This window comes from Variovorax sp. FW305-3-2-15-B-LB1 (assembly GCF_058787635.1).
On record NZ_JBYSZY010000024.1, the window covers coordinates 1 to 55,712 of the forward strand.

The 55,712-nt window shown below is 69.0% G+C and carries 53 protein-coding genes (1 of these 53 running past the window's edge); 20 read left to right on the plus strand and 33 right to left on the minus strand.

Going from position 1 to position 55,712, the window contains the following annotated elements:
• On the plus strand, positions 1-230 hold a 230-nt coding region (locus AC3WQR_RS16455; protein WP_492742801.1), incomplete at its 5' end, for a 5'-nucleotidase.
• 443 nt (positions 231-673) lie between these two features.
• On the opposite strand, the gene AC3WQR_RS16460 is transcribed toward AC3WQR_RS16455, so the two are convergent.
• The 6 genes from AC3WQR_RS16460 to mltG form a co-directional block, all read right to left on the minus strand.
• Positions 674-1,354 carry an ankyrin repeat domain-containing protein gene (locus tag AC3WQR_RS16460; RefSeq protein WP_492742803.1) on the minus strand — a complete coding sequence of 227 codons (681 nt, stop codon included), beginning with the start codon at positions 1,352-1,354 and terminating at the stop codon, positions 674-676.
• Entirely contained in the window at positions 1,351-2,157 is an 807-nt protein-coding gene (locus AC3WQR_RS16465) for a TatD family hydrolase (RefSeq protein ID WP_139705956.1), read from the minus strand. Before AC3WQR_RS16465 ends, AC3WQR_RS16460 begins: the two co-directional genes overlap by 4 nt.
• 85 nt (positions 2,158-2,242) lie before the next feature.
• Positions 2,243-2,629 carry a PilZ domain-containing protein gene (locus AC3WQR_RS16470; RefSeq protein WP_307638204.1) on the minus strand — a complete coding sequence of 129 codons (387 nt, stop codon included), beginning with the start codon at positions 2,627-2,629 and terminating at the stop codon, positions 2,243-2,245.
• Entirely contained in the window at positions 2,626-3,648 is a 1,023-nt protein-coding gene (locus AC3WQR_RS16475) for a DNA polymerase III delta subunit-related protein (protein WP_492742805.1), read from the minus strand. Before AC3WQR_RS16475 ends, AC3WQR_RS16470 begins: the two co-directional genes overlap by 4 nt.
• Positions 3,645-4,316 carry a dTMP kinase gene (tmk, locus tag AC3WQR_RS16480; RefSeq protein ID WP_492742894.1) on the minus strand — a complete coding sequence of 224 codons (672 nt, stop codon included), beginning with the start codon at positions 4,314-4,316 and terminating at the stop codon, positions 3,645-3,647. Before tmk ends, AC3WQR_RS16475 begins: the two co-directional genes overlap by 4 nt.
• A 5-nt stretch (positions 4,317-4,321) precedes the next feature.
• Entirely contained in the window at positions 4,322-5,347 is a 1,026-nt protein-coding gene (mltG, locus tag AC3WQR_RS16485; RefSeq protein WP_492726687.1) for an endolytic transglycosylase MltG, read from the minus strand.
• Positions 5,348-5,485: 138 nt separating this feature from the next.
• Here mltG and ygfZ point away from each other — a divergent pair, with 138 nt between their 5' ends.
• A complete protein-coding gene (ygfZ, locus tag AC3WQR_RS16490; RefSeq protein WP_070060618.1) occupies positions 5,486-6,412 on the plus strand; it encodes a CAF17-like 4Fe-4S cluster assembly/insertion protein YgfZ in 927 nt (308 codons plus the stop codon).
• A 147-nt stretch (positions 6,413-6,559) separates the two neighbouring features.
• Positions 6,560-7,489 (plus strand): hypothetical protein, encoded by a 930-nt coding sequence (locus AC3WQR_RS16495; RefSeq protein WP_139705823.1) that lies wholly within the window; start codon positions 6,560-6,562, stop codon positions 7,487-7,489.
• Between the two features lie 10 nt (positions 7,490-7,499).
• Here the strand turns inward: AC3WQR_RS16495 and AC3WQR_RS16500 are convergent, their stop codons facing one another.
• The 3 genes from AC3WQR_RS16500 to AC3WQR_RS16510 are packed head-to-tail and all read right to left on the minus strand — an operon-like array spanning position 7,500 to position 10,218.
• Positions 7,500-8,384, minus strand: a complete 885-nt coding sequence (locus AC3WQR_RS16500) for a YbgC/FadM family acyl-CoA thioesterase (protein WP_095947637.1) — start codon at positions 8,382-8,384, stop codon at positions 7,500-7,502.
• Positions 8,381-9,295 (minus strand): alpha/beta hydrolase, encoded by a 915-nt coding sequence (locus AC3WQR_RS16505; protein WP_492742895.1) that lies wholly within the window; start codon positions 9,293-9,295, stop codon positions 8,381-8,383. The genes AC3WQR_RS16500 and AC3WQR_RS16505 overlap by 4 nt, the downstream gene beginning before the upstream one ends.
• Before the next feature lie 50 nt (positions 9,296-9,345).
• A complete protein-coding gene (locus tag AC3WQR_RS16510; RefSeq protein WP_492742806.1) occupies positions 9,346-10,218 on the minus strand; it encodes a 2-keto-4-pentenoate hydratase in 873 nt (290 codons plus the stop codon).
• A 63-nt stretch (positions 10,219-10,281) separates the two neighbouring features.
• Between AC3WQR_RS16510 and gbd the strand changes: the two genes are divergently transcribed.
• The 7 genes from gbd to AC3WQR_RS16545 all read left to right on the plus strand — a co-directional run bounded on the left by gbd (position 10,282) and on the right by AC3WQR_RS16545 (position 19,266).
• Positions 10,282-11,418 (plus strand): 4-hydroxybutyrate dehydrogenase, encoded by a 1,137-nt coding sequence (gene gbd / locus AC3WQR_RS16515; RefSeq protein ID WP_095947634.1) that lies wholly within the window; start codon positions 10,282-10,284, stop codon positions 11,416-11,418.
• A 175-nt stretch (positions 11,419-11,593) separates the two neighbouring features.
• On the plus strand, positions 11,594-13,936 hold the full coding sequence (locus AC3WQR_RS16520; protein WP_492742808.1) for a type VI secretion system Vgr family protein: 2,343 nt from the start codon (positions 11,594-11,596) through the stop codon (positions 13,934-13,936).
• Positions 13,937-13,952: 16 nt separating this feature from the next.
• The gene (locus tag AC3WQR_RS16525; RefSeq protein ID WP_492742810.1) at positions 13,953-14,390 is read left to right on the plus strand and encodes a hypothetical protein; all 438 of its coding nucleotides are present in this window, start codon (positions 13,953-13,955) and stop codon (positions 14,388-14,390) included.
• Between the two features lie 6 nt (positions 14,391-14,396).
• Entirely contained in the window at positions 14,397-17,054 is a 2,658-nt protein-coding gene (locus AC3WQR_RS16530; protein ID WP_492742812.1) for a DUF2169 domain-containing protein, read from the plus strand.
• Positions 17,051-18,175, plus strand: coding sequence for a pentapeptide repeat-containing protein (locus tag AC3WQR_RS16535; protein WP_492742813.1), 1,125 nt, complete (start codon positions 17,051-17,053; stop codon positions 18,173-18,175). The genes AC3WQR_RS16530 and AC3WQR_RS16535 overlap by 4 nt, the downstream gene beginning before the upstream one ends.
• Before the next feature lie 56 nt (positions 18,176-18,231).
• The gene (locus AC3WQR_RS16540) at positions 18,232-18,858 is read left to right on the plus strand and encodes a DUF3540 domain-containing protein (protein ID WP_492742815.1); all 627 of its coding nucleotides are present in this window, start codon (positions 18,232-18,234) and stop codon (positions 18,856-18,858) included.
• Between the two features lie 21 nt (positions 18,859-18,879).
• Complete coding sequence (locus AC3WQR_RS16545) at positions 18,880-19,266, plus strand: DUF4150 domain-containing protein (protein ID WP_056580973.1); 387 nt, start codon at positions 18,880-18,882, stop codon at positions 19,264-19,266.
• A 16-nt stretch (positions 19,267-19,282) separates the two neighbouring features.
• Here the strand turns inward: AC3WQR_RS16545 and AC3WQR_RS16550 are convergent, their stop codons facing one another.
• The 9 genes from AC3WQR_RS16550 to AC3WQR_RS16590 form a co-directional block, all read right to left on the minus strand.
• Positions 19,283-20,641, minus strand: coding sequence for a lysozyme inhibitor LprI family protein (locus AC3WQR_RS16550; RefSeq protein WP_492742817.1), 1,359 nt, complete (start codon positions 20,639-20,641; stop codon positions 19,283-19,285).
• 62 nt (positions 20,642-20,703) lie between these two features.
• The gene (locus tag AC3WQR_RS16555; protein ID WP_492742819.1) at positions 20,704-22,176 is read right to left on the minus strand and encodes a tannase/feruloyl esterase family alpha/beta hydrolase; all 1,473 of its coding nucleotides are present in this window, start codon (positions 22,174-22,176) and stop codon (positions 20,704-20,706) included.
• A gap of 157 nt (positions 22,177-22,333) precedes the next feature.
• Entirely contained in the window at positions 22,334-23,320 is a 987-nt protein-coding gene (locus AC3WQR_RS16560) for a tripartite tricarboxylate transporter substrate binding protein (RefSeq protein ID WP_095947626.1), read from the minus strand.
• 95 nt (positions 23,321-23,415) lie between these two features.
• Positions 23,416-24,492, minus strand: coding sequence for a patatin-like phospholipase family protein (locus AC3WQR_RS16565; RefSeq protein ID WP_492742821.1), 1,077 nt, complete (start codon positions 24,490-24,492; stop codon positions 23,416-23,418).
• Positions 24,489-24,902, minus strand: coding sequence for a type II toxin-antitoxin system VapC family toxin (locus AC3WQR_RS16570; RefSeq protein ID WP_070060628.1), 414 nt, complete (start codon positions 24,900-24,902; stop codon positions 24,489-24,491). The genes AC3WQR_RS16565 and AC3WQR_RS16570 overlap by 4 nt, the downstream gene beginning before the upstream one ends.
• A 13-nt stretch (positions 24,903-24,915) precedes the next feature.
• The gene (locus AC3WQR_RS16575) at positions 24,916-25,173 is read right to left on the minus strand and encodes a type II toxin-antitoxin system Phd/YefM family antitoxin (RefSeq protein WP_056580961.1); all 258 of its coding nucleotides are present in this window, start codon (positions 25,171-25,173) and stop codon (positions 24,916-24,918) included.
• Positions 25,174-25,238: 65 nt separating this feature from the next.
• The gene (locus AC3WQR_RS16580) at positions 25,239-27,614 is read right to left on the minus strand and encodes a Tex family protein (RefSeq protein ID WP_492742822.1); all 2,376 of its coding nucleotides are present in this window, start codon (positions 27,612-27,614) and stop codon (positions 25,239-25,241) included.
• Between the two features lie 79 nt (positions 27,615-27,693).
• Positions 27,694-28,608 (minus strand): sensor histidine kinase, encoded by a 915-nt coding sequence (locus tag AC3WQR_RS16585; RefSeq protein ID WP_492742824.1) that lies wholly within the window; start codon positions 28,606-28,608, stop codon positions 27,694-27,696.
• A gap of 91 nt (positions 28,609-28,699) precedes the next feature.
• Entirely contained in the window at positions 28,700-29,494 is a 795-nt protein-coding gene (locus tag AC3WQR_RS16590; protein ID WP_062472928.1) for a LuxR C-terminal-related transcriptional regulator, read from the minus strand.
• Between the two features lie 379 nt (positions 29,495-29,873).
• Between AC3WQR_RS16590 and AC3WQR_RS16595 the strand changes: the two genes are divergently transcribed.
• From AC3WQR_RS16595 to AC3WQR_RS16630, 8 genes are all read left to right on the plus strand, one after another.
• Positions 29,874-30,566 (plus strand): hypothetical protein, encoded by a 693-nt coding sequence (locus AC3WQR_RS16595; protein ID WP_062472930.1) that lies wholly within the window; start codon positions 29,874-29,876, stop codon positions 30,564-30,566.
• A gap of 78 nt (positions 30,567-30,644) precedes the next feature.
• Positions 30,645-31,679, plus strand: a complete 1,035-nt coding sequence (locus tag AC3WQR_RS16600) for a hypothetical protein (RefSeq protein WP_492742826.1) — start codon at positions 30,645-30,647, stop codon at positions 31,677-31,679.
• Positions 31,680-31,702: 23 nt separating this feature from the next.
• Positions 31,703-32,041: a hypothetical protein gene (locus AC3WQR_RS16605; RefSeq protein WP_062480212.1), complete on the plus strand. Its 339-nt coding sequence runs from the start codon at positions 31,703-31,705 to the stop codon at positions 32,039-32,041.
• Between the two features lie 90 nt (positions 32,042-32,131).
• The gene (locus AC3WQR_RS16610) at positions 32,132-32,641 is read left to right on the plus strand and encodes a hypothetical protein (RefSeq protein ID WP_492742827.1); all 510 of its coding nucleotides are present in this window, start codon (positions 32,132-32,134) and stop codon (positions 32,639-32,641) included.
• Positions 32,642-32,697: 56 nt separating this feature from the next.
• Positions 32,698-33,060: a GIY-YIG nuclease family protein gene (locus AC3WQR_RS16615; RefSeq protein WP_492742828.1), complete on the plus strand. Its 363-nt coding sequence runs from the start codon at positions 32,698-32,700 to the stop codon at positions 33,058-33,060.
• Positions 33,057-33,497, plus strand: coding sequence for an AsnC family transcriptional regulator (locus tag AC3WQR_RS16620; RefSeq protein WP_492742829.1), 441 nt, complete (start codon positions 33,057-33,059; stop codon positions 33,495-33,497). Before AC3WQR_RS16615 ends, AC3WQR_RS16620 begins: the two co-directional genes overlap by 4 nt.
• A 68-nt stretch (positions 33,498-33,565) precedes the next feature.
• A complete protein-coding gene (locus AC3WQR_RS16625; protein ID WP_062480218.1) occupies positions 33,566-34,138 on the plus strand; it encodes a DUF2239 family protein in 573 nt (190 codons plus the stop codon).
• Positions 34,135-35,574, plus strand: a complete 1,440-nt coding sequence (locus tag AC3WQR_RS16630) for an MATE family efflux transporter (RefSeq protein WP_070060636.1) — start codon at positions 34,135-34,137, stop codon at positions 35,572-35,574. Before AC3WQR_RS16625 ends, AC3WQR_RS16630 begins: the two co-directional genes overlap by 4 nt.
• Before the next feature lie 18 nt (positions 35,575-35,592).
• Here AC3WQR_RS16630 and AC3WQR_RS16635 read toward each other — a convergent pair whose 3' ends face one another.
• Positions 35,593-36,069: a VOC family protein gene (locus tag AC3WQR_RS16635; protein WP_062480220.1), complete on the minus strand. Its 477-nt coding sequence runs from the start codon at positions 36,067-36,069 to the stop codon at positions 35,593-35,595.
• A 147-nt stretch (positions 36,070-36,216) separates the two neighbouring features.
• Here AC3WQR_RS16635 and AC3WQR_RS16640 point away from each other — a divergent pair, with 147 nt between their 5' ends.
• Complete coding sequence (locus tag AC3WQR_RS16640; RefSeq protein ID WP_492742832.1) at positions 36,217-37,551, plus strand: serine hydrolase domain-containing protein; 1,335 nt, start codon at positions 36,217-36,219, stop codon at positions 37,549-37,551.
• Position 37,552: 1 nt separating this feature from the next.
• Here AC3WQR_RS16640 and AC3WQR_RS16645 read toward each other — a convergent pair whose 3' ends face one another.
• From AC3WQR_RS16645 to AC3WQR_RS16710, 14 genes are all read right to left on the minus strand, one after another.
• Complete coding sequence (locus AC3WQR_RS16645) at positions 37,553-39,967, minus strand: TonB-dependent siderophore receptor (RefSeq protein WP_492742834.1); 2,415 nt, start codon at positions 39,965-39,967, stop codon at positions 37,553-37,555.
• Between the two features lie 103 nt (positions 39,968-40,070).
• Entirely contained in the window at positions 40,071-41,087 is a 1,017-nt protein-coding gene (locus AC3WQR_RS16650) for a FecR family protein (protein WP_492742835.1), read from the minus strand.
• 69 nt (positions 41,088-41,156) lie between these two features.
• On the minus strand, positions 41,157-41,666 hold the full coding sequence (locus tag AC3WQR_RS16655) for an RNA polymerase sigma factor (RefSeq protein ID WP_062480225.1): 510 nt from the start codon (positions 41,664-41,666) through the stop codon (positions 41,157-41,159).
• Positions 41,667-41,877: 211 nt separating this feature from the next.
• Positions 41,878-43,314 carry a PAN domain-containing protein gene (locus tag AC3WQR_RS16660; protein ID WP_492742836.1) on the minus strand — a complete coding sequence of 479 codons (1,437 nt, stop codon included), beginning with the start codon at positions 43,312-43,314 and terminating at the stop codon, positions 41,878-41,880.
• 184 nt (positions 43,315-43,498) lie between these two features.
• The gene (locus AC3WQR_RS16665) at positions 43,499-44,983 is read right to left on the minus strand and encodes a flavin-containing monooxygenase (RefSeq protein ID WP_492742838.1); all 1,485 of its coding nucleotides are present in this window, start codon (positions 44,981-44,983) and stop codon (positions 43,499-43,501) included.
• 19 nt (positions 44,984-45,002) lie between these two features.
• A complete protein-coding gene (locus AC3WQR_RS16670) occupies positions 45,003-46,613 on the minus strand; it encodes an MFS transporter (RefSeq protein ID WP_492742839.1) in 1,611 nt (536 codons plus the stop codon).
• A 59-nt stretch (positions 46,614-46,672) separates the two neighbouring features.
• Positions 46,673-47,302: a PqiC family protein gene (locus AC3WQR_RS16675; protein ID WP_492742841.1), complete on the minus strand. Its 630-nt coding sequence runs from the start codon at positions 47,300-47,302 to the stop codon at positions 46,673-46,675.
• Complete coding sequence (locus tag AC3WQR_RS16680; protein ID WP_070060642.1) at positions 47,299-48,960, minus strand: PqiB family protein; 1,662 nt, start codon at positions 48,958-48,960, stop codon at positions 47,299-47,301. The genes AC3WQR_RS16675 and AC3WQR_RS16680 overlap by 4 nt, the downstream gene beginning before the upstream one ends.
• Positions 48,957-49,694 (minus strand): paraquat-inducible protein A, encoded by a 738-nt coding sequence (locus AC3WQR_RS16685; protein WP_095747606.1) that lies wholly within the window; start codon positions 49,692-49,694, stop codon positions 48,957-48,959. The genes AC3WQR_RS16680 and AC3WQR_RS16685 overlap by 4 nt, the downstream gene beginning before the upstream one ends.
• A gap of 2 nt (positions 49,695-49,696) precedes the next feature.
• The gene (locus tag AC3WQR_RS16690) at positions 49,697-50,347 is read right to left on the minus strand and encodes a paraquat-inducible protein A (RefSeq protein ID WP_492742843.1); all 651 of its coding nucleotides are present in this window, start codon (positions 50,345-50,347) and stop codon (positions 49,697-49,699) included.
• A 20-nt stretch (positions 50,348-50,367) separates the two neighbouring features.
• Positions 50,368-51,798, minus strand: a complete 1,431-nt coding sequence (locus AC3WQR_RS16695; protein ID WP_492742846.1) for an MFS transporter — start codon at positions 51,796-51,798, stop codon at positions 50,368-50,370.
• 1 nt (position 51,799) lies between these two features.
• Positions 51,800-53,017 (minus strand): multidrug effflux MFS transporter, encoded by a 1,218-nt coding sequence (locus tag AC3WQR_RS16700; RefSeq protein WP_492742848.1) that lies wholly within the window; start codon positions 53,015-53,017, stop codon positions 51,800-51,802.
• A gap of 99 nt (positions 53,018-53,116) precedes the next feature.
• Complete coding sequence (locus AC3WQR_RS16705; protein ID WP_492742851.1) at positions 53,117-53,728, minus strand: pyridoxamine 5'-phosphate oxidase family protein; 612 nt, start codon at positions 53,726-53,728, stop codon at positions 53,117-53,119.
• A complete protein-coding gene (locus AC3WQR_RS16710; protein WP_492742853.1) occupies positions 53,725-54,900 on the minus strand; it encodes an MFS transporter in 1,176 nt (391 codons plus the stop codon). The genes AC3WQR_RS16705 and AC3WQR_RS16710 overlap by 4 nt, the downstream gene beginning before the upstream one ends.
• A gap of 78 nt (positions 54,901-54,978) precedes the next feature.
• On the opposite strand from AC3WQR_RS16710, the gene AC3WQR_RS16715 reads away from it, so the two are divergent.
• Positions 54,979-55,712, plus strand: the 5' portion of a protein-coding gene (locus AC3WQR_RS16715; protein ID WP_492742855.1) for a LysR substrate-binding domain-containing protein. 148 nt of this gene lie beyond the right edge of the window; only the first 734 of its 882 coding nucleotides appear in the window; it begins with the start codon at positions 54,979-54,981; the stop codon falls past the right edge of the window.

Below are 55,712 nucleotides of genomic sequence, written 5' to 3' on the forward strand. Positions count from 1 at the left end.
AGGGTAGGGTTTTACGTGGGTCAGTCTTAGACGGAAATTACTGCGTTAGCTGGGTCAGTTTTCGGCGGCAATCAACAGGGCGCGTCCTCGCCGTGTTGAAGCCGCATATTTTCTTTGACGATCAATCGGGCCACCTCCAATCGGCGAGCACGGTGGTGCCCTCTGTGCACATCCCGTTCGGAGTCACCAATCAGGAAAAGGCACCGAGCCCGTTGTCGGGTGCGGATTGAAGCTGCGGTGATCCCGCTCGCAGCGCGGGCGGCGGGGCCGTGTGGAGATCGACACGTGTGGGCTGCACCTGTCCTGCGTTTGTTGTCACGAAACTGCGGCAGTCCAGTGCTTGTTGTCCGGCTGTCCTCAGTTTTTCGTCAAGCCGTCAGCGACTTTTTCGTCGCGCCACTGGGGCTGAGCGTGCTTCCGGCGTCAGGACGCGTCCGCGCGTGTCTCGCATTTTTTGTCTGAATTTTCGCGCCAGTCTTGTGTTTTTGGTCCACTTGGAAGCACTTTATCGCTCAAAGTGTTAGCGGAATATTGTCCGCGCAGGGTCGAGGACTGCCCAGGTTCTCAGATTCGCCGCGGCAAGCGTTCCGTCCGCACACAAGTCATTTTACATAATGCACATTGTGTTTTCTTCAGATGGACCATCCCAACTGTATTCAGCCCATCCGACCGCTCACCACTTCCCATCCTTCGGCACCGCCTTCACCCCATTCGCCTTCGCATCCCCAGCCGCCTTGATCAGCTCCGCAGACTCAGCCCGATTAGCCTTCACTGCAAAGTCGACCGCAGTCATGCCAAGCTGGTTCTTCATCGCCGTGTCCGCGCCTTCGGCCAGCAGCAGCTTCACGGCGTCGTTCGATCCGTACATTGCGGCCATCATCAGCGGCGTGGTGCCGTTGGGCGACTGGGCGTCGATGAAGGCGTGGTTCTCGAGCAGCAGCTTCATGATCGACAGTTGCCCGCTGCTCGCCGCGTAATGCAGCGGTGCCCAGCCGGTCTTGTTGACGGCAGCGTCGCGCTTGAGCAGTTGCACCACCAGGTCCTGCTGGCCCTTGATCGATGCCAGCATGAGCGGCGTTTCGTCCTTGGCGTTGGCCAGGTCGACGTTGAGCTGCGGCGACTCCATCAGCACCTGGATGACCTTCGGCGACGGCTCGCGCAGCGCGAGCATCAAGCCGGTCTGGCCGTGTTCGTCACGCGTGTTCGGGTCGAAACCGCGGTTCAGCAGGGTGCGCACACCGCTGGCGTTGTCGCCGCGCACGGCGCGGAAAAAGTCTTCGAACGAACCGGCATGCGCTGCAAAAGATGCAGCCATGACAACAAGATATACCGACTTCTTAAAGAAGTTTTTCATGATTTGACTTCCCTGAACAATGTTTCGAAGTTGTCGCTTGTCGCCTTGGCGATGTCCTCTACGGGCATTTGTCGCAGTTCGGCGATCTGTTGCGCCACGAAGGGCACATACGACGGATTGTTGGTCTTGCCGCGGTACGGCACGGGCGCGAGGTACGGGCTGTCCGTCTCGATCAGCATGCGGTCCAGCGGCACGAAGGCCGCCACGTCGCGCAGGTCCTGGGCTTTCTTGAAGGTCAGGATGCCCGAAAAGGAGATGTAGAAACCCAGGTCGAGCGCGGCGCGCGCCACCTCGGCGGTTTCGGTGAAGCAATGGAACACGCCGCCGGCCGCCCTGCCCGCGCCGTCCTCGCCTTCCTCCTTGAGGATGGCCAGCGTGTCGGCCGAGGCGTCACGCGTGTGGATGATGAGCGGCTTGCGGGTCTGCTGCGCGGCGCGGATGTGCACGCGGAAGCGGTCGCGCTGCCACTCCATATCGGCGATGCTGCGGCCGCCCTTGCGTTCTTCCATCTGGTAGTAGTCGAGGCCGGTTTCGCCGATGGCTACGACACGCGGGCGCGCCGACAGGCGCACCAGGTCTTCCACGGTGGGCTCGGCGATGTCCTCGTTGTCGGGGTGCACGCCCACGCTGGCCCAGAAGTTGTCGTAGCTGGCGGCCAGGGCCTGCACGTCATCGAATTCCTCGAGCTTGGTGCAGATGCACAGCGCCCGGTCGACCTTGGCGGCGGCCATGGCGGCGCGGATCTGGGGCATCTGGTCCGCGAATTCGGGAAAGGTCAGGTGGCAGTGGGAGTCGGTGAACATCGGAAAGGATGAAGTGCGGCGCGCCTGTGGGAGATCGCGCCGTGTCCGGAGTTCCGCGTCACGGGGACGGCGGCGGAGAAAGAACTCAGATGGTCTGGGTCGGGCGGTCGGAGGCCATGGAGCCACCGAGCGCGGCTTCGATGCGCGCCTTCAGCTGGCGCGACTTCTCGTCCGAGGGAAAGCGCACACCGACGCCCGGCGCCCGGTTGCCGGCGGCGCGGGCCGGCGTGATCCAGGCGACCTTGCCAGCCACCGGATAGCGCTGCGGGTCTTCGGGCAGCGTGAGCAGCACGTAGACGTCGTCGCCCAGCCGGTATTCGCGCGTGGTTGGAATGAAGATGCCGCCCTCGGCAAACAGCGGGATGTAGGCCGCGTAGAGCGCGCCCTTTTCCTTGATGGCGAGCTGGATGACGCTCGGCCGGGCGGGCGTGGCAGACAAAGCGGCAGCGGCGGGAGCGACAGGTTGGTTCATGGGCGGCGAGCGGCAGAGTTTAGGGTGCTTCGCGCCTCGCTCACAAGCGCTTCGAGCATGAGGCCGGCGTTGAACGGGTGCTCGGCGGTCCGCGCGGCGGCGGCGAGCGACTTCGACCAGCGCGCCAGCGCCAGCTTGTGCGGGGCCGGTGGCAGGTCGGCCGCATCAAAGAATCGGGGTTCGGCGCCGTGGCCCACGGCCATCAGGTCGTGGCAGAGCTTTTGCAGCGAGACAACGGCCTGGGCCGGCGCCTGGTCGGCCAGCGCGCCCACGTCGCCGCGCAACACGGCCTTGGGCAGCAGCGACCACGCCTTGGGCGACTGGCCCGAGCGCGCCAGCCGCAGCGCATCGCTGGGCCGTCCGCCCGCGGCACGCAGCAGTTGCGCGGCATCGGCGGCGGGCACGTCCTGCGCCGCCAGCCAGGCCTCGGCCTCGGCGGTTTCGGGCCAGGGCAGCGTGAAGCCCAGGCAGCGGCTGCGGATGGTCGGCAGCAGCTGCCACGCGGCTTCGCTGGCGAGCACGAAGCGCACGTCGCCGACGGGTTCCTCGAGCGTCTTGAGCAGCGCGTTGGCGGTGATGGTGTTCATGCGCTCGGCCGGATACACGAGCACGACCTTGCCGCGACCGCGCGCGCTGGTGCGCTGCGCAAAGCCGACCGCATCGCGCATGGCTTCGACGCGGATCTCGCGGCTGGCCTTGCGCTTCTTGTCGTCGATGTCGGACTGCGCCTTTTCGTCAAGCGGCCAGCCCAGTTCCTGCATCGCGACCTCGGGCATCAGCACGCACAGATCGGCGTGGGTGCGGACCTCGATGGCGTGGCAGCTCGCGCAGTGGCCGCAGGCGGCACCGCCCTCCTCCACCGGCTGTTCGCACAACCAGGCGGCGGCGAGCGCCAGGGCGAGTTCGTACTGGCCGATGCCCGACGGGCCTTGCAGCAGCCAGGCATGGCCGCGCTGGCGCAGCAGCTCGGCCAAGGGCTGGCGCAGCCACGGGGTCAGCGTGTTCACCGGCTCGCTCATTGGGCCGCTCCCTGCACCGGCGACAGCACGCCACGCGCCACCAGCGCCGTGTCGATCTGTTGCCAGACCTGGTCGCGGGCCTGGCTCGCATCGATGCGTACGAAGCGCGACGCATCGGCGGCGGCGCGGTCTGCATAGCCCTGCGCCACGCGGCGGAAGAACTCGACGGGCTGGGCCTCGAACTTGTCGGGCACGCGCGCACCGGCCAGGCGCTGGGCGGCGATCTCGGGGGCGAGGTCGAACCACACGGTCACTTGGGGCTGCAGCAGTTGCGAAGCCGGCACACCGGCCCGGCCCGCCTGCACCCACTGTTCGAGGGTCGCCAGCACGGCGGTGTCGAAGCCGCGTCCCGCGCCCTGGTAGGCAAAGGTGGCGTCGGTGAAACGGTCGCACAGCACGACCTCGCCGCGCGCCAGCGCCGGTTCGATGACCTGCGCGATGTGGTCGCAGCGCGCCGCGAACACCAGCAGCGATTCGGTCAGCGGGTTCATCGGCTGCTCGAGCACCAGCCCGCGCAGCGTCTCGGCCAGCGGCGTACCGCCGGGTTCGCGCGTGCGCACCACGGTGCGGCCCTGCGCCTTGAAGCGGGCTTCCAGCGCGTCGAGGTGGCTGGACTTGCCCGCGCCGTCGATGCCTTCCAGCGTCAGAAACAGACCGCCATTGCTGATCGAACTCATTGGGTCGCCTTGGGTTGGGAGCTGCTGCCACCGCCTCGCTGGTAGCGGTTGACCGCGCGGTTGTGGTCGTCGAGCGAGCTGCTGAACTGGCTCGTGCCATCGCCGCGCGAGACGAAGTACAGCGACTTGCTCTGCGCCGGCTGCACGGCCGCCAGCAGCGCGGCCTTGCCGGGCATGGCGATCGGCGTGGGCGGCAGGCCGCCGCGGGTGTAGGTGTTCCAGGGCGTGTCGGTCTGCAGGTCGCGCTTGCGCAGGTTGCCGTCGAAGGCGGTGCCCATGCCGTAGATCACGGTCGGGTCGGTCTGCAGCGGCATGCCGATGCGCAGCCGGTTGGTGAAGACGGCGGCAATCTCCGCGCGGTCGTTGGCCTTGCCTGTCTCCTTTTCGACAATGCTGGCCAGAATAAGCGCCTCGTCGGCCGATTTGAGCGGCAGATCGGCCGCGCGCGCTGCCCAGGCGGCCTCGAGCTTCTTGTCCATGGCCCGCATGGCGCGCTGCAGCAGCGCGATGTCGGTCGAGCCCTTCGAGTAGGTGTACGTGTCCGGGAAGAAGCGGCCTTCGGGGTGCAGGCCCGGCTTGCCCAGCGCGGCCATCAACGCGTCTTCGCTCATGCCCACGCTTTCGGGCTTGAGCTGCTCGGACTTGGCGAGCGCGGCGCGCACCTGGCGGATGTTCCAGCCTTCGACCAGCACCACGCTGCGCGTGGCTTCCTCGCCGCGCACCAGGACGTTGAGCAGCAGTTTGGGCGTGACACCGCGTTCCAGTTCGTAACTGCCGGCGCGCATCTGGCGGTCTTGCCCCGAGACGCGGAACCACAGGTACAGCAGCTGAGGCTGCACGTCGACACCGGTGTCGGCCACGGCCTGCGCGATGCCGCGCGGCGTGGTGCCGGGCTCCACCGACAGGTCGACGCTGGGCGTCGGCAACTTGAGCGGCTGGTGCACCCACCAGAGACCGGCGCCGCCGAGCGCCAGGACGGCCAGGGCCACGAGCAGGAAGAGCGTGAGGAAGAAGCTGCGCACGAATCCGAGGAAAAGACGGAGGAAGAAAAAGGGCTGGCAAGCAGATGGACACCGACCCGCGGGAACGGCCGGCCCCGTCGCTGCGACGGGGAATCCCTGCCGCCCCGAAGGAACAGGCACGGCCATGATAATTCAGCGATGACCACAGTCGTTCTCAACGGGGTGAGCACCCTTCCCCACCTCGGCGTGATCCGCGCCGAAGGCCCCGATGCCGCCAGCTTCCTGCACGGCCAGCTCACGCAGGATTTCTCGCTGCTCGGCGCCACCGAAGCCCGCCTGGCGGCGCTTTGCACGGCCAAGGGCCGCGTGATCGCCAGCTTCATCGGCATCCGCCCGCAGCCCGAACTCATCCTGCTGGTGTGCAGCCGCGACATCCTGGCGGCCACGCTCAAGCGCCTGTCGATGTACGTGCTGCGCGCCAAGGTCAAGCTGACCGACGCCACCGAGCAGTTCGCGCTGCACGGCGTGGCCGGCACCGCCCTGACCGCCAACGGCCTGGACGCGGCCTTGCCGCCCGGTCGCCGCACGGCCATCGGTGAAGACATCAGCGTGGTGTCGCTGTACCCGGCCGACGGCGTGCCGCGCGCGCTGTGGATCGCGCCGGCCGACCAGAAGGCGCCCGTGGGCCCCACGCTCGACGCCGCCCTGTGGCCCTGGAGCGAGGTGCGCAGCGGCATCGTCACGCTCACCACGCCGGTGATCGAGGCCTTCGTGCCGCAGATGATCAATTACGAGTCGGTGGGCGGCGTGAACTTCAAGAAGGGCTGCTACCCCGGCCAGGAAATCGTGGCGCGCAGCCAGTTCCGCGGCACGCTCAAGCGCCGCACCTACCTCGCGCAGACCGACGCGCCGCTGGCCGCGGGCCAGGAGGTGTTCGCAGCCAACGACGCCGAACAGCCCGTGGGCACGGTGGCGCAGGCCGCGCCCGCGCCCGACGGCGGCTGGTCGGCGCTCATCTCCATCCAGATCGCCGCGCTCGAGGCCGGCGGCCTGCACGCGGGGGCGCCCGGCGGGCCGGCGCTGTCGGTCGAGCCGCTGCCCTATCCGCTGCTCGAAGACATCTGATTTCCCCTGCGTCCCTGCCTTCTTTCCGGGGGCGCTTGGCGCTGTCTCACCGACAGCGCCATTTTTTTTGCGCGACGCTTAACCCCGTTCGCGAGGCCCCGCCGTAGAAGCCTGCATCGATCCACTCCTGGCAAGGAAGCCACCATGATGCAGCGCAGACTTCTCCTCACCACCGTCCTGGCCCTGACCGCGCTGTCGGCGGGGGCGGAAAGCCCGATGCGGCCGTACCCCTCCGGTGCCAGCCGCATCGGCGGCCTGATGAACATCAGCATCGTCGACCGCACGAGCGGCGCCGAACTGCCGATCTACCGCCACCGCGGCGAGTACTGGGTGGCCGGCCGCCCCGGCGCGCGCTATGCGATCCGGGCGCGCAACGCGATGGGCGAACGCATCATGGCCGTGATGTCGGTGGACGGCGTCAACGTCGTCACCGGCGAAACCGCCGGCGTCGGCCAGAACGGCTACGTGTTCGGCCCGCGCGAGCGCAGCGACATCGCGGGCTGGCGCAAGAGCGATTCGCAGATCGCGGCCTTCGAATTCGCCGCCGCCGGCAACTCCTACGCGAGCCGCACCGGCCGCCCCGACGACGTGGGCGTGATCGGCGTCGCGATGTTCCGCGAACGCCGGCCGGAACCGCCGCCGCCGGTCGTGACGCCGTATCCGTCGCGTGACGAGTACAGCGGCGGCAACAGCAGCCGCGAACGGCGCAGCGAGGCGCCGCCGGCACCGTCGTCGATGGGCGATGCGCGCGCCAAGGCGGCCCCACCCGCAGGCAGCGCCGGCAATGCCGACATGGCCGCCGAGTCGTCGGCCGGCGCCATGGCCCGCCAGTCCGCGCCCAGCCCGAGCCTGGGCACGGCCCACGGACGGCGCGAGACCTCCTACGTCGGCAAGACGACCTTCGAGCGCGCCAGCTCGCAGCCCGACGAGGTGATCCGCATCCGCTACGACAGCCGCGAGAACCTGGTCGCCGCGGGCGTCATTCCGGTGCCGCAGCGCTGGCCGCGTCCGTCGGGCCCCTCGCCGTTCCCGGGCTCGGACCCCGGCTACGTGCCGGACCCGCCGGCCCGCTACTGATCGGGAGTGCTCAGCGCAGCGCGCGCCGCATCTCGATGTGCGCAATGCCGGCTTCCTCGAAAGGCTGGCCGTGCACCGCGTAGCCCAGCCGCGCATAGAAGCGCTCGGCGCTGCGCTGCGCGTTGAGCGCCACCTCGCGGTCGCCGCGCGCGCGGGCCGCCTCTTCGAGCGCCTGCACCACGGCCGCGCCGTGGCCGCCGCTGCGCAAGGTGCGGTGCACCGCCATGCGGCCGATGTGCGAGACGCCGTCCTCGGCGGGCAGCAGCCGGCCGGTGCCGATGACCTGGCCGAGCCGGTTGCGCGCCACCGCGTGCAGCACGACGGCGTCGTGCGCGTCCCACTCCAGCTCCTTGGGAATGTTCTGTTCCTCGATGAACACGGCGCGGCGCAGCGCGCTCGCGCCTTCGCCGAGCGTGGCCCAGTCGCCGGTCTCGACGGTGCGCATCGGCTCGCCGGCCTCGAAGGCCGTCAGCGTCTCGCGCAGGGCCGCGGGCACCGGCTTCGAGGTCTGCGTGGCCGGGTCGGCGAACACGTAGACGAGCTCGCAGCCCACCAGGAACTCGTCCTGGCGGAACAGGCCGCCCTGGAAAATGATCGACGAGTTGCCGATGCGCGCGCACTTCATGCCCACGTCGATCACGTCGTCCATGCGGGCCGAGGCGCGGAAGTCGATGGTCGCCTTGCGCACGTACAGGTCGCCGCCCAGCGAATGCATCGCCTCTTCGTACGGCAGCGCCATCGCGCGCCAGTAGTCGGCAATGGCGGTGTCGAAGTACATCAGGTAGTGCGCGTTGAAGACGATCTTCTGCATGTCCACCTCGGCCCAGCGCACGCGCAGGCGGTGGAAGTAATGGAAGTCCTCGCGGCGGACCGGGGTGTTGTTGTTCTCGCTCATGGGTTCAATGCCTCTTTCAGTGCGCGGGCCGCGTCGTTCTGCGCCTGCAGCGCTTCGGGAATCGCGCGGCCCATCTTGATGAATTCGTGGATCACGCCACGGTAGATTTCCAGGTCGACCGCCACGCCCGCGGCGCGCAGCTTGTCGGCGTAGGCGATGCCTTCGTCCACCACCGGGTCGGCCTCGGCCAGCCCGATCCAGGCCGGCGCCACGTCGTCGACGTCGTCGGCCAGCAGGGGCGCGAAACGCCAGTCGTCGCGGTCGGCGGGCGTGTTCACGTACTGGGCGAAGAAGAAGTCGATCATGGCCTTGGTCAGCAGCGGGCCGTCCACATGGCGTCGGTGCGACTCGGTGTCCTGGTGCGCGGCCATGCCGGGGTAGATGAGCAGCTGCAGCGCCAGCGGCAGGCCGGCATCGCGCGCCAGGATGGCGCACACGGCCGCCAGCGTGCCGCCTGCGCTGTCGCCGCCCACCGCCAGGCGCGTGCCGTCGAGGCCGAGGCTCGCGCCCTGCGTGGCGATGAACTGGAACGCGTCCCAGGCATCGTTCGATGCGGTCGGAAACTTGTGCGCGGGCGCGAGCCGGTAGTCGACCGACACCACCGCGCAGCCGCTCTTGAGGCTGAGCACGCGGCACAGCGTGTCGTGCGTGCGGATGTTGCCGACCGTGAAGCCGCCGCCGTGGAAGTACACCAGCACCGGCAGCGCCTCGGTCGACGGCGCATACAGCCGCGCGGGCATGGCGTGGCCGTCGCGCGCGGCGATGTGGAAGTCTTCGATGCGCGCCAGTTCGGGCTTGGGCACCTCGAGCACGCCCGCGCCTTTTTCGTACGAGGCCTTGGCTTCGTCGGGCGTGAGCTGGTCGAGCGGCGGATGGCCCGCGCGCGCCATGCGCTCGACCACGCCGGCCATCTTCGGGGTGAGTGCGGGTTGCGCGAGGCGGTTCGCTGTCGTGGTCGTGCTCACTTGAAGGACACCACCACCGGTTGCATGCGCGACAGCCCTTCGTAGCTCACCACCACCGTCTGCCCGGCCTTGGGCGGCAGCAGCGGCGAGAACGAGCCCAGGCTGATCAGATCGCCCGGCTTCAGCGTGATGCCTTCCTTGGCCAGCGCGCCGGCCAGCCACACCACCGCGTTGAGCGGGTGCTCGAGGATGTCCGATCCCTTGCCGGTCGCCAGCTCCTTGCCCTGCCCGTCCTTCATGACCACGCGCATGTCGCGCAGGCTTTCGAGCATCCAGGACTGGCCGTCGGCCGTGGTCGGCACGTCGACCGGCAGCCCGCGCACGCCGAGCCGCGCACCGACGTTGATCGCGGCCACGCCCGGGCCGTTGAGCTTCGACGGCGTCTGCACCGCGAGGTCGGGCAGCTCGATGAAGGGAATGAGCTGGTCGATGTTGGCCAGCACCTCGGCCGGCGTCTTCGCCTTGTGGATGTCGGCGCTCTTCACGCGCACCAGCATGTCGGCTTCGAACAGCGGCCGCGCGCCGAAGGCCGCATCGACCACCGCGCCGGTGTCGAGCAGCATGCGCTGGTAGAGCACGCCCCACACGGGCTGGTCGTAGTTGAAGCGCTTTTGCACCGCGGGGTTGGTCAGGCCCGCCTTGTAGCCGACCACGTCACCGAGGTTGCGCGCATGCAGCACGTTGAGCTTGGCGCGCGTGCAGGCCGCGTCGGCCTCGCTGAGGTTCTCGATGTCGGCGGCGGGCGTGCGCGCCGCCTGCGCGGCGGCGAAGTCGGCCACCTGGGTGTCGCTGAGGCAGGCGGCCTGGACCGAGGCGGCCAGCAGCGCTGAGCCCAGTGCGACAGACGCAAGGGTTTTGTTGGTGGGCAAGAATGTCCCCTCTTGTTAGATTCGAACGGTCAGCAATCGTACTGCCCTCGGGCGTTCCCCCTCATGGCCCTCATCCAATACCTCACCCAGATCCAGTTCGAATTCGGCGCCATCAAGCTCCTGTCGAGCGAGTGCGCGCGCATCGGCATCAACCGCCCCCTGATCGTCACCGACGCCGGCGTGCGCGCGGCCGGCGTGCTGCAGAAGGCGCTCGACGCCATCGCCGATCTCGAGGTCTCGGTGTTCGATCAGACGCCCTCCAACCCGACCGAAGCCGCGGTGCGCGCCGCCGTCGAGCTGTACCGCAGCGGCCGCTGTGACGGCCTCATCGCCGTGGGCGGCGGCTCGGCCATCGACTGCGCCAAGGGCGTGGCCATCGCGGCCACGCACGACGGCCCGCTCAAGACCTACGCCACCATCGAAGGCGGCTCGCCCAAGATCACCGAGCGCGCGGTGCCGCTCATTGCCGTGCCCACCACCAGCGGCACCGGCAGCGAGGTGGCGCGCGGCGCCATCGTCATCGTCGACGACCACCGCAAGCTGGGCTTTCACAGCTGGTTCCTCATGCCCAAGGCCGCCATCTGCGACCCCGAACTCACGCTCGGCCTGCCGCCCCGGCTCACGGCCGCCACCGGCATGGACGCCATTGCGCACTGCATGGAAACCTTCATGTCGGCCGCCTTCAACCCGCCGGCCGACGGCATCGGCCTCGACGGCCTGGAGCGTGCCTGGGGCCACATCGAACGCGCCACCAAGGACGGCAGCGACCGCGAGGCGCGCCTGAACCTCATGAGCGCGTCGATGCAGGGCGCCATGGCCTTCCAGAAGGGCCTGGGCTGCGTGCACTCGCTGAGCCACAGCCTGGGCGGCGTCGATCCGCGCCTGCACCACGGCACGCTCAACGCCCTCTTCCTGCCGGCGGTGATCCACTTCAATTCGGGCGCCGAGTCGGTGCAGAAGGAACAGCGCCTGCAGCGCATGGCGCAGGCCATGCACCTGGACTCGGCCGGCGACCTCGGCCACGCGATCCGCGACATGAACGCGCGCCTGGGCCTGCCCAAGGGCCTGGCCGAAGTGGGCGTGACGCCCGCGATGTTCGAACAGATCATCGACGGCGCCATGGCCGACCACTGCCACAAGACCAACCCGCGGCTGGCCACGCGCGACGACTACAAGGCGATGCTCGAAGCGTCGATGTAAAACCTTTGCGTCACTCCTGCTGCGCAGGCGTGCATTCGCTTTCACAAAAGGCCGTTTCGACGGCCTTTTGCATGTGGCGCGTCATGGATGTGACACGCGGCGTTTTCATACTGGCTTGGCCCCATCTGCAGAGGCTTCGCATCCGTGAAAGCCCGAGGGGTCAGGGAAGTGTCGAATGCCGCGTACCGTCCAAGTCCATACCGTCCTGAGCGCCGAGCAGCTCAAGTTCCGCGCGATGCGGGGACACGAAGGACTCTCGCAACTCTTCGAGTTCGAGGTCGACATGGTCAGCACCAGCTTCAACCTCGACCTGAAGCGCCTGCTCGGCACCTCGCTCACGCTGGCCATTGCCGACGACGGCACAACGCGCTACCTCAACGGCACCGTGGTGCGCTTCGAGCTCGTCGGGCGCGCCAACGAGACCGGCCGCCACTACATCTACCGCGCGCTCGTGCAGCCGTGGCTGTGGTACCTCACGCGCACCACCGACTGCCGCATCTTCCAGAACCAGAGCGTGCCCGAGGTGCTCGATGCGGTGCTGGGCAAGTACGGCTTCCAGTTCGAGAAGCGCCTCACGGGCAGCTACCGTCCGTGGGAGTACTGCGTGCAGTACCAGGAGAGCGACTTCGCCTTCGTGAGCCGCCTCATGGAGCACGAAGGCATCGCCTACCACTTCGAGCACGGCAACGGCTCGCACCTGCTGGTGCTGGCGGACGACACGGGCGGCTACCACCCGCTGCCGGGCCACGCGCGCATTCCCTACCGCCCGCGCGACCGCGTGGTGAATGCGCTGGAGCCCTGCATCGACCGCTGGCGCGTGGCCGAGCAGATCACCTCGGGCCGCGTGATGCTCGACGACTTCGACTTCAGGAAGTCGCGCGCCTCGCTGCAAAGCGTGCAGCAGGACCCCAAGGGCCACGACCACGCGACCTACGAAGTCTATGAATGGCTCGGTGGCTACAGCGAGCACCAGCAAGGCGACGCCTACGCGAAGATCCGCCTGCAGGAGCTGCAGTGCGCGCACGAGCTGGCCTCGGGCCACACCAACGTGGTGGGCATGGCGCCGGGCCACCTGTTCGAGATGACGCACTGCCCGCGCGAGGCCGACAACCGCGAGTACCTCGTCACCGGAACGCGCTACGACCTGCGCGAGCCCGAATACTCGACCGGCGGCAGCAGCGAATCGGCGTGCGAGTTCGACTTCACCGTGCTGCCCTCGGCCGTGCCCTACCGACCCGCGCGCACCACGCCGCGCCCGCGCACCAATGGCCCGCAGACCGCCACCGTGGTCGGCCCCGAAGAGATCTGGACCGACCGCTTCGGCCGCGTGAAGCTGCAGTTCCGCTGGGACCGCTACGGCCAGTCGGACGAGAACAGCTCGTGCTGGGTGCGCGTGTCGAGCAACTGGGCCGGCGCCAACTACGGCACCATGCACATGCCGCGCGTGGGCCAGGAAGTGATCGTCGATTTCATCGGCGGCCAGCCCGACCGCCCCATCATCACCGGCCGCGTCTACAACAGCGACCAGATGCCGCCGTGGGAGCTGCCCGCCAACGCCACGGCCAGCGGCATCCTCACGCGCTCCAGCACCGGCGGCGCGGCCAACCAGGCCAACATGCTGCGCTTCGAGGACCGCGCGGGCGCCGAGCAGATCCTGCTGCACGCCGAGCGCAACCTCGACGTCGAAGTGGAAGCCGACGAGACCCACACCACCGACGGCACCCGCACCACCCTCATCAAGGGCCACGAGTCGGCCACCTACCAGGACGGCGAGACGCGCGACATCACCGCCGGCGCGACAGAAACCATCACCGGCGGCGACACGCGCGACGTGACGGGCGGCTTCAGCGAAACCGTGAGCGGCGGCGTGACGCAGCGCATCACGGGCGGCAAGACGCGCACGCTCAGCGGCGGACTGAACGACACCATCTCCGGCGGCGTGACGCTCGCCATCAGCGGCGGCTTCAACGGCACCATCGACGGGCAGGAAATCCGCTTCGTGAGCGCGGGCCGCAACGACACCATCAACACGTCGAACACCGTGCATGTGAACGGCCCGTCGAACACCACGGTGACCGGACCCACGGTCCACACCTCGCCGGACGTGACCTTCAACACCACGAACCACATCCACAACACGACGCAGCACGTGATCAACACGAACGTCTACAACACGACGTCCAACACCTACAAGAACATCACGAACGACTACACGAACAACTCGAAGACCTACGTCAACAACTACGCCAAGAGCAACGACTGGCGCTGGTATCGCGCGGGCGGCGTGGGGGCGCGTTTCTCGGCGGTCGGGCTGGCGCTCGACCTGTGGGGGCTGCGCCAGCAGAACTACATCCTCAACTCGCAGTTCTCGGGCATCCGGCTCGACGTGGCGGTGTTCCGCTCGCAGAACTCGGCGACCGAGATCGAGGGGAAGATGCTCAAAGTCGCGAACATCGGCATGAAGATCGCCAGCGGCGGCCTGGCCTTCGCCGCCAAGGCGATGACCGTCAAGGTCTGAGCCGATCGCCCCATCGATGGCCATCTGGGAACAGGTCCTCTGGAGCGTCTTCGCCGTGATGATGGGCGGGGCGCTGCTGGCCGGCGTCGCGGTGGTCGTCACCGCCACGCGCGAGCAGCGCAGGTACACGCAGGAGCGGCGCATCGGCGAACGCTTGGGCCTTGCCGGCGTGGCCACGCATGGCGTGGTGGCGCAGGTGCGACGCTCCGAACACCAGCTCACCAGCCCGGGCAGCCACGGCCAGTGCATGGTCGCGCTCGAATTCACGCTGCAGATGCCGCCGTCGTCCCCGGTGCCGAGCGTGGTGCTGCGCACGCTGGTCGACGAACTGCTGCTGCCCCGCCTCGCGGTGCCGGGCGCGACGCTGCATCTGGTCCAGGACCCGGCGCACCCCGATGTGGTGGCGGTCGACCGGCGGCGCACGCCGCTCGAAGTGGCACCCGCACGGAGCTGACCCCCATTGAAAACCGTCAAGCCGCTGCGGCTGAGCGTCATCACGCGCCCCTTCCTGCGAGGCCGCCAGCAACGCCTGGGTGTCACGCTGATGGGCATGGTGTCGATGGACGCCGCGCCCGTGCTGCTGCCCGAGCCGGAGTTCTGGAAGATCGCTGCCGAAGAGCTCGGCCCCACGGGCGCCATCGACCTGGGCATTCCCAAACCCCACGCCGAGTTCCTGGCCACGGGCCACGCTTATACGCACCATCAGGACGACAAGACCGATTGCGCCGTCGCGATGCGCGTGGGTGAGCTTTCGCGCCAGCTGCTGGTGTTCGGCGACCGTTTCTGGCTCGACGGCCGTTCCACCGCGCCGCAGCCCTTCGAATCGATGCGGCTCGACGCCACGCGCGCCTACGGCGGCCCCGGCTTTGCCGAGAACCCGCAGGGCATCGGCCACGCGCACGAGACCGTCAACGGCCTGCAGGTGCAGCGCCTGCCGAACATCGAAGACCCGCAGCAGCGCATCGACCGCCCCGAGCGCGAGACCGAGCCCGCCGGCTGCGGCCCGATCGAGCTGACCCGGCCCAGCCGCATGCGACTGATCGGCCGGCAGTACGACGGCCACTGGCGCGAGCACCTGTTCCCCGGTTTTTCGGAGGACATGGACTGGCGCTTCTTCAACGCCGCGCCGCCGCAGCAACGCTGGCCCGCGCGCGACCACATCCCCGGCGGCACGCCCTTCGAGATCTGGCACATGCACCCCACGCAGCCGGTGCAGCGCGGGCGTTTGCCCGACTGGCGTGCGCGCGCCTTCATCGCGCGCCGAAGCGGGCGCAGCCGTGAACCCGAGCAATTCGACGAAGTGCCGATGCGCCTCACCACGGCGTGGTTCTTTCCGCACCGCGGCCAGGTCGCGCTGATCCACCACGGCGAGATCGACATCGTGGAAGACGACGCCGACGACGTGACCCATGTGATGCCGGCCATCGAAGCCGCGGGCGATGCACCGCGCCCGCTGGCGCACTACTTTGCCCTCCTCCAGCGCCGCTGCGATCCCGAGACCGGCGCACTGCATGCGGCCCGCGACGACGAACTGCTGCCCGCGCAGGTCATCGGCCCCTGGCTCGACACGCTGGACGACGGCGAAGAATCCGCGCTCGTGCGCAACATGCGCGAACGCGGCGACCGGCTGCGCGCGGACCTGATGCAGCAGGCGCGCGAAGCCGGCCACGATCCGCGCCTGCTGCGCGAACGGCCGCTGCCCGAGCCCTTCCGCAAGGCGCCGACGCTCGCCGAACTGCCCGAGTTCGTCGAGCGCACGCGGCGCTTCACGCAGGACCAGCGCCAGGCGCTCGAAGAGGGCCGGCGCGAGCTCGAGCGCGCAGGTCAGCGCAATGCGGCCGACTCGCGCCAGGTCGGTTTCGACTCGGCAGAGCTGGTCGCGGGCATCGACCGCGCCACGACCAAGGGCCCGCCCGCCTTCGATGCGCAGACCGTGCTGCAGGGCATGTTCGGCATCGCCGCCGCCACGGGCACGTCCGCGCTGCCGCCCGCGCAGCAGCGGGCCTTCGCGGAGGTGGTCGAGAAAGGCCAACGCGGGCTGATCGACATGTACCGGGTGGGCGCGCAGCACCAGTCGCCCGCCGACGTGCTCGAAGGCGAACGCGCCGCCGAGGCGCGCCAGCGCGTACAGGACGCGATGGCCACCACGCGTGACCTGTCGGAGATGGACCTGACGGGCGCGGACCTGTCGGGCATGGACCTGCGCGGCGCGCGCCTGCACCGCACGCTGCTCGAACACGCGAACCTCGAAGGCGCCCGGCTCGACGGCGCGGATGCCACCGAGGCCGTGCTCGTGCGTGCGCGCCTCACGCGGGCCTCGCTCGCGGGCTGCGTGCTGCACCGCGCGAACCTCAGCCTGGCGCACTGCGTCCACTCCGTGCTCACCGGCGCGCAGCTGCACCACACCACGCTCGAGCAGACGCACTTCGACCACTGCGATTTCTCGCAAGCCTCGCTGGAGCACCTGACCGTGCTCGGCCTGCAGGTCGAACACTGCCGCTTCGATGCCGCGCGCCTTTCCTACGTGACCTTCCTCGAACAGACCCGCCTGCAGGACTGCAGCTTTCGCAACGCCGTGCTCCACAAGGTCGGCCTGATCTCGTGCATCGCCGAGCGGCTCGACTTCAGCGAGGCCAGGCTCGAAGCCTGCGCCTGGGCCCACACGCCGGGCGACACCGGCATCGTCTTTCGCGGCGCCACCCTGCACACCACCTGCTTCGTCGGCGCCAGCAGCCTGCGCACCATGGACTTCGAGGACGCGACGCTGGTGCAATGCGGCCTGCGCGAGATGCCGCTGGACGGCGCGCGCTTCGTGCGTGCCACGCTCGACACCTGCGACCTGTCGGCCTGCAGCCTCACGGGCGCCGACCTCAGCGGCTGCGATGCGCCCGAAAGCCTCTTCATCCGTGCCGACTTCACGCAGGCCTCGCTGCGCGGCGCCAACCTCATGCATGCCAGCCTGCAGAAAGCCCGCCTGGTCCGCACCGACCTGCGCGAAGCCAACCTGTTCCGCGCCGACGTCTCGCAGCCCCTGATCGACAGCGTGACCGACACGCACGGCGCGCACCTCGAACAGGCCAAGACCCTCCCGCGCCGCGCCGCGGACCCGGCGCGATGACGCCGGCCGAGCTGGCAGCGAAGATCCGCGGCGGCGACCACCTCCAGGACCAGGACTTCCAGGGCATGGACTTCGACGGCATGGACCTGCGCGGCGGCAGCTTCGGCGCCTGCGATTTCCGTCGGGCGAACCTGCGTGGCGCGCGGCTGGGCGAATCGGTGTTCGACAGCTGCCGCTTCGACGACGCGGTGCTCGACACCGCCGATCTGCAGCGCGCCGCCTTCCACCGCTGCGCCCTGCCCCGCGCGCGCCTGCTGTCTGCAGCGATGGCCCACGCCGTCTTCTCCGAGGCCGACCTGCGCGGCGTCGACATGAGCGCGGCGCAGGCGGGCCAGGCCACCTTTCACCAGAGCACGCTCGACGGCGCGGGCTTCGAGCGCGCGGACCTCACGAAGTCGGTGTTCGGCGAATGCCGCCTCGACGGCACGCGCTTCGACGACACGGCGCTGAACACCACCGTCTTCTACCGCGCGGCGCTGCGCGGCACGCACTTCAGGGGCGCGAGCTTCCACAACGTGATCTTCGGCGAGGCCGACCTCGCGGGGCAGGACTTCTCGGCGCAGTCGTTTCATCTGTGCCAGTTCGTCGATGCCGACCTCACGGGCTGCTACTTCGCCGGCGCGCGCCTGAGCCAGTGCAATTTCAAGGGCGCGAAGCTCGAAGGCGCGGTGCTGTCGGGCGTGCAGGCGCCGCAGTGCCTGTTCCCCGAAGCCGACCTGCGCCGGGTGGATGCGCGCGGCGGGCATTTCGACCAGAGCCTGTGGGTGAGTGCCCGGCTCGACGACGCCGACCTGTCGGACGCGCGGCTCGAACAGTGCGTGTTCCACCGCGCAAGCTGCCGCCGCACCGCATTCGCCCGCTGCCACCTCGTGTACGCGGATTTCTCCTACGCCGACCTCGGCGAGGCCGACTTGCGCGGCGCCACCTTCCACCGCACCCAGATGCACCGCGCGATCGAGACCGGCGTGCGCTGGAGCGACCGCCTCGGCGTGCTCGACAGCGACCCGGCGCAGTTCGAAGCCGAGCGCTTTTCCGCCGCCCGTGCGAGCCGCCCGCAACGCGCCGGCCGCGACACCTTCGGCCGGCCGCTGCCGCCCGATCCACAGGACACCCCGCCATGAATCACCGAGTCCTTCGCGAACCTGCTTCGCCGCCATCGCTTACGTCAGAGACCGAGATGCACGCGCTGCTGCGCAAGCCGCTGCCCGCGGTCGCTGCGCCGGCCTGGACCGGCAGCGCGCTCGGCACCGTCGTGCAATCGCTGCCCGACGGCCGCTTCGTCGTCGAACCGCAGCCGGGCGGTGCGCCCTGGCACTGCCCGCGCGCCGCGAGCTGCCTGCTGCAGCCTGCCGTGGGCGATGTCGTGCTCGTGGCCGGGCCGCAGCGCGAGCAGCTGTTCCTGATCGCCGTCGTCACGCAGGCCGACCCCAGCCAGTCGCAGCTCGTGGCCGAGGGCGACCTCACGATCCGCTCGCGGCGCGGCGGCATCGCGCTGCAGGCGTCCACGTTCGCGCTTCAGGCCGACAAGGCCACGGTGGACATCACCGACATGGCCTACCGCGGCGCCGAGGTGCGCGTGACCACGCTGGTCGCCCGCTTCGTCGGCCGCACGCTCGAGACCGTGCTCGACCGACTGAGCCTGCTCACGCGCTCGAGCTTTCGCCTCACCGAAGAGGTCGAGCAGGTGCGTGCGGGCCAGATCGACATGCAGGCGGCGCAAAGCCTGCGGCTGCACGCCAGGAACACCTTCGTCACCAGCCAGGCGCTGGTGAAGGTCGACGCCGAACAGATCCACATGGGTTGATACCGACAAGGAGCCTGAACCATGTTCGCCAACGCACAGATGATGGGAATGGACCTCGCGTTTCCCGATGTCTGCAAGACACCGCCCGCGCTGCCCGTGCCCTACCCCAACATCGCGCTCGGGCCCACGGCCCTGCCCAACGCCTGGAACATCCTGTACGGCGGCACGCCCGTGCACAACATGGCGACCACCACGCCGATCACCAACGGCGACAACGCCGGCGTGCTGATGGGCGTGGTGTCGCAGACGGTCATGGGGCCGTCGCGCCACATCACCGGCGCCTTCACGGTGCTGCTCAAGGGCACGCCCTGCACGCGCATGACCAGCCTGGCGGTGCAGAACCGCTGCAACATCGTGGGCATGCGCATCGTGCCCAGCCAGTTCAAGGTGCTGGTGCTGGCACCCTGAACTTCGGCGCTGCGGCTCAGTTGCCGACGTCGAACCTCGCGATCGACGCCGTGGTGCCGGTCGCGGTTCGCACGCCATCCACCGTGTAGGTCTGCTCGCGGTCGTATTCACCGGGTTTGCGCACCCAGAACGCCGCGCTCAGCCCGCCCTTGGACGAATAGGCACCGAACCAGTCGACCACCCGCCCGATGCGGCACTCCTGCCCGACCCACACCGGAACGTCACCCACGATCTCGAAGGTGTAGTGGCCGGGACCGTAGCTGGTGTAGTTGCCGCGCTCGTCGTCGCTGGTGCCCGCGGGGACCGGGCACAGCGGCGTGTCCGCGGGACCGATGTCGCGGGCCTGCCGGGTGTCGATCTTGCGCAGCGCCTGGCTCAGCGCTCGATGCAGGGCGCTGTCCAGCGTGGTCTTGGTTCCCTTCTCGTCGCTCTGCACCTTGGGGACAGAGAGTCGGTAGCGGTAGCGCACGCTGAGCTTGGGCGCCTCGCCGACGATCGTCAGCGGGCGCAGCAGGTAGACGTCGTCCACGCCGTAGAGGCTGTTCTGGTAGGCCGCATAGACGCGCCCGCGCAGGCGAATCCACTCGCCCGACTGGTTCGCGCCGCGCCCGCCGGTCGTGTAGAGGCTCGACGCGCCGCTGTCGTCGTCCGGCGTGGCCTGGCCGGGTGTAGTGAGGCCTTCGAACCGGCCGCCCTTGCGGCGAAGGACGTTGGTTTCGCCGAACAGGCCGGTGCCGCCGACATAGGTGTCGATCACGAGGTCGCGCTGGCCGTCGCCATCGACGTCCAGCAAGGTGTAGGCCCCGGCGCCGTTTTCGCCGCCGCCTTCGATGTCCGATGCCCGAAGGGCGCGCCACTCGTCGGCGGTCACGCCCTTGGGGCGGGTGGTGGGGAACTGCGCAACCGAGCCGGCCGAGTGGTCGTCGTTCCTGTTGGCGAACGCAGTGATTCCGGTCTTGATGCGCAACGCGTCGATGACCTTCTCGAGCGGAAACTCCGCATCGGTCTTGCGCATCGTCTCGACGGCCTGGCGCAGTTCCTCGAGGGCCTGCCGGTCCACGTCGTCGGGCCGGTAGGCATGGACGTCGCGCAGCTGAAGCCGGAGTGCCGCCAGCCGTTCTTCATACCGCCCGGCGATGCAGCCCGTGTCGGCAGCACACCGGTCGCGAACCTTCAGCCAGTCGAGTTGCGCGCGCCGCAGCGTGGCGCGCTGCGGTCCTTGGGCGGCGGCCAGCTTGCCGTAGACCGAGGACAGCTGGAAGTCCAGCTTGCGCAGGTTCTCGCTGGCACAGATGGCTCTCTCGACATCGGCGCCGGCGCGGCTGCAATCGAGCCCCGCCGCAAAAGCTGGCGTGGCGACAGCGCCGAGGACCAAGAGGGTTGCGAGGGACAGGCGGTACGTCATGCTGCGGTGGAGTTTGCCACCGCTGCCCGGTCTCAATTCGCCGCCAGGCACCTCCACGCACCCAGTGTCGAGGCGGCAGGAATTTCACCGGAGGAGTTCCTCACAAGCGATGGCGTGCTGGCGACGGCGTTGTCGTCGTGCACCCATTGGTCGAGGTCCGACACGGCATTCCAATTCAATTGCATGGTGCTCAAGCCGATTCTCTTGAGCAGTGAGTTGGTGTTGTAGAAACCGTGGCTGTAATCTTCGACGAAATAGGTGCGCACCGAATTCCTGATATCGCTCGCCGTTTGCCTGCGGGCCAACTCCTTGACGAATTCACCGGCCTGGCTGCAGGGCACGAGGAAGTCCGAAGTCCCCTGGTAGATGATGATTTTCTTGCCCTTCTTGCCGGCCCTCTTCTGACTCGCCGCAGCGTCGAAGAAATTCGAGAGATCGCGCGGCGTGACATTCCAGACCGGCGCCAGCGCATCCAGCAGCCGGTGGTAACCGTCGTAATGGGCGCCCGACTGGATAGCGACATCCGCCAGGCGCCGGGACGTCGCGCCCAGCGCATCGCTCAATGTTTGATCGGACACATCCCGGCCGAACAGGCTGGTCAATATGGCCGCGCTGCTGTTCCAGTTGACCACCCAGTCATTGACCACCGACGGGACTTCCAGCGTCTTCAGCAAATTGGTTTCATCGACCGGAGGCGCACCCGCGATGATGCCGTCATACGCATCGGGCCAATTCGCCACGGCTTTCAATGCCTGCCGGCCACCGGTGGAAATGCCGACGAAATAGGTGTCGGTGGGCGCCGCGCCCGTGAGCTTTCGTGAGAGGTACAGCCCGACGTCGAGCGTCTTCTTGATGGCGTCCTGTCCGAAATTCTTGACTGCCTCCTGCCTGGGCACGTCGCCGAGTTGCCTGCCTGGTTGCACGAACGCCGGATCGAACGCCTTCGACGATTCGCCTGCGCCCGCGTCGCCGAGAACGACGGCGTAATTCGACAGCGCCGGTCCTTGCCACGACGGCGAGAACTGCTGGTTGCTTTGCTGGCCTGCTGCAACGACGTCGGTATCCCAGGCAAATCCACCACCGCCGAGCTGGACGAATTTTCCATTCCATTGCGTCGGGATATAGACCTGGTAATTGATGTCGGGCACCCGGTAATCGGGCGCCTTGACGGCAGGGTCGATGCCACCGGGAGACGTGGGCTGGATGGTCCCTTTGATCAGACAGTAGGCGGGAAATGCAAGCCAGACCTGCTCGACCGACGTGATCTTGAATCCCCCGGTTCGGGGCGAAGGAAACCGGGTGCTGCGGAAATCGTTCAGCACGGCGTCGCCGTACGCCGTGCCGTTCAATTGATTGGAGCAGGTGCGCACGAGGGTGGCGGAAATATCGTTGGCTGCATGCGCCACCGAGAAAACCCCGCCGAAAACCATCGCCACGAGAAACGATCGGGGCCGCCGCAAGGACGGCCCGTCTCCCAAAGACCTGCAGTTTTTTGTCTCGGTCAAGATGTGTCTCCGATGGATTGAATTGAATATTCACGAGCGCTCTCTTGCCTGAGGGCGCTGTACCTTCTGATGAGGCTGTGAAATTCTCAATCTCCTGGCGACGGGCCGCAGTATCCCTGCGGCGCCAATCGAATGACCTTCAGCGCGTGCGGACGCTCTATTCCAGCTTGACGCCCGCCGTACGGATCACCTTGCCCCACTTGGTGGTCTCGGAGGCGATGAAGGCGTCGAACTCCTCGGGCGTGCTGCCCGCCGGGAAGGTGCCCATGGCATCGAGCTTGGCGCGCGTCTCGTCGCTCTTGATGATGCGCGCCACCTCTTCCGACATGCGCTTGACGATCTCGCGCGGCGTGCCCGCCGGCGCCAGCATGCCGGCCCAGGTGCTGCCGGTGAAGCCTGCGAAGCCCTGCTCGATGAAGGTGGGCACGTCGGGCACGGCCGGCAGGCGCTTGTCGCCGGCCACGCCGATCAGCCGCACCTTGCCGGCCTTGCCCTGGTTGATGAGGCCCGTGGGCGCGTCGAAGAACAGCTGGATCTGCCCGCCCATCAGGTCGGTCAGCGCAGGCACCGCGCCGCGGTACGGGATGTGGATCATGTAGGTCTGCGTGAGCGACTTCCACAGCTCGCTCGTGAGGTGCGCGGCCGAGCCGTTGCCCGACGATCCGAAGCTCACCTTGCCGGGATGCTTGCGTGCGTAGTCGATGAGCTCGCGCGCGGTCTTGAATGGCGCATCGTTGTTGACCGCCGCCAGCAGCGGCGACACGCCCATCAGCGACACGCCCACGAGGTCCTTGCGCGGGTCGTAGGGCAGCTTGGGGTACAGCGTGGTGTTGGCCGTGTAGGCCGCGATGACGACGCCGAAGGTGCTGCCATCAGGCGCGGCCTTGGCCACGGCATCGACGCCGATCAGGCTGTTGGCGCCGGGCTTGTTGTCGATCACCACCGGCTGGCCGAGGCGCGTCTGCAGGCCCGCCTGCACCAGCCGCGCCATCTGGTCGGTGAAGCCGCCGGGCGTGTAGGGCACGACGATGCGGATCGGCTTGCTCGGCCAGGCGCTCTGCGCGAAAGACGGTGCAGCGAGGCTGGCAGCGGCGGCGGCCGTGGCAAGAGAAAAACGGCGGCGGGAGAGCGTGGCGTGCGGCATGGTCGGGAACCCTTCGGATGGCATGGATCGGACCATTCTCGAAGCGCGCTCCTGCCCCGGCGCTCAGGGTTTGTCCCCGACGGGACAAGCTGGGCTCAGAGCGGCAGGATGTCGCGCGAGCGCCCGTCGTCGCCGAGCCAGGCTTCGAACTCGTCCGACAGGCGCGTCGCCTCGCGCGTGGCTTGACCCCAGGCCGCGATGCGGGCCTGCGCGTCGTTCGCGAAGCGGATGAAGTCCTTGCGGTCGGGCAGCTTGCCGTGGGGCAGCGTCTTCACCCACTCGGGATTCGGCGCGAGCACCACCATGCGGTCGAGAAAGCGCGTCGACTTGTGGCGCCAGCGCAGCCCCTTGTCGAGCCAGCCCGGCACCACGGCCTGCTGGAAGTGCGGGTACAGCACGATGCCTTCGTCGGCGGGCTGGTAGTCCAGGTGCAGGTGGTAGTCGGTGATGCCGCCGTCCCAGTAGGCGCCGCGCGGCGCGCCCGGAATGTCGTGCACCGCCGCCAGCAGGAACGGAATGGAGCACGAGGCCTGCAGCACGCGATTGAAGTTGGCCTCGCTCAGCGCGTGCTGGCGCGTGCGGAAGTCGGTCGTGCCGAAGGGCAAGGCCGCGCCGGGCGTGGAGAACACGCAGCGCTCCAGCCAGGCGCCCAGGCTCTTGCGGTGTAGGCTGTTGCTCGCGAAGGCGCCCAGGTAGCCGACCGGCGTGCGCGCCCTGCCCTCGCGCCCGAGGATGTGGCGCCCGCGCGAGGTCACCACATGCAGCCGGTAGCGCGAATGGCCCAGCACCTCGCCGATGCGTCCGCCATAGAAGGTGTCGAGGCTTTCCGCGAAACGTTCGCTGAGCTGGTGCGGGCTGAGCCGCTTCTGGCCCGGCGGCACCTCGAACTGCTGGCGCACGTAGTCGTGCTCGAAGCGCCCGAAGGCCGCTTCCGGGTCCGACAGGCAGGCCGTCGCCAGCCGCCACGCGCCGATCGACGCGCCCACCAGGTCCACCGGCTGGCTCGACTGCGTGAGCCAGCGCCCGAAGATGAAGCGATCGAGCGGCCCGAGGATCAGCCCCTTGGGCCCGCCCGCCGCGCCGGGGACGGTGCGCACGTCCTGCGGGCGCAGGCCGTGCTGCTCGATGTGCTGGCGGGCCGCGGGGCCGGCGTAGATGCGCAGGGCTTTCATGCGGCACCCGTTTCGAAGGGATTGAAGACCTCGACACCGAAGCCGGCAAAGTCGCTGACGTTGCGCGTGACGACGGTCAGCCCGTGTTGTTTCGCCGTGGCGGCGATCATGGCGTCTTCGTACAGCGTGACGGAGCTGCGGTGCATCAGCCGGGCCCACAGCCTGAAGGTTTTTGCATCCATCGGCAGGACGTTGTACGACGCAGCGACCAGCTCGACCCACTGCTCGATCTCGTCCGCCTTCGCGGCATCCTGTTCGCGCGTGAGTTCGATGCCGGCCTGGATCTCGCCCAGTGTCACGGCCGACAGGTGAAGTTCGCTGTCGGGAATGGGCGCCAGCCACGCCAGGACGGCGCCATGAGGCCGAAGCCGGCGCAGTTCGGAAATGACGTTCGTGTCCAGAAGGTACATGCTGCGCGCGCCTTCAACGGGCCGGGGTGACGCGTCGCCTGCGCGCGGCGCCGCGCTCGGGCACGAGGAACTCGGTGCGCGCCTCGTCGGTGCACAGCAGCTCCTTGAGCGAGGGCTTGGCGATGGCATGCAGCCGCCGCCATTCCGCGGCCGGCACCAGCACGGCCGCCTCGGCACCGCGACGGGTGACCATTTGCGGCCCGTCGTTCAGACAGGCCTCCAGGAATTCGCTGAAACGCGCTTTCGCGTCTTGTACCGGCCAGGTTTTCATTGGCGCCACCCCATCAGACTAGTTAGATGACTAGTTTAACGGGATGGCCTTCGATCTGCTGGCGGTTACTTGCGCAACCCCTGCAACTTGGCAAACGCGCTCGCCATCTGCCCCGCGGGCTGCGGCGAGTTGTCGCGCCGGCCTTGCTGCTGCTGGCCGCGCCCTGCCCCCTCGAAACGGTTGTCGCGCGGGCCGTCGCGGCGTGCGGGGGCGGCGTCGAGCTTCATCGACAGGCCGATGCGCTTGCGGGCCACGTCGACCTCCATCACCTTGACCTTGACGATGTCGCCGGTCTTGACGACTTCGCGTGCATCGTTGACGAACTTGTGGCTCAGCTGGCTCACGTGGACCAGGCCGTCCTGGTGCACGCCGAGGTCGACAAAGGCGCCGAACTGGGCCACGTTGCTCACGGTGCCTTCGAGGATCATGCCCTCGGTGAGGTCGGAGATGTCGTCCACGCCGTCGTTGAAGCGCGCCACCTTGAAGTCGGGGCGCGGGTCGCGACCGGGCTTCTCGAGTTCGCCCAGGATGTCCTTGACCGTGATGACGCCGAACTTCTCGTTGGCGAACAGCTCGGGCTTCAGCGTCTTGAGCATGTCGGCGCGGCCCATCAGCTCGGCGATGGGCTTGCCGGTCTTGACGATGATCTGCTCGACCAGCGGGTACGTTTCGGGGTGCACGCCGGTGATGTCCAGCGGGTCGGCGCCGTCGCGGATGCGCAGGAAGCCGGCGCTCTGCTCGAAGGCCTTGGGGCCGAAGCCGGTCACGTCGAGCAGCTGCTTGCGGGTGGAGAACGCACCGTTGGCCTCGCGCCAGCGCACCACGGCCTTGGCCACGCTGGCCGACAGGCCGGACACGCGGCTGAGCAGCGGTACGCTGGCGGTGTTCAGGTCGACGCCCACCGAGTTCACGCAGTCCTCGACCACGGCCTGCAGGGTGCGCGCGAGTTCGCTCTGGTTCACGTCGTGCTGGTACTGGCCCACGCCGATGCTCTTGGGATCGATCTTCACGAGCTCGGCCAGCGGGTCCTGCAGGCGGCGCGCAATGGAGGCGGCGCCGCGCAGACTCACGTCGACATCGGGCATTTCCTGCGAGGCGAATTCGCTGGCGGAATACACGGAGGCGCCGGCTTCGCTGACGACGACCTTGTCGACCGTCATTTCGGGCGCGCCGGCCTGCGCGGCCATCTTGGCCAGCAGCTTGATCAGGTCGCCGGCGAGCTTGTCGGTTTCGCGGCTGGCGGTGCCGTTGCCGATGGCGATGAGGTTCACGCCGTGTTTGGCACACAGCTTGCCCAGCGTGTGCAGCGAGCCTTCCCAGTCCTTGCGCGGTTCGTGCGGGAACACGGTGGCGGTCTCGACCAGCTTGCCGGTCGAATCGACCACGGCCACCTTCACGCCGGTGCGGATGCCGGGGTCCAGGCCCATCACAACGCGCCGGCCGGCGGGCGCGGCCAGCAGCAGGTCGCGCAGGTTGTCGGCGAACACCTTGATGGCGACCTTTTCGGCGTCTTCGCGCAGGCGGGTGAACAGGTCGCGCTCGGTCGACAGCGCCAGCTTCACACGCCAGGTCCAGGCCACGCACTTGCGCAGCAGGTCGTCGGCCGGGCGGGCGGCGTGGCTCCAGCCCAGGTGCAGCGCGATCTTGCCTTCGGCGATGCTGGGCTTGCCCGGCTCGGGCTCGACGGGCAGCACGAGCTTGGCGTCGAGCACCTCGAGCGCGCGGCCGCGGAACACAGCCAGGGCGCGATGCGACGGCACGCGGCCGATGGGTTCGTCGTAGTCGAAGTAGTCGCGGAACTTGGCGATGTCGGCGTTGTTCTCGTCCTTGCCGGCCATCAGGGTGGACTTGAGCAGGCCTTCGTTCCAGAGCCATTCGCGCAGGCGCTGCACCAGCACGGCGTCTTCGGCCCAGCGCTCGGACAGGATGTCGCGCACGCCGTCGAGCACGAGGGGCACGGTGGAGAAATCGGGGCCCGGCTTGCCGTCGTCCAGCGTGGTGGCGGGCTGCAGGAAAGCCTGCGCTTCGGCCGCAGGGTCGAGCGTGGGGTCGGCCAGCAGCTTGTCGGCCAGCGGCTCGATGCCGAATTCGCGGGCGATCTGGCCCTTGGTGCGGCGCTTCTGCTTGAACGGCAGGTACAGGTCTTCGAGTTCCTGCTTGGTGGGCGCGAATTCGATCGCGGCGCGCAGCTCGGGGGTCAGCTTGCCCTGCTCGTCGATGGCCTTGAGCACCGCCACGCGGCGGTCTTCGAGTTCGCGCAGGTAAGACAGCCGGGCTTCCAGTTCGCGCAGCTGGATGTCGTCGAGGCCGCCCGTGACTTCCTTGCGATAGCGGGCAATGAACGGAACCGTGGCGCCTTCGTCGAGCAGTTCGACGGCGGCCTTCACCTGGTGCTCGCCGACCTTGATTTCAACGGCGAGCTGGCGAATGATTTTCTGCATGTCTTGAGCGCGTCCCTGGCAAAGCGCGGAAGTTTGCCATAGGCGACGAGGCCCCCCGCCGGGCACCGGCGCGGGATGGTTACAACGTGCTCTCGGCCGGCGCCGCGACCGCGGACTGCGGCAGCACTTCGCCGGGCATCACGAGCCGGATGCGCAGCCCGTGCGGCGCTGCATCCATGACGGCCAGCTCGCCATGCAGCGCGTCGGCGCGCTCGCGCATGCTGCGCAGGCCCTTGCCGCCGGCCTCGCCGGCCGCCGCATCCAGGCCGCGCCCGTCGTCGAGCACTTCGAGCACCAGCCCGTGCGAGCGTTCGCGCGGGCCGAAGCGCACCTCCACGCGGGTCGCCTGCGAATGGCGCAGCACGTTCGACAAGGCCTCCTGCGCAATGCGGCACAGCTGCATCGCGGCCTCGGGCGACAGCGGCGGCGCCAGCACCACGTCCTGCACGTTCCACACGAGCATGATGCCGAGCCGGTCGAACGCCGGTTGCAGCCGGTAACGCAAGTGGCCCAGGCGCTCGCCGATGCTGGTGTCGGCCTGGTCGTCGAGGGAGTCGACCGTCATCTGCAGCTCCAGCAGGCAGGCCTGCAGGGCCATCGACAGCTCCCGGGCGTCGGCGGAGCGCGGGTCGTAGCTGGCCATGAGCGCCACCAGCCGCGAACCGACGCCGTCATGCAGGTCGCTGGCGATGCGGCGGCGCTCGGCGAGCACGGCCTGCGCCTGGCGGTAGCGCACGAGGCGGCGCCGCGTGAAATACCAGGTGGCCACGATCATGCAGAGCACGGCGACGTTCACCCCCTGCAGGGCCCAGAAGGCCGCCGGCACCTCGGTACCCAGCGTGGTGATCGCCGAGGTCGCGCGTATCACCTGCCCGACCACCGGCGTCAGGTGCAGCGCGAATGCGAGCCCCACCCACAGCAGCATCCGCTGGCGCGAGGCACGCGGCCACAGCCAGATCAGGAGCACACACCAGGCGGCGATCGAAAGCCACACGAACTGGTCCTCCAGGAAATACGGCGGGAGCGGGGGCGCGGGCGCGCGCATGGGTGGCTCCGCTGCGAACGCGGCGCGCCCGAAGCGCGCCCTAGAGCAGCCCCCGGTGCGAGGCGAAACTCACGGCCTGCGCGCGGGTGTGGGCGTGCAGCTTGCGGTAGATGTTCTTGACGTGCGCGTTAACCGTCTGGGCACTGATGGTGAGCTGCAGGGCGATCTCTTCCGTCACATATCCCGTGGCTACAAGTCGCAACACTTCGCGCTCCCGTGCCGACAGGGTCGCCTTGCTGTCCGGCGGGCGCACCGGGCTCGGATTGGCGCGCTGGTGGTCCAGGTGAACGAGCAGCCGGCGCGCCAGCCGGGGGGTGATGGCAGCGCCGCCATTCACCACCTGCAGCACGGCCTGGGCATAGCTCTGGAACCAGGCGTTCTTCACCAGGTAACCCGAGGCGCCGAGCTCGAAGGCATGCAGCACCTGGGGCTCGTCTTCCAGCGCGGAAATGACGATGATCTCGGCGGCGCTGCGGTGCTTCTTGGCCTCTTCGATGAGCTCGAATCCGCTGCCGTCTCCGAGGCGGATGTCGACCATGAGCACATCGAATTCATGCTGCATCAAGAGGCGCCTTCCCTCGCGCAGGGAGCCAGCCTGGCCTTCGAGCTGGATGCGCAGATCGCCCAGCAGTTCCTGGGCGATGACACGGCGGACAAAGGGGTCGTCGTCGACGAGCAGGACACGAACGGGCTTGGTTTCCTGGCCCGTGAGGTAGTCCGGCCACGGCAGGGTATCCGCCGAGGGAGCCAGCAGCCCACCGAACTGGCCGGGATTGGAGAATTTCCTAGCGCCACCACCGACATCGGTCAATGAAATGTCGAGATCGTTTTCCATTTAAGCCCCCTTGTCACAGATAAAAGTCGCGACTTCGTGAACAAAAGTTAATCGATTTCTACTCTTTTTCCGGCTATCGGCTTTTTTGATTACCTTGGTTTCTTTCGGTTGCAATATTGCCAGATTGTGAACGAAAGTGATAGTGGCCACGAGGGAAACAGGGCCGGAAACCGGTCCCCTGCCCACGCCGAAAACGCGGCCGGGCATTGCTTTCGCCATAGCCTTGCACTACCCAGCCTGAGGCATTTTTCGATCCCTTCCCCCCGCTGAAACTGCATCCCGGTCGCAACGGAATCCATTCAATCCGTGCTCGCTGACCGTCGCTGATGGCCGGATTCCCCGGCGATCGGGTTCGTTTCAACACTATCGAGGAAGCATCATGAAGAAGACTCTTATCGCCATGGCAGTGGTTCTCGTGGCTGGCATCGGGACCGCAACCGGCAGCAGCGTGGCGCTCGCCGTCACCAACACCACGACCGGCTCCTCCAGCTCGGCTGGCTCGGTCGCCGCCAGCTCCGGAACGGGCAGCGCACTGAGCTACAACGCAGCCAGCTCCACCTCGTCGGCCACGGCCAACGCGGCGGGCGGCGCAGCAGGCAATGCCTTCCTGCGCGTCGGCGGCGCCACTGCCAGCGGCTCGGCCACCACGCAAGGCCGCGTGACCAGCGTGGCAGCAACGACCGGCAACGGCGTGGCTGCAGGCGGTGCGAATGCACAGGCCAATGCGACCTCGAGCGCCAATGCGAACTACGCCGGCGGCGGTGCCAACCCCGTGAGCGGCTCTGCAGGCGGCGCAGCCGGCTCCACCACCAACAACACCGCAGCCACCGCGGCAGGTCCTGGCGGCGGCCTGGCCGTGGTGACGCGCACCTCGGGCACGACGGCCGGCTTCAGCGCCAATTCGGGCGCGGTCAACGGCATCGTCAACGGCACGACGACCTCGGCCACGTCGGGCTCGACCGGCGGCTCCACGGGCGTCATCAACTTCGCCGTGGGCAACGCAGCGGGCTTCAGCAACGGTGGCGGCACCGCCGGTGGCGCGATCTCCGGCGCAACGGCCAACGCTCCCTGAGCGATCCGGACCATCGGTTGTTGGACCAGAAACGGGGAGGGGCACGCCCCTCCCCTGCTTCCCAAAGGAGTCGAAAAAATGAAAACATTGATTGCCCTGACCTTGCTGGGCCTGTCCGCCGGCGCCTTGGCGCAGACCACGGCGGGTGGCGCCAACAACCAGTCGCAGAGTTCAGCCACCACCAACGCCCAGGGCAACACCCAGGCGGTGAATTTCAACAGCTCCGCCCCCTCGGAAGTCACCTCCCGGGCCACGGTGGACAGCAACAGCACACAGAACATCAACAACACGGGCGCGACGACCAGCACCGTCGACTACCGTGGCAGCTACACCGTCAAGAACGTGCCCTCCGTGAGCGGCCCGAACCTGACGACCAGCAACGACACCTGCATGGGCAGCACCAGCGCCAGCGCCAACGGCGCCGGGGTCGGGCTGAGCTTCGGCACCACCTGGACGGACGAACACTGCAAGCGCCTGAAGATGAGCCGCGAGCTCTGGAACAAGGGCATGAAGGCAGCGTCGCTGGCCATGGACTGCATGGACCCGGCAGCCCAGGCGGCCCTGGAGATGACCGGCTCGAAGTGCCCGCAGTCGATGACCGCCGAAGAACGCGTGAGCGCGTTCGGACCGCAGGCCTCGTCGGCCGGCGCGCCCGTGGCGGCACGTCCGGCGGCGCCGGTAGCACCCGTGGCCGCGGCTCCAGCACCTGCGCCGGCCCCCGTGGCGGTGGCCGTGCCCCAGCCGGTGGCGCCCGTGGCACCTGCGGCGCCTGTCGCGTTGGCCCCGGCGCCCGCGCCGGTCGTGGCGGTGCAGCAGCCCGCCGCACCGGCCACGCTGGTCGAGGCGATGCCCATGGCAGCCCCGGCGCAGGATCAGCCGGCGCCGCAACCCGCACCGGCCGCGACCGCCGTCCCGGTGTCTGCGCCGGAGGTGGCACCGGCCCCCGTGGCCGCAGCGCCCGCCGAGGAAGCCGCGGCACCTGCGGCGGAGCCGGCACCGGTCATGGCGAGCGCCGTGGCCCCGCAGCCGGACATCCTGGAAGCGCGCATCACGCGCCGCCTGCCGGCTGAACCGGCCGACGAGGTGGCTTCGGCACCGGCCGACGCGCAATGAGGTCGGCTCTGGAGTCCATCACCATGAACACCAGGACCGTTCCTCTCTGGCTGGCCGCCTGTTGCGTGGCGACGGCGTCGGTCGCCGCCACGCCGATCATCCGCATCGAGCGGATGCCCATGGGCAGCGGCCTGCAGAACGCCAGCGGCACGGAGAACGCCGAGCCGGTGGGCGACTACGGCGTCTGGCATGTGCCGCAGTACATGCCGGGGTTTCCGACCTCGGCCACCATCTGGCCGCGCGTCGTGATCATCCAGTGCAACGTCACGCGGTGCAGCGGCTACGAGGTCACGCCCGAACTGGGCCGGGGCGAGTACCTGTTCTTCCGGCCGGCGGAAGACAGCAGCGTCGGCCGCAAATAGACAGGCGTGCAGACGCCGCTTTTCGAACGATGCGCCGTCGGGTCCGCAAGGTCCCGGCGACGCGCGGCCGTGTGCGTATACCCTTCGCGCATGCACAACCCCCTCGTGCGCGCCTTGCGCGCCCTGTTTCGCGCCGCTGCCACCACGATCCTCGTGCCGGTGCTGCTGTTCGAGGAATGGGGCTGGGCCCCGCTCGCGGCGCTGGTCGCGCGGCTGGCGCGCCTGCCCTTCTGGGCGCGGCTCGAGAACCTGCTGCGCGCACTGCCGCCCTGGGGCGCGCTGCTGGCGTTCTTCGTGCCGATGCTGCTGCTCTTTCCGGTGAAGCTGCTGGCGCTGTTCCTGTTCGGACGCGGCCACGCGTTCAGCGGCATGGCCGTGCTGCTGCTGGCCAAGCTCGCGGGCACGGCCGTGGTCGCGCGGATCTTCCAGCTGGTCGAGGGCTCGCTGATGCGGCTGGCCTGGTTCGCCCGCTGGTACCCGCGCTGGAAAGGCTGGAAAGACCAGGTGCTGACACGGGTGCGCGAAAGCCGCCCCTGGCGCATCGTGCGGGCGTTGCACCGGCGGGTGTTGCGCGGCTGGCACCGGCTGCGCGCCGAGTGAATCCATTTTTACCCGGGTGTATTGTGTTTTATATTTTGCCCGGGTAATATTTGGAGATGAATCCATCTCCTTCCACCCGACGTACCCTCGTCAAGCAATACAAGGACAGCGTGCGCCCCGCCGGCGTCTTCGTGATCCGCAACCTGATGGACGGCCGCGTCTACGTGGCCGGCAGCCTCGACGTCGAAGGCGCCATGAACCGCGCCCGCTTCGAGCTGAACCTGCGCTCGCACCGCAACAAGGCATTGCAGCGCGACTGGGTCGCGCAGGGCGCGGCGCACTTCGGCTTCGAGGTGATCGACCGGGTGAAGGAGCGCGACGACCCCGCCTTCGACCGCGCGGCGGAGCTGGAAAAGCTGCTGGAGCTCTGGCGCGAGGAACTCCAGTGCACCACTGACAAGGGCTACAACACGCCATGAGCACCGACGCACTGGGCTTTTGCCTCGACCTCGGCCGCGCCCACGCCAGCCTGAGCCTGAAACTCAACGAGGACCTGGGCGCCTTCCACGGACTGGACTACGACGACTTCACCCTGCTCCACCTGTTGCTGCGGGGCGGCAGCGGCGCCATGCCGATGGCCGAGCTCGCGCACACGCTGGGGTTGCCAATGTCGGCGCTCATCCGCAAGATGGTGCTGCTCGAAAAGACCGGCCTGGCCGAGCGCACGACGGGAACGGATGGCGACCCCCGGCGCCATGCGAATATTCGCAGCGGCGGCAAGAAATTGATGCAAGCCGCCATCACCACCGTCGAAGCGATCTGCGTCGACGCCGTGAAATCGCTGGACCCGCAACGCCTGCCAGACCTCCATGCCGCGCTGCGGGTGCTGTGCGATCACGACACGCCGCACGCCTGAACCGTCCTGCGGGTAGATTACGAACCTCGTTTCGTTCCGCCCGGATCGACAACCCAAAAAGAATTTGCATGTCACCCGACGAACTACCGACCACATTCACTGCGTTTGCCGGCTTCCAGCGCGTCGCCGCCGGCACCAAGGCCCAGGTGCTCACGCAACTGCGCGAGCGCGGCGACGCCGCCACCTGCCTCGTGTTCGACGACCAGACCGGCGAGCAGCTCGATGTCGACCTGCGCGACCCGAAGGCCATCGAGACCTCCGCGCTCGAGGCCGAGAAACACGAAGACGCACCCCGCGGCGTCGGCCGTCCGCGCCTGGGCGTGGTGGCGCGCGAAGTCACGCTGCTGCCGCGTCACTGGGACTGGCTCGGCCGCCAGCCGGGCGGCGCCTCGGTGGCGCTGCGCAAGCTGGTGGACGACGCACGCCACGTGCACGCCGACCGCGACACGGTGCGCGCCGCGCGCGAAGCCACCTACCGCTTCATGACCGCCATCGCGGGCAACCTGCCCGGCTTCGAGGAAGCCACGCGCGCGCTGTTCGCGGGCGAGCATCAGCGCTTCAGCGACCTCGTGGAACCCTGGCCCACCGACCTGCGCGTGCACCTGCACAAGCTGTCGGCCGGTGGCTGGGGTGGTGCATGAGCGCGGCGCCCGATAGCAGCAGCACCACCTCCACCAGCCCCGGCAACCCGAGCGGACTGCGCGGCGTGCCCGTGGCGCCGGTGGGTGCGCCGCGTCCGCTGTGGAAGGTGTTCCTGTTCTTCCTGGCGCCGATGTTGCTCAGCAACATCCTGCAGTCGCTCTCCGGCACCATCAACAACGTCTACGTCGGGCAGATGCTCGGCGTGAGCGCGCTGGCGGCGGTGTCGAGCTTCTTCCCGGTGATGTTCTTCTTCATCGCCTTCATCATCGGCCTGGGCGCGGGCGCCTCGGTGCTCATCGGCCAGGCCTGGGGCGCGCGCGACGCGGCCAAGGCCAAGGCGGTGGCGGGCACCACGCTCACGGTGGGCCTGCTGCTGGGCCTGGCGATCGCGGTGTTCGGCGGCCTCTTCACGACGCCGATGCTGGCCATGCTGGGCACGCCGCCCGACGTGCTGGCCGACTCCACGCGCTACGCCCGCATCATGCTGATCGCGATGCCCGGCGTGTTCCTGTTCCTGCTGGCCACGGCCATGCTGCGCGGCGTGGGCGACACCATCACGCCGCTGCTGACGCTCTTGATTTCCACGGCCATCGGCCTGGTGGTCACGCCCGCGCTCATCCGCGGCTGGGGCGGGTTGCCGCAACTGGGCGTGGCGGCGGGCGCGTGGGCCTCGGTGCTGTCGTTCGCGGTCGCGACCACGTGGCTGGGCTTCCGGTTGCGCCAGAAGAAGAGCCCGCTCGCGCCCGACGCGGAGTTCGTGCGCTGCCTGCGCATCCAGCCGCAGCTGCTGAAGGCGGTGCTGAAGATCGGCGTGCCCACCGGCGTGCAGATGATCGTGGTGGCGCTGGCCGAAGTGGTGCTGCTGTCGATGGTCAACAGCTATGGCTCCAACGCCACGGCCGCCTACGGCGCGGTGAACCAGGTGGTGGCCTACGTGCAGTTCCCGGCCATCTCGATCGCCATCACCACGTCGATCCTCGGCGCGCAGGCCATCGGCGCGGGCCGCGCCAACCGGCTCGGCGCGATCGTGCAGACCGCGCTGGGCATGAACCTCGTGCTGACGGGCGGGCTGGTGCTGCTGGGCTACCTGTTCTCGCGTCCGCTGATGGGCTTCTTCATCACCAGCGCACCGGTGATCGAGATCGCGCAGAACCTGCTGCACATCATGCTGTGGAGCCTGGTGCTGTTCGGCATGGCTTCGGCCATCTCGGGGATCATGCGCGCCAGCGGCTCGGTGCTGGTGCCGACGCTGATCTCGATCGTCTGCATCCTGGGCGTCGAAGTGCCGGTGGCCTGGCTCATGAGCCGCCATTTCGGCATGGGCCTGGACGGGATCTGGGTCGCCTACCCGGTGACCTTCGGCGCGATGCTGCTGCTGCAGACCGCGTACTACCGCCTGGTGTGGCGCAAGAAGCCGATCGGCCGGTTGGTCTGATCAGTGCCTCGGCGGGGGTCACTCCCCGTCGAAGGCCTTCTTCACCGTGGCGATGTCGAGCTTGATCATCTTCATCATGGCCGCCATCGCACGGGCCGCCTTGGCCGCGTCCTTGTCCTGGAACATGCGGATGAGCGGCATCGGCGTGACCTGCCACGACACGCCGAAGCGGTCGGTGAGCCAGCCGCACTGCACCGGCTGGCCGCCGCCTTCGAGCAACTTGTCCCAGTAGTAGTCGACCTCCTCCTGCGTCTCGCAGGTCACGATGAGCGAGATGGCCGGCGTGATCTTGTACTCCGGCCCGCCGTTGAGCACCATGAACGACTGCCCGTCGAGCTCGAAGGTCGCCGTGAGCAGCTTGCCCTTCTTGGCGGGATTCACATCGCCCCAGAGCAGCGTGTCGGTCAGGCGCGACTTCGGAAAGATGGCGGTGTAGAAGTTGACCGCCTCCTCGCCGTTGCCGTCGAACCAGAGGCAGGGAATGATCTTCTGCATGGAATCTCCTTTGCTTGGATGATGAACCAGGGAGTTCAGTATCAAAGCCGAAGCGGCGCCCTGTCAACCTGCGCCGCGGCTGTCAGTGAGAAGTTCGCAGGCCGGGCCGCGGGCCACAATGGGCCGGTCCTTCGCTTCGGAACTGCCATGTTCGCCCCTTCCAGAACCCGCCTTGGCGCCCAGGCTTTGCTGAGCGCCGCGCTCGCCGCCTTCGCGGTGTCGACCGGCGCAGCCGATGCCACCTACCCCGACGCCGCCGCCAGCGACCCCGCCCGGCTCGGCTGGATGACCGGCTCGCCGCCGCCACCCGACCGCACGCTGCGTTTCGACGACGGCAGCTATTTCCGGTTTCCGGCGATGCGCTGGAGCGTGTCGAATTTCCGCCAGCTGATGCCGACCGTGAACGTGTCGCGCGGGCTCGGCGCGCCATCCGCCCTGCCCCAGGCCTTGCGCAAGGACATCGACACGCTCAGCTTCACGCCGCTCGACGCGAAGACGCCCATGACCTGGGATGCCTCGCTGGCCGCCACCTACACCGACGGCATCCTCGTGCTGCACCGCGGGCGCGTGGTCTACGAGCGCTACTTCGGCGTGCTGAAAGACGACGGCCAGCACGGCGCCATGTCGGTCACCAAGTCGGTGGTCGGCACGCTGGGCGCGATGCTGGTGGCCGAGGGCACGCTCCATGCCGGCAAGCCGGTGGCCCACTACGTGCCCGAACTGGCGACCTCGGCCTTCGGCAACGCCACCGTGCGCCAGGTGCTCGACATGACCACGGGCCTGAAATTCAGCGAGGACTACGCCGACCCGAAGGCCGAGGTCTGGGCCCATGCGCAGGCCGGCAACCCGCTGCCCAAGCCTAAGGACTACACCGGCCCGCGCAGCTATTACGAGTTCCTGCAGACCGTGCAGCCCGAGGGACGGCACGGCGAAGGCTTCGGCTACAAGACCGTCAACTCCGACGTGCTGGGCTGGGTGATCGCGCGCGCCACCGGTCGCACCGTGGCGCAGCTGCTGTCGGAGCGCATCTGGCGCCACCTGGGCGCCGAGCAGGACGCCTACTTCACTGTCGACTCCATCGGCACGCCCTTCGCGGGCGGCGGCCTGAACACCGGCCTGCGCGACCTCGCGCGCTTCGGCGAGATGCTGCGCAACGACGGCCGCGTGAAAGGCCGGCAGGTCGTGCCCAAGGCCGCCGTCGAAGACATCCGCCGCGGCGGCGACAAGGCCGCCTTCGTCAAGGGCGGCTACCCGCTGCTGCAGGGCTGGAGCTACCGCAACATGTGGTGGGTGACGCACAACGACCACGGCGCCTACATGGCGCGCGGCGTGCACGGCCAGCGCATCTACATCGACCCGAAGGCCGAGATGGTGATCGTGCGCTACGCCTCGCACCCGATCGCGGGCAACGCCGCGAACGACCCGGTGACGCTGCCGGCCTTCGAGGCGCTGGGACGGCACCTGTTGGCACAGCGTCGCTGACCTACCAGCGGTAGGTCGCCGTGGCCGTCGTCGTGCGCGGATAGCCGTAGTAGCAGTTGCGGTAACCGCAGTTCGCGAAGTACGTCTTGTTGGTCAGGTTGCGCAGGTTCAGCGCCAGGCTCCAGCGGTCGATGTCGTAGCCGAGCATGGCGTCGAACACCGTCGATGCAGGCACCTTGCTCGGCCACGCGGCCTCGCCGTCGCCGTAGTTCGAGCCCGTGTAGCGCGCGCCCAGGCCCACCTTCACGCCGCCGGCGAAGCGGTAGTCCGCCCACACCGACAGCCGGTGGCGCGGCACGGCCGTGGCCTGCTTGCCGATCTCGCTCGTGTTGGCGCTTGCCGTGACGATGGCCCGCGGCGTGTAGCTGTACGAGGCCGTGAGGTTCAGGCGCGAAGCGATCTCGGCCGTGGCCTCGAGCTCCAGGCCGCGCACCGAGATCTCGCCCGTCTGCTTGGGCATGAACTCGCCGTCGTAGCTGATGTAGTTCTTGCGCCGCAGGTCGAAGATGGCGGCGCTGTACATCGCCTTGCTGCCCGTGGGCTGGTAGCGCACGCCGGCCTCGTATTGCTTGCCGCTTTCGGGCTTGAACGGGTCGCCCGACGCCGGGTCGATGGTGGCCGTGGGCGCGAACGACTCCGAGTAGCTCAGGTACGGCGCCCAGCCGCTCGGGTGCAGGTAGACCAGGCCGGCCCGGCTGGTGAACTTGTGGTCGCGCATGCGTTGGCGCGAGCCGTCGAGGCGGCTGTCCACGGTGCTGTCGGCGGTGTCGTAGCGCCCGCCCAGCGTCAGCGTCCAGCGCTCGCCCCACTTGATCTGGTCTTGCAGGTAGACGCCGGTCTGCGCAAGCCGCGTGATGCCGTCGAAATACGGCGCGGGCCGCTCGATCGGCCCGCCGTACACCGGCGCGTAGATGTTCAGCGGCGAGGCGCTGCCGCCGCTGAAGGTGACCTGGTCGATGCGCGTGCGCTGGTAGTCCAGCCCGACCAGCACCTTGTGCTGCGTCTCGCCCAGGCGGAAATCGGCCTGCAGCTGGTTGTCCAGTGCCAGGGCGCCGATGTTCTCGCGGCTGCCGAACACGCTGCGCGACATCTGCTGGAAGTTCAGCGGGTCGTTCGGCACGTCGGGGTTCAGCGCCATGAAGCCCTTCAGCTGCGTGCCCGTGTAGTCGAGCTTCTGGTGCGCGTAGCGCGCGTTCTGCCGCACCGTGAAGGTGTCGTTGATGCGGTGCTCGAACTGGTAACCGACCATCTCCTGATCCTGGTCGAAGCGGTCGAAGCCGGGCTCGCCGACGAAGAGTTTCGAGGGAATGGTGGTGCCGATCGCGGTCGGATCGAGCGAGCCGACCTGCGGCCGTGCGCGCGTGTAGACCCCGCCGCGCGTGCGCGAGAACTGCGACAGCAAGGTCAGCGTGGTGTCGCCCGACGGCTTCCAGGTGAGCGCGGGCGCGATGTACATGCGGTCGTCGGCCTCCTTGCCGGCCGGCAGTTGCGCGTCGCGCACGAGGCCGGTGATGCGGTACAGCAGCTTGCCGTCGGCATCCAGCGCACCCGAGAAATCGCCCGCCACCTGCTTGCGGGCGTGGTCGCCCACCTGCAGCTGCAGCTCGCGCACGGGCTCCGCCGTCGGGCGCTTGCTGACCACGTTCACCACCCCGCCAGGGCCGCTCATGCCGTACAGCACCGACGACGGGCCGCGCAGCAGCTCGATGCGCTCGGCGCCGTAGTTCTCGGTGCGCCACACGCCCCAGGTGCTGTTGTTGCGCAGCGGCAGGCCGTCCAGGTAGAAGCCCGGCGAATAGGCGTCGAAGCCGCGCAGCGAGATCCAGTCGTAGCGCGAATCGGCGCCGTAGGTGGTGGTCGACACGCCCGGCGTGTAGCCCAGCGCGTCCTTGAGGTTGGTGGCACCGATCGCCTCGATGCGGTCGGCCGTGATCACCGAGATCGACTGCGGCGTCTCGATGATCGGCGTGTCGGTCTTGGTGGCGGTGGCGCTGCGTTTGGCCACGTAGCCCTGCACCCGGCCCGTGGCGCTTTCCTCGCCGTCGGCCACGACGGTCACCGCCGGCAGCGTGGAGGTGCCGCCCGTGGCGGGCGCGGTCTTGATGACCGCCGCATTGCCTTCCATCGTGGCCGCCAGGCCGCTGCCCGCCAGCAGGCGGTCGAGCGCCTGCCGGGCCGTGAGGCTGCCCGAGATGGCGGGCGCGGTCTTGCCCGCGACCAGGCTCTGCTGCACGACCAGCTGGATGCGGGTCTGCCGCGCCCAGTCGTTCAGCGCCTCGGCCAGCGGCTGGGCCGCGATGTGGATCGGCTGGGGCGCGCCCTGCGCCCGGGCCATCAGGGGCGCGTTCGCCAGGGCCAGTGCAACGGCCAGGGCCAGCGGCGCGGGTGTCATCTTTGTTCTCAAGCGCTTCGTCATCGAACGTCTTCCAGGTAGTGAATGCAAATGGTTCCTATCTGGGCTGACGCACGAGCCGGCGGAATCCCCGTAGTGCCGGCGAGAAATTCTTGATTCTTTTGTTTCAGGGGGCCGGCAGGATTTCCGCGACCGGGCCGGTTTCCTTCAGCCGCACCGGCAAGGCGCTGGCCAGGGCGCGCCGCAGCGTGCGCGCGTCCCGCGGGTCGAAGGTGCCGCTCAGTCGCAGGGCCGCCACGGCCGGGTCGTTCACCACCAGGCCGGTGCTGCCGTAACGCTCCAGCTCGGCCAGCGCGCGGGCCAGCGGCGTGTCGACGAAGCTCAGGCGGTGCTCGCGCCAGGGCGCGATGCCGTCGCGCGGCACGGCCGAGACGGCGGAGAAGACACCCTGCGCGTCGCTTTCCACCTGGCGCCCAGCGGTCAGGAAGACTTCGCTCGTCGCATCCGACGCCCGGCGCACCACGCGCACCTTGCCTTCTTCCACCGACACCCGCGTGCCATCGGCGCCCGGCATGCCGGGGGTGTGGCGCACGGCGAAGCGCGTGCCGACCACCCGCACGCGCAGCGGACCGGCCAGCACGTCGAAGGGGCGTTTCGCATCGGACTGCACCGCGAACACCGCCTGCCCGTCGATCAGCGTCACCTCGCGGCGGTCGCGGAACAGGCGCACTTCGAGGCGGGTGGCGGTGTCCAGCCGCAGCCGGGAGCCGTCGGGCAGCGGCGCTTCGAGCTGCTGGCCGCGCCGGGTGGCGAAGGCCTGTTCGAACACGGGCTGGGCCTGCACATGGCGCCAGCCGAGGTAGCCGGCGCCGACCGCCATGCCGGAAACGCCGAGCACGACCGCCGGTTTCAGGAAGCCGCGGCGCGTGGGTGCGGCGGGCGCGCGGCCTTCGAAGCCGCTGCGCCAGCCCGCGACCGTCTCGGGCGCGATCGCGTCGAAGGCGCGCCAGCGCGACTCCCATTCGCGGAATGCCTCGCCATGGCGCGCATCGGCGCCGAGCCAGGCCTGGAACGCGCGCTCGTCGGACGCGCTCCAGTGCGCGCGCTGGCGGCGGACGAACCAGTCCAGCACGTCCTGTCGCAGGCGCAGGGCTTCTTCGGACGGTGGCGACGTGAGGGTCATGACGTGGGGATCGTTCTTATGGGGGTAGACGCACGAGCGTGGTCAAACCCTGTAATGGGGCGTCTCATCTCACTCTGAACCACGGGTCCGCTCCAGGCACGCCCAGCACGCCTCCATCGCGATACGCAACTGCATCTCGACCGTCCGCACCGAAATGCCCATGCGCGCAGCCACCTCGGCATACGAGAGCCCGTCGAACTTGTAGAGCACGAAGGCTTCGCGGCAGCGCGGAGGCAGCCGGTCGATGGTCTCGACCATGGCCGCCATGCCCTGGCTGGACGACAGGATGGCGTCGGGCTCGAAGGTGGGCGGGCCGATGCAATCGTCGGCGTCGGGCGGTGCGTCATCGGGCGCCGCCGTGTCGCCGCCCGCGCGCACGCTGGTGCGGCGGTGGTGGTCGGTGACGAGGTTGCGGGCCGTGCGGTACAGCAGCGCGCGCGGGTCGCGCACCACGCTGCCCGTGCGCTGTGCCTCGTACACCCGCACGTAGCTCTCCTGCGCCAGGTCGGCCGCGGTGGCGCGGTCGGGTACCTTGCGGGACAGAAAGCTCAGCAGCTCGCGGTAATAGCGTTCGAACACGGGCGCACCACAGCCGGGAAGGGTTGGTCGAAGTCCAGGGGCAGGTTGGCTTCGACACGGCGTGGCTACCTGAGAGATTCAGAACAAAAGAAAACGCGAGATTATGTGCGGGTTCAACCCTCCGATCGCCGAAGGGTAGGCATTTCGCCTGCCGCGCACGGCATGCGTGCGGGCTACCCTCCCCTTCGGCCCCGTCCGGACTCGCCTGCCCTCAGTTCCCGCACGCCGGGTGCTTTTGCCCTTCGGTGGTGTTCGGCAGGCCCAGGAAGTCCAGGATGTGCGGCGTCGTGCCATCGACCTGCGTCAATGCGGTACCCCCGAGGTTGCCCAGGCAGTAGCTGGGCTTGAGCGGGTTCTGGTGGTTGTTGTTCAGGATCAGCAGCGTGCTGCGCTCGGCCGCCGTCTGCCCGCCGTGGCTGCTGCCGGTGCCGCCGTGGTCGGAGGTGACGACGATCAGCCATTCTTCATTCGCGTAGTTCGGCCGCGACGTGAGCGCCGTGAGCACCTGCTGGATCTGCTGGTCTTCGCCGGCGATCTTGCCTTGGTAGAACGCGTTGAGCGGTTCGTAGCTCGGCGCGTGGATGTCGGCGTTGTGCAGGTAATAGAAGATCGCCGTCGGCGGGTGCTTCCAGCTCAGCCAGCCTTTCACCGCATCGGTGGCCTGCTGCGAGTTCTTGGCTGCGTTGGCGACCACGAAGTCGGCCAGCGCCGGGCGCAGGTTGTGGGTGATGTTGAACCAGTCGCCCACCACCGCTGTCGTGGCCGTCGGCCAGGCCGCCTTGATCTGGTCGAACACGTGCGTCTTCTTCAGCGGCAAGGTGGTGGTGTTCGAGGTCACGCCGTGCTTGTCGGCCCAGAAGCCGGTGAACACCGACGACCAGCCCGGCCCGCTCACGGTTGCCTGCTTGGTGCCGCCCGCCAGCACGTTGCCGTGGAAGGCGCCGCCGGCGATCAGCGCCGACATCGCGGGCGTCTGCACGCAGCCCGCGCACTGGATGGCGTCGCCGCGCAGGCCGTCGATGCCGATCAGCAGGATGTGCTTGTTGCCGGGCACGGGGTTGGGAACGCCCTCGCCCGCGATCAGCGAGTAATGGTCGTAGGGGTTGCCGACGTAGTCGGTCTTCAGGCCGCCGATGTCGCTGGCGCGCTTGTCGCTGAGGTCGCAGCGCTGGTTGGTCTTGTGGTAGTCGAAGGACTTGCACCACGACGAGCGGCTCGCGTCGGTGCAGGCGTTGGCGCAGTCGGCGGGCGTCACGGCCTGCAGGGCCTCGGTGTTGTAGCCGCTGATGGCCGCATTGGGCGTGTGCGCGAAAGGCTTCAGCGGATCGGGCTTGAGGCTGTAGTGGTCGTAAGGGTTGCCGGGGTAGTCGGTCTTCAGCCCGCCCACGTCGGCGGCGCGCTTGTCGCTCAGGTCGCAGCTCTGGCCGGCCTTGTTGTAGTCGAACGAGACACACCAGGCGCCGCGTGGCGCACCCAGGCAGGCCGACGCGCACATCTCGGGCGTCGACTGCGTCAGGTTCTCGATGTTGTTGCCGGAAATGGCGGCGTTCGGCGTGGCCGCGAAAGCGTCCAGCGAGGCAGCGCTTGCATGTCCTGCCAGCGCTGCGAACAGCAGGCCCGCCAGGGATGCACGGATCGATGACTTCATGAGGTCTCCTCATCACAGGGTCGTGGGGTGATTCCCGGGCACCGCCTCGCCGTTTTTTCAGTGCGAGTGCAACGCCGGGCGGAGTAAATCACCGCCGCCTGCCATCGATCCAATTCAAAAATCTTCGATGTTGTATTGAGCAGAGCTATACATCGACGTGTCACGCAACGCGGTCAGGCCACGATCAAACCGCGCGGTTCGAGAACGCCATCACCCCGTCGTCCACGCGCCCGAGGCGCAGCAGGAGGATGTCGCGCAGGTAGTTCTGGTGCAGCTTCCACGGCGTGCGCGCCCCCTGCTTCGGAAACTTGTCGAGCGAGCGCTGCACGTAGCCCGAGCTGAAATCGATCCACGGTTCGGGCGACAGGTCGGGGCCCGCGTTGTGCGGCGTGCATTGCCGCCAGCCGTGCTTGTGCATGTGGTTCAGCAGCCGGCAGACGTAGGCGCAGGTCAGGTCGCACTTGAGCGTCCACGAGGCGTTGGTGTAGCCGAAGGACGAGGCCAGGTTGGGCACGTCGCTGTACATCATGCCCTTGTAGTTGAAGGTCGCTGCGGGGTCGACGCGGCGGCCGTCCACGCTCAGTTCGATGCCGCCGAGCACCTGCAGTTCGAGACCGGTGGCGGTGACGATGATGTCGGCCTCCAGCTCACGGCCTGATTTCAGCTTCAGGCCACTTGGCGTGAAGGTGTCGATATGGTCCGTGACCATCGAGGCGCGCCCCGCGTTGAGCGCGGCGAACAGGTCGCCGTCGGGCACGAGGCACAGGCGCTGGTCCCACGGGTTGTAGCGCGGCGTGAAGTGCGTGGCGATGTCGTAGCCGGGCCCGAGCGCGTGGCGCACACCGCCCAGCAGCATGCGCCTGACGCGCGCCGGCTTGCGCCGCGCGAGACGGAAGAACAGCATGCCGAGCGTCACGTTCTTCCAGCGCGTGAGGCGGTACGCGGCCATCGCCGGCAGCAGGCGCCGCAGGCGATTGGCAATGGGGTCTTCGGCCGGGCGCGCCACCACGTAGGTCGGCGAGCGCTGCAGCAGCGTGACGTGCGCGGCGGTCTGGGCCATCGCAGGCACCAGCGTCATCGCGGTCGCGCCGCTGCCGATCACGACCACGCGCCGGCCGCTGTGGTCCAGGTCGGCGGGCCAGTGCTGCGGATGGACGATGCGGCCTTGGAAGTCGGCCATGCCGGCGAAGTCGGGCGTGTAGCCCGCCTCGTAGCGGTAGTAGCCGCTGCACAGGAAGAGGAATTTGCAGCGCCACTGCACGGGCTGCTTGTCGGGCCCCTGCTCCACATCGACCGTCCAGCAGGCGTCGGCGCTCGACCAGGCGGCGCGCACCACGCGGTGCTGGTAGTGGATCTTGTCGTCGACGCCGTGTTGGCGCGCGGTGTCGCGTACGTACTGCAGGATCGACGGGCCGTCGGCGATCGCCTTGGCCTGCGTCCACGGGCGGAACACGTAGCCCAGCGTGTACATGTCGGAGTCGGAGCGCACGCCCGGGTAGCGGAACAGGTCCCAGGTGCCGCCGCTGCGTTCGCGCCCTTCGAGGATCGCGTAGCTGCGGCCCGGGCACTGCGCCTGCAGGTGGCAGGCGGCGCCGATGCCGGACAGGCCGGCGCCGACGATCAGGACATCGACATGCGGCGGCGCGACGGCCGGTTGTGCTGCTTCCATCGGTGGTTCGTCTCCTGTCTCATGGCTTGTTGTTGTCTTGGTTTTCTGCAGGCGTGCGCCGGATCATCAGCCAGGCACTCACCGCGCTCAGTACGGCCAGGCCGGCGCTCAGCAGCATCACCCAGCGGAAGCCCGCGACGAAGGATTCGGCCACCGCGCGCTTCACGGCGGCGACCGTGGCCGCATCGGCACCCGGCGGCGCGCCGGCCGCGGCCAATCGGTCGCGCTCGGCCGCAAGAAAAGCCCGCACCTCGTCCGACGCGCCCATCGCCTGCAGCCGCTCGGCCAGCGCCGCGTCGAAGGCCCAGGCCATGATGGCGCCGAACACGGCAATCGCCAGCACCGCCGCCGCGCGCGACACCGCGTTGTTCACGCCCGAGGCCACGCCCGCGAGGTCGGGCCCCACGGCATTCATGACCGTGGTGGTGAGCGGCGCCACCGTCACCGTCATGCCGAAGCCCAGCACCACCACGGCGGGCAGGAAACCGCTCCAGTAGCTCGCCCCCACGCCCGGCAGCGCGAACAGCGCAAAGCCCACGGCCGCGATGGCCGGCCCGATGACCAGCGGCAGGCGCGGCCCGAAGCGGTCGACCAGCTGCCCGGCCCAGCCCGAGAGCGCGAACATCAGGAAGATGAACGGCAGCAGCGCCGCGCCCGCCACCGTGGCCGAATAGCCCTGCACCTGGATCAGGTTGAGCGGAAAGAAATACAGCCCGCCGCCCAGCGCCGCATACAGCAGCAGCGTCAGCAGGTTGGCGCCGCTGAAGTTGCCGATGCGCAGCAACGACAGCGGCAGCATCGGCGTGCGCGCCCGGCGTTCGGCGACGACGAAGCCGATGCTGCCCGCAATACCGATCGCCAGCGCCGCGAGCACAGCCGGCGAACGCCAGCTCTGCGTCGGCGCCTCGATGAAGGCGTAGACGATGCCGCCGAGCCCGGCAGTCGCCAGCAGCGCGCCCCACAGGTCGAGCCCGCCGCGTGCCGCGGCGCCTTTGCTCTCGGGCACGTGGCGGCGCACGATCCACAGCACCAGCAGCGCCATCGGCACGTTGATGAGAAAAGCCCAGATCCACGAGAAGTGATCGACCAGGAAGCCGCCCAGCACCGGCCCCACCGCCGCCGTGATGCCGCTGAAGCCCGACCAGGTGCCGATGGCCTTGCCGCGTTCCTTCTCGGGAAACGAGGCGCTGATGAGCGCCAGGCTGCCCGGCACCAGCAGCGCGCCACCGATGCCTTGAATCGCGCGTGCAGCGATGAGCTGTTGCACGTCGGCCGCCAGTGCACAGCCAACTGACGACAGGGCGAACACGACGACGCCGATGGCAAAGATGCGCCGCCGCCCGTAGTGGTCGCCGAGCGCGCCACCCACCAGCAGCAGCGCCGCGAGCAGCAAGGCGTACGACTCGACCACCCATTGCGCCTGGAAGGCCGTGGCATGCAGATCGGCCTGGATGGCAGGCAAGGCAACGTTGACCACGGTGCCGTCGATGAAGGCCATGCTCGAGCCGACGATGGCCGCGGCGAGCACCCAGGGCTTGGAGGCTTCAGGGCAGGCGCCCTCTTCCGTGGGAGATGGAGACCCATGCAGGATCAGCGTGTCGTCGCAGGGCGCCTTGCCGATCTGTGCCATCGGGCCTCCGTTCTAGCGGATGGTGGCGTGCCTTCCCCCGTCGGGGAAAGGTGAAAGCCTCAGGTCGCGCACGCCGTCGCGCCCGGGTTCGTCCGCGCCGCATTCACGCTGCGCGCCATGGCCGCCGCCGCCGCGGCCGTCACGCGCTGCGCGCCTTGCGCCAGCGCATCCATGCCGCCGCCGGTGGCTTCGCCCGCGTCGAGCCGGCACACCAGCGTGCGTGCCTCGTCGGAGCGGCGCAGGGTCCAGGTGAAGCCGGCGTCCACGCGCCCGCCGTCCACCATCTCGAACTGGCGCACCTGCACCGCCACGCGCCACACGGGCTGCGAGGTCTGGCGGCCGCCCTGCGTGACGTCGAGCGCGCCGAGCCGGCTGGCGATGCCGCTGCCCAGCGCATCGCGCAGCTCGTTCTCGAAGGACGAGGCCCAGCGGTGCTGCTCGAGCACGTCGACCTGCACGCCGCCGGTCGGGCGGCGCACCACCATCTGCGGGCGCGCCAGCCGTTCGGGCACGGCCACGGGCGCGAGCTCGATGTACAGCGGCGCGGCGGCATCGGGCTGGCGCGGCGCGGCATCGGTGAGCGCGGGCGGGCTGGCCAGCGTGTAGTAGCTGTCGGGCTTGCTCGCGCAGCCGGCCAGCACCATCAACGCGGCGGCGCCCGCGAGCGCGAAGGTCGTCGTCGTCTTCATTTCTTGTCGTCCGGTTTGCCGCGCAGCAGCGATTCGGGATGGCGTTCGAGGTAGTCGGTCAGCACGCGCACCGAACCGGCGGCGCGCGTCAGCTCGCGCAGAGTCTGGCGCATGTCCTGCTGCAGCGGTGAGTCGTCGGCCAGCGTGCGTTCGGCCGAGTTGACGGTCTTGCGCACGTCCTTCATGGCGGCGGCCAGCTCGGGCGTCACGTCGCTGTTGATGCGGCTGACGGTCTGCTCGGTGCTGGTGAGCGTCTTGTTGAGCGTGGCCAGCGTGGTGCGCAGGTCGGTGGCGATCTGCTCGTAGGGCACCTTGTTGAGCTTGGTGGCGATTTCCTGCACCTGCGACTGGATCTCGTCCAGGCCGTTGGCGATGGTCGGCAGCTCGATCGGGCTCTTCGACAGGTCGATCTTCGCGGGCGGCGCCTTCGGGAAGAAGTCGAGCGCCACGTAGACCTGGCCGGTCAGCAGGTTGCCGTTGCGCAGCTGGGCGCGCAGGCCCTTCTCGGCCAGGAAGCGCAGCCGTTCCTGCTGCGTCGCGCGCGACTCCGTGGCTTGCGCACCGGCACCGCTCTCGCGGCGGCGCAGGCGGTCAGGGTAGATCTGCACCAGCACCGGCATGCGGAACTCGCGCTCGGCGCGGTCGAACTCGACGCCGATGGATTTCACCTCGCCCAGCACCACGCCGCGGAAGTCGACCGGCGCGCCCGGCGTGAGGCCGCGCAGCGACTGGTTGAAGTACATCAGCAGCGTCTGCGAGGGGCCGTCGGGCTCCTTCATGGCGGCGCTTTCGTCCTGCGCCAGCACGAAGGCCGTGTTCTCCTTGGCCAGCGGGCCCATGGCGTCGTCGGGCGCCTGGAAGGCGATGCCGCCGAGCAGGATGGTGGCCAGCGATTGCGTGCGCAGCGTGAAGCCGCTGGCGCTGAGCTGCGCGTCGATGCCGCTGGCCTGCCAGAAGCGCGTGTTCATGCCGACGAACTTGTCGTACGGCGCGTTCACGAACACCCGCAGCGTGACGCCGCGGCCGTCGCCGTCGAGCTCGTAGGCCGCGACCTGCCCGACCTTGATGCGCCGGAAGTACACGGGCGAACCGACATCGAGCGAGCCCACGTCGCGCGCCCGCAGCAAAAACTGCTGGCCCGAGTCGCCGCGCGTGACGATGGGCGGCGCTTCGAGCCCGGTGAACTCGCCCGCGGTTTCCTTCTCGACACCCGCGTCGGCGCCGATGTAGGCGCCCGACAGCAGCGTGCCCAGGCCCGAGATGCCCGAGGTGTCGAGCCGGGGCCGCACCACCCAGAAGCGCGAGTCGGCCGAGGTGAAGCCCTCGGCGTCCTTGTTGAGCTGCACCAGCACGCGCACGTGCGAGCGGTCGCGCGCCAGCCGCAGGCTCTGCACCAGGCCGATCTGCACGTCCTTGTATTTCACGGCGGTCTTGCCGGCTTCGAGGCCCTCGGCCGTCTTGAAGGTGAGCACGATCTCGGGGCCACGCTCCATGAGGATGCGGGCCACCAGTGTCACGCCGACCAGCGCGGCGACGATGGGAATCAGCCAGATCAGCGAGGGCAGCCATTCGCGGCGGCGCGCCACTTTCGGCTTCGGCAGCGCGGGCGGGGCCGACGCTGCCGGACGGTCTTGCGGTTGCGTGTCTTCTTCACTCATGCGATTTTCTCTTCCCTGCTTTCAATCTGTCGTTCGTCCGTGTCGGCTTGCGGCACCGGGCCGTCCCACGTCAGGCGCGGGTCGAAGCTCAGCGAGGCCAGCATGGTCAGCACCACCACCGCGCCGAAGGCCGCAATGCCCACGCCCGCGGTGATGACCGCGAAGCCCTGGATCTGCACCAGCCCCGTCAGGAGCGACACCACGAACACGTCGAGCATCGACCAGCGTCCGATGATCTCGATGATGTGATACAGCTTGGCCCGCTCGCGCCGGCGCCAGTTGCTGCGCCGCTGCGCCAGCACCACAAGCAAGAGCAGTACCGCCAGCTTGAACAGCGGCACCAGGAAGCTCGCGATGAACACGATGGCCGCCAGCCCCCAGGCGCCCGACACCCAGAAGTAGATGACGCCGCTCAAGATGGTGTCGTACTGCGCGCCGAACAGCGTGCGCGTGATCATCACCGGCAGCAGGTTGGCCGGGATGTACATGATGCAGGCCGCGATCAGGAAGGCCCAGGTGCGGTTCAGGCTCTGCGGCTTGCGCGTGTGCAGGTGCGTGCCGCAGCGGGCGCAGGCGTCGCCATCTTCGGCATCGCGCCAGACGGCGGTGCAGTGCGTGCAGACGTGCAGGCCGAGCGCGGCGGCCGTCGGCACCGGGTTCTCGTGGTCGTGCTCGTCGTCGGCCTGCGCCTCCCAGGGGCGTGCCGAGGCCAGGCGGGCGGGCAGCCCGCGCATGTTCATGCGCGCACCTCCGGTGCATCGGCATCGGCGTCTTCTTCATCGGCCTTGCGGAAGGTCATCTCCCAGAACGCGCCGGGGTTGAATGACAGCACGGCCGTGAGCGTCACGGTGAGCGCCACGAAGGCCCACAGCGCGGGCCCCGGCACCACCGTCGCCATGCTCGACAGCTTGACGATCGCCACCAGCACGCCGAGCAGGAAGACCTCGATCATTCCCCAGGGACGCAGCGACTGCATCATGCGCACCAGCACCGCGAAACCCCAGGGCCGGTGCGCGCGGCTCAGCGGCACCAGCAGGTAGGCCAGGATGCACAGCTGCAGCAGCGGAAACAGGATGGTCGTGGCCAGCACCAGCAGCGCCACCGGCGACATGCCCTCGGCGCTCAGCACCACCACCGCGCCGGCCAGCGTGGTCTGGCTGCGCAGGCCCTGCAGCTCGATCTCGACGATGGGAAACAGGTTGGCGATGGCGAACATGATCAGGCTCGCGACCGTCAGCGGCAGGATGCGCCGCTGCTGCGCGCCCGGGTGCCGGTCGAGCTCGGTGCCGCAGCGCGGGCACTCGGCCACGTCGCGCGGCGCCAGCGGCGTGCGGGCGTAGACCGCGTCGCAGCCCGGACAGACCACGGTGTCAGGTACTTCCTTCATGAGGCCGTACCCTACCTTATTCAGGCATGCGGACTTGTCGTCTTCAGCCGCAGACTGCTGAAAACCGCCGCCACCGCCGCGCAGCCGGCCGCCAGCACCAGCGCCACCACCGGGCCATGCCCGCCGTGCGGGCTCCAGACGCTGAACACCGCCGCCAGCACCACGGCCCCGAGCGTCTGCCCCGTGAGCCGCGCCGTGCCCAGCATGCCGCTGGCCGCACCACTTCGGTGCGCGGGTGGCGAACTCACGATGGTGTGGTTGTTGGGCGACTGGAACAGGCCGAAGCCCAGGCCGCACAGCGCCATGCGCCAGGCGATGTCGGCATTGCCCGGGTGCGCCGGCAGCGCCGCCAGCAGTGCCAGGCCCGTGGCCAGCAGGCCCAGGCCGATGCCGCCCAGCAGCCCGTCGGGATAGCGCCCGATGAGCCGCCCGGCGATGGGCGCCATCACCACGATGGCCAGTGGCCACGCCGTGATGAGCAGGCCGGCCTCGATGTGGCTGCGGCCGTACACGTCGAGCAGCAGGAATGGCAGCGCGATGTAGGCCAGCATCTGCGCGCAGAACGCCGCCACCGAGGTGCCCATCGACAGCGCGAACACCGGGATGCGCAGCAGGTCGATGGGAAAGAGCGGCACCGCCTGCGTGCGCTGGCGCCGCAGGTAGACGAAACCCACCGCCAGCCCGGCGCCCAGCGTGGCCCAGGCCGACCACGGCGTGCCCGTGGCCTGCACCCCGCCCTCGCGCACGCCCAGCTGGTCCACGCCGAGGAAGACCAGCGAGAACATCAACACGTTGAGCGTCACGTCGACCAGCGAGAAGCGCGCGCCGGCGGCCGGCGCCGAGCGGTTGAACGGCAGCGCGCGCATGCCCAGCGCGAAGGTGACGATGCCCAGCGGCACGTTGATGGCGAAGAGCCACGGCCACGACGCCACCGACAGGATCGCCGCCGCCACCGAAGGCCCGGCCACCGACGAGGTGGCGACCACCAGCGAATTGATGGCCATGCCCCGCCCCAGCTGCGCCGAAGGGAACGTGAGCCGCACCAGCGCCGCGTTGACGCTCATGATCCCCGCCGCGCCCAGCCCCTGCAGGGCGCGCGACGCGATCAACGTGGCGAGTGAGTTGGCGAAGGTCGCGGCCAAAGACGACACGGTGAACACCGCCATGCCCACCAGGTACACGCGCCGGTAGCCCACGAGGTCGCCCAGCGAGGCCAGCGGCAGCAGCATCACCAGCGTGGCGATCTGGTAGGCGTTGACCACCCAGATGGCCTGCGCCGGCGTGGCTTGCAGCTCGCGCGCGATGCCCGGCAGCGCCAGGTTGACGATGGTGCCGTCGAGCACCGAGACCGTGAGCCCGAGGATGATGACCAGCATCGCCCAGCCGCGCGCGGGCGCGGCCAAGCCGTCGAGGGGAAGCGGCTTGGCGTCGCTTGCTGCGGCGGCCGTCATGTCAGGCCTCCTGCGCCCTGCTCCCGGTCGGCTCGGAGCGCACGCCGCCGAGCGTGAGCCAGGTCAGCACCAGCGCGATGAGCGCACCGGCCGCCATGCCCGCCACCATCGGCAGCGGACGGCCGTTGGAGAACAGGCCCACCACCGCCATCGCCAAGGCGCCGGTCAGCATCTGCAGCGTGCCCAGCAGCGCCGAGGCCGTGCCGGCGATGGCGCCGTGCATCTCGAGCGCCAGCACGCCGGTGGTCGGGATCACCAGGCCCATGAAGCCCGAGGCGATGAAGTACAGGACGATCAGCACCCACAGGTTGTCGCCGCCCATCGCGAAGTACACGAACATGGCGACCATCGCCACGCCGCAGCAGGCCACGCCGAACTTGACGAGGTTGACCAGCCCGTAGCGCTCGCCCAGCGAGCCTGTGAACTGCGAGGCCGCGATGAAGGCTGCGGCGTTCACGCCGAAGGCCACGCTGTACATCGCGGGCGACAGGCCGTAGTGGTCGATCATCACGAACGACGAATTGGCCAGGTAGGTGAAGAAGCCCGCCATGGCGAAGCTGCCGATGAACACCAGGCCGAGGTAATGCCAGTCGCGCAACAGCAGCCAGTAGGCCGACAGCGCGCTGCCCAGGCTGCTTTCGACGCGCTCCGAGGCCGGACGCGTTTCGTCGAGCAGCTTGACCATCATGGCCAGGCCCGCCACCGCGGCGATGGTGACGGCCCAGAACACGCCGCGCCAGCCGGTGAAGGCGATGACCAGGCTGCCCGCGAGCGGCGCCAGGATCGGCGACACGCTGAACACAAGCATCAGCAGCGACATCAGCCGCGCGGCGTCGGTGCCGGTGTGCAGGTCGCGCACCACGGCGCGCGGAATCGCCATGCCGGCGGCCGCGCCCAGGCCCTGCACGAAGCGCAGCGCGATCAGGGTCTGGATATCGGTGGCCAGCGCGCAGCCCACGCTGGCCAGCGCGAACAGCACCAGCCCGGCATACAGCGGCGGCTTGCGCCCGACCATGTCGGAGATCGGGCCGTAGAGCAACTGGCCCGCGCCGAGCGACAGGAAGAACGCGGTGAGGCTCATCTGCACCGCGCCGATGTCCGCATGCAGGCTCTGCCCGATAGCGGGCAAGGCCGGGAGGTACATGTCGATAGCGAAAGGCCCGATGGCGGAGAGCAGGCCCAGCAGCAGGGCCATCTTGAAGAACGGAGAAGAACGCATTGGGTCGATTGTGGCGAAGGCTCGCAATCGGTGCAGGCGTGGGGTCGGCGGCCTGGGCCGCTAGTGCATTCGTTCTACCGGGCGGTACGCCGCGCCCGCTCAGTACAGGGTGGCCTGCTGCCGCGCCGGCAGTTCGCGGTCGTAGGTGGCGCCGTCGAAGGCCGCATCGGTCAGCGCCGAAAGGATGGCGCCCGGCGTCGGAACGGTGCGCGGCGCGTCCTGCGGCACCGGCGCCCAGAGCTTCGAACGCTGGATCGCGCGGGCGCACTGGAAGAACACGGTCTCGACGGCGACCTCGATCACGCACTGCGGCGCGCGCCCTTCCACCGCGAAGCGCGCCAGCAGCTCGGGTGCCACGCGGATGCGTGCGCGTCCGTTCACGCGCAGCGTCTCGCCCACGCCCGGAATCAGGAACAGCAGGGCCACGCGCGGGTCGGCCACGATGTTGCGCAGGCTGTCGATGCGGTTGTTGCCGCGCCGCTCGGGCAGCAGCAAGGTCTTGTCGTCCTGCACCGCGACGAAGCCCGGGGCGTCGCCGCGCGGCGAGGCGTCGAGCCCGCCGGGGCCGGTGGTCGCGAGCACCGCGAACGGCGATGCGGCGATCAGCGCCTGGTAGCTCGGGTGCAGGTACGGCACTTCCTTCTTGAGCGAGGCTTCGCCCGGCTGGCCAAACAGGGCTTCGAGTTCGGCGACGGTGTCGATGGTGGTCATGGGGCGATGTTCTCCTGGATCGGGGTGGGTGGCGATGCGCGCCGGACACAGGCCAGCGCCGCGATCGCCAGCAGCAGCGCGGCGGTGCCGTAGATCCACGGCGGCGAGGCAATGGGCAGCAGCACGCCGGCCAGCAAGGGTCCGGCGCCCGCGCCGATGTCGCGCCAGACCGCGCGGGCCGCCAGCGCCCGCACGCGCTCCGGCCCCGGTGTGCGACGCGCCACGATGGGCGGCAGGAGCGGCAACTGCAGTGCGCGCAGCACCACGATCAGCGCCGCGCAGCTCCACAGCCAGCCCAGGCCAAAGCCCACGAGCGCGAGCGACGTCACCAGCGACAGGCTCACGAGCAGGCGCTCGGCGCCGAAGTGCTCCGCCATGCGCCCGCCCACCGGCCCGAGGAAGATTTCCGCGAGGTAGCGCAGCGCCATCAGCACGCCGGCCACGATCACCGCGCCGCCGGGCAGCAGGTCCTTGCCGAGGTACGACAGGCCCACGATGAACAGGCCGTCGAGCGCCAGCCCTTCCATGAAGGACCAGCCGTCCAGCGCGTTCGGCCGCGAGAAGCGCCGTGTCGGCGCGGCGCTGTGGTGCGGCTTCGACGGCAGCCGCCGGGTGACGAACAGCGCGAGCAGCGACACCACCGCCAGCACGCCGAAGATCGCGCGCGGCCCGACCGTGTACGCCAGCAGCGCACCGAGCGGCAACGCCAGCACCGGCCCCGTCGCGATGAAGGCGCGCGAACGCCCGCTGCGCCGCGCGGCACCGAGCGGGTCGGCCGTGGCCAGGGCCTGCGTCGACAGGTTGAGCGCCGCGAAGCACAGGCCCCAGGTCAGCCGCAGCGGCAGCAGCGCCCAGAACCCCGAGAGCGTGGCGTAGCCCAGCCCGCAACACGCGGCGGCCACCACGGCCAGCGTGCAGCTCGCCCGGTCGCCATGGCGCGCATAGAAACGCGCCACCCAGCCGTAGCCCGCGATGCGCACCAGCCGGTTGGCCGCCAGCAGCAAGCCGACCTCGGCCAGCGAGACGCCGAACTGCGACGCATACATGGGCAGCAGCAGGTACAGCACCACATCGGCCGGCAGCGACAGGCCGAGCGCCATGGCGGCGTGGCGGGAATCCAGGTCGGTGGAACGGACGGGAACGGCGGGAGAAAGCGGTGGTGCGGCGGACATCGAGCCCGTATCGTGCCCGCTCGCGCTGCCCGCCGACAAACGACATTCCCGCGCGGCATGCGTGAGAAAATCGCACGCATGCCGCTTCGCGAACCGCCCCTCCATGCCGTGCGCGCCTTCGTGGCGGCGGCCCGCCACCTGAGCTTCACGCGTGCCGCGGTCGAACTGCACGTGACGCACAGCGCGGTGAGCCGGCAGATCAAGAGCCTCGAGGCCTGCCTGGGCGTGGCGCTGTTCGAACGCCGCATCCGGCAGGTCACGCTGACGCCCGAGGGCCAGCAGTTCTTCGCGGAAACCGAACCCGCGCTCGCGCAGATCCACGCGGCGGCCCGCGCGCTGCAGCTGCAGGGCCCGGCGCGCGCGGTGCGCAGCAACGTGCGGCCCTCGTTCGCGGTGCGCTGGCTGATTCCCCGGCTGCCATCGTTCGTGGAACGCCATCCCGATATCGAGCCGCAGGTCGTCACCAGCACCGTCATGCCCGAACAGGCCACGGACAGCTTCGACATCGCCGTGCGCCGCGGCCTCGAGGGCTGGCCGTCGTCGATCCAGGTGCGGCCTTTCCTCGAAGACGAAGTGCTGGTGGTCGGCGCGCCCGCGCTCTTCAAGGCGCAGCCGCTGCCCGACCTGCGCGCCCTCGCCTCGCATGTGCTGCTGTCGGCGCGCACGCGCAAGGACGATTGGGACGACTGGAAGAAGCAGGTCGGCGCACCGCGCGCGCGGCCGGCTGGTCGGCTGCAATTCGATCACCTGCACTTCGTGCTGCAGGCCGCGGTCGACGGCCTGGGCATCGCGCTGGCGCCGACTTCGCTGGT

What these genes read in the sequence shown, in the direction of transcription:
- AC3WQR_RS16630 (WP_070060636.1), top strand. Translation starts at nt 34,135, where the DNA reads ATGAGCGCGGCGCCCGATAGCAGCAGCACCACCTCCACCAGCCCCGGC.
- AC3WQR_RS16570 (WP_070060628.1), bottom strand. Translation starts at nt 24,902, where the DNA reads ATGTACCTTCTGGACACGAACGTCATTTCCGAACTGCGCCGGCTTCGG.
- AC3WQR_RS16560 (WP_095947626.1), bottom strand. Translation starts at nt 23,320, where the DNA reads ATGCCGCACGCCACGCTCTCCCGCCGCCGTTTTTCTCTTGCCACGGCC.
- AC3WQR_RS16525 (WP_492742810.1), top strand. Translation starts at nt 13,953, where the DNA reads ATGGCCATCTGGGAACAGGTCCTCTGGAGCGTCTTCGCCGTGATGATG.
- AC3WQR_RS16475 (WP_492742805.1), bottom strand. Translation starts at nt 3,648, where the DNA reads ATGAGCGAGCCGGTGAACACGCTGACCCCGTGGCTGCGCCAGCCCTTG.
- AC3WQR_RS16660 (WP_492742836.1), bottom strand. Translation starts at nt 43,314, where the DNA reads ATGAAGTCATCGATCCGTGCATCCCTGGCGGGCCTGCTGTTCGCAGCG.
- AC3WQR_RS16495 (WP_139705823.1), top strand. Translation starts at nt 6,560, where the DNA reads ATGCAGCGCAGACTTCTCCTCACCACCGTCCTGGCCCTGACCGCGCTG.
- AC3WQR_RS16670 (WP_492742839.1), bottom strand. Translation starts at nt 46,613, where the DNA reads ATGGCACAGATCGGCAAGGCGCCCTGCGACGACACGCTGATCCTGCAT.
- AC3WQR_RS16690 (WP_492742843.1), bottom strand. Translation starts at nt 50,347, where the DNA reads ATGAAGGAAGTACCTGACACCGTGGTCTGTCCGGGCTGCGACGCGGTC.
- AC3WQR_RS16600 (WP_492742826.1), top strand. Translation starts at nt 30,645, where the DNA reads ATGAAAACATTGATTGCCCTGACCTTGCTGGGCCTGTCCGCCGGCGCC.
- AC3WQR_RS16625 (WP_062480218.1), top strand. Translation starts at nt 33,566, where the DNA reads ATGTCACCCGACGAACTACCGACCACATTCACTGCGTTTGCCGGCTTC.
- AC3WQR_RS16505 (WP_492742895.1), bottom strand. Translation starts at nt 9,295, where the DNA reads ATGGCCGGCGTGGTCGAGCGCATGGCGCGCGCGGGCCATCCGCCGCTC.
- AC3WQR_RS16685 (WP_095747606.1), bottom strand. Translation starts at nt 49,694, where the DNA reads ATGCGCGGGCTGCCCGCCCGCCTGGCCTCGGCACGCCCCTGGGAGGCG.
- AC3WQR_RS16535 (WP_492742813.1), top strand. Translation starts at nt 17,051, where the DNA reads ATGACGCCGGCCGAGCTGGCAGCGAAGATCCGCGGCGGCGACCACCTC.
- AC3WQR_RS16605 (WP_062480212.1), top strand. Translation starts at nt 31,703, where the DNA reads ATGAACACCAGGACCGTTCCTCTCTGGCTGGCCGCCTGTTGCGTGGCG.
- AC3WQR_RS16565 (WP_492742821.1), bottom strand. Translation starts at nt 24,492, where the DNA reads ATGAAAGCCCTGCGCATCTACGCCGGCCCCGCGGCCCGCCAGCACATC.
- AC3WQR_RS16645 (WP_492742834.1), bottom strand. Translation starts at nt 39,967, where the DNA reads ATGACGAAGCGCTTGAGAACAAAGATGACACCCGCGCCGCTGGCCCTG.
- AC3WQR_RS16465 (WP_139705956.1), bottom strand. Translation starts at nt 2,157, where the DNA reads ATGTTCACCGACTCCCACTGCCACCTGACCTTTCCCGAATTCGCGGAC.
- AC3WQR_RS16665 (WP_492742838.1), bottom strand. Translation starts at nt 44,983, where the DNA reads ATGGAAGCAGCACAACCGGCCGTCGCGCCGCCGCATGTCGATGTCCTG.
- AC3WQR_RS16590 (WP_062472928.1), bottom strand. Translation starts at nt 29,494, where the DNA reads ATGGAAAACGATCTCGACATTTCATTGACCGATGTCGGTGGTGGCGCT.
- AC3WQR_RS16680 (WP_070060642.1), bottom strand. Translation starts at nt 48,960, where the DNA reads ATGAGTGAAGAAGACACGCAACCGCAAGACCGTCCGGCAGCGTCGGCC.
- AC3WQR_RS16500 (WP_095947637.1), bottom strand. Translation starts at nt 8,384, where the DNA reads ATGAGCGAGAACAACAACACCCCGGTCCGCCGCGAGGACTTCCATTAC.
- AC3WQR_RS16700 (WP_492742848.1), bottom strand. Translation starts at nt 53,017, where the DNA reads ATGCGTTCTTCTCCGTTCTTCAAGATGGCCCTGCTGCTGGGCCTGCTC.
- AC3WQR_RS16640 (WP_492742832.1), top strand. Translation starts at nt 36,217, where the DNA reads ATGTTCGCCCCTTCCAGAACCCGCCTTGGCGCCCAGGCTTTGCTGAGC.
- AC3WQR_RS16695 (WP_492742846.1), bottom strand. Translation starts at nt 51,798, where the DNA reads ATGACGGCCGCCGCAGCAAGCGACGCCAAGCCGCTTCCCCTCGACGGC.
- AC3WQR_RS16575 (WP_056580961.1), bottom strand. Translation starts at nt 25,173, where the DNA reads ATGAAAACCTGGCCGGTACAAGACGCGAAAGCGCGTTTCAGCGAATTC.
- AC3WQR_RS16615 (WP_492742828.1), top strand. Translation starts at nt 32,698, where the DNA reads ATGAATCCATCTCCTTCCACCCGACGTACCCTCGTCAAGCAATACAAG.
- gbd (WP_095947634.1), top strand. Translation starts at nt 10,282, where the DNA reads ATGGCCCTCATCCAATACCTCACCCAGATCCAGTTCGAATTCGGCGCC.
- AC3WQR_RS16580 (WP_492742822.1), bottom strand. Translation starts at nt 27,614, where the DNA reads ATGCAGAAAATCATTCGCCAGCTCGCCGTTGAAATCAAGGTCGGCGAG.
- AC3WQR_RS16635 (WP_062480220.1), bottom strand. Translation starts at nt 36,069, where the DNA reads ATGCAGAAGATCATTCCCTGCCTCTGGTTCGACGGCAACGGCGAGGAG.
- AC3WQR_RS16710 (WP_492742853.1), bottom strand. Translation starts at nt 54,900, where the DNA reads ATGTCCGCCGCACCACCGCTTTCTCCCGCCGTTCCCGTCCGTTCCACC.
- AC3WQR_RS16620 (WP_492742829.1), top strand. Translation starts at nt 33,057, where the DNA reads ATGAGCACCGACGCACTGGGCTTTTGCCTCGACCTCGGCCGCGCCCAC.
- AC3WQR_RS16520 (WP_492742808.1), top strand. Translation starts at nt 11,594, where the DNA reads ATGCCGCGTACCGTCCAAGTCCATACCGTCCTGAGCGCCGAGCAGCTC.
- AC3WQR_RS16545 (WP_056580973.1), top strand. Translation starts at nt 18,880, where the DNA reads ATGTTCGCCAACGCACAGATGATGGGAATGGACCTCGCGTTTCCCGAT.
- AC3WQR_RS16650 (WP_492742835.1), bottom strand. Translation starts at nt 41,087, where the DNA reads ATGACCCTCACGTCGCCACCGTCCGAAGAAGCCCTGCGCCTGCGACAG.
- AC3WQR_RS16470 (WP_307638204.1), bottom strand. Translation starts at nt 2,629, where the DNA reads ATGAACCAACCTGTCGCTCCCGCCGCTGCCGCTTTGTCTGCCACGCCC.
- AC3WQR_RS16705 (WP_492742851.1), bottom strand. Translation starts at nt 53,728, where the DNA reads ATGACCACCATCGACACCGTCGCCGAACTCGAAGCCCTGTTTGGCCAG.
- ygfZ (WP_070060618.1), top strand. Translation starts at nt 5,486, where the DNA reads ATGACCACAGTCGTTCTCAACGGGGTGAGCACCCTTCCCCACCTCGGC.
- AC3WQR_RS16610 (WP_492742827.1), top strand. Translation starts at nt 32,132, where the DNA reads ATGCACAACCCCCTCGTGCGCGCCTTGCGCGCCCTGTTTCGCGCCGCT.
- AC3WQR_RS16595 (WP_062472930.1), top strand. Translation starts at nt 29,874, where the DNA reads ATGAAGAAGACTCTTATCGCCATGGCAGTGGTTCTCGTGGCTGGCATC.
- AC3WQR_RS16540 (WP_492742815.1), top strand. Translation starts at nt 18,232, where the DNA reads ATGCACGCGCTGCTGCGCAAGCCGCTGCCCGCGGTCGCTGCGCCGGCC.
- AC3WQR_RS16460 (WP_492742803.1), bottom strand. Translation starts at nt 1,354, where the DNA reads ATGAAAAACTTCTTTAAGAAGTCGGTATATCTTGTTGTCATGGCTGCA.
- AC3WQR_RS16675 (WP_492742841.1), bottom strand. Translation starts at nt 47,302, where the DNA reads ATGAAGACGACGACGACCTTCGCGCTCGCGGGCGCCGCCGCGTTGATG.